41 protein-coding genes and 6 pseudogenes are annotated in these 45,892 nt (G+C 71.7%); 19 read left to right on the top strand and 28 right to left on the bottom strand.

From position 1 onward, the window contains the following. Positions 1–171: 171 nt before the first annotated feature. A complete protein-coding gene (locus tag ACZ4EF_RS35210; RefSeq protein ID WP_391047918.1) occupies positions 172–822 on the bottom strand; it encodes a hypothetical protein in 651 nt (216 codons plus the stop codon). A gap of 277 nt (positions 823–1,099) precedes the next feature. Between ACZ4EF_RS35210 and ACZ4EF_RS35205 the strand changes: the two genes are divergently transcribed. The 5 genes and pseudogenes from ACZ4EF_RS35205 (at position 1,100) to mgtA (ending at position 7,259) form a co-directional block, all read left to right on the top strand. Next, positions 1,100–1,990, top strand: coding sequence for a helix-turn-helix domain-containing protein (locus tag ACZ4EF_RS35205; protein ID WP_467349843.1), 891 nt, complete (start codon positions 1,100–1,102; stop codon positions 1,988–1,990). Positions 1,991–2,193: 203 nt separating this feature from the next. Continuing rightward, positions 2,194–2,394: pseudogene (locus tag ACZ4EF_RS35200) on the top strand (transposase); the annotation flags it as partial. Between the two features lie 244 nt (positions 2,395–2,638). After that, positions 2,639–2,923: pseudogene (locus tag ACZ4EF_RS35195) on the top strand (IS3 family transposase); the annotation flags it as partial. A 680-nt stretch (positions 2,924–3,603) separates the two neighbouring features. Continuing rightward, positions 3,604–4,395: pseudogene (locus tag ACZ4EF_RS35190) on the top strand (IS5 family transposase). 170 nt (positions 4,396–4,565) lie between these two features. Continuing rightward, positions 4,566–7,259 carry a magnesium-translocating P-type ATPase gene (mgtA, locus tag ACZ4EF_RS35185; protein WP_467508250.1) on the top strand — a complete coding sequence of 898 codons (2,694 nt, stop codon included), beginning with the start codon at positions 4,566–4,568 and terminating at the stop codon, positions 7,257–7,259. Between the two features lie 94 nt (positions 7,260–7,353). Here mgtA and ACZ4EF_RS35180 read toward each other — a convergent pair whose 3' ends face one another. Then, complete coding sequence (locus ACZ4EF_RS35180) at positions 7,354–7,980, bottom strand: cation transporting ATPase C-terminal domain-containing protein (protein ID WP_467508248.1); 627 nt, start codon at positions 7,978–7,980, stop codon at positions 7,354–7,356. Between the two features lie 250 nt (positions 7,981–8,230). Between ACZ4EF_RS35180 and ACZ4EF_RS35175 the strand changes: the two genes are divergently transcribed. Then, complete coding sequence (locus ACZ4EF_RS35175) at positions 8,231–8,560, top strand: substrate-binding domain-containing protein (protein WP_467508246.1); 330 nt, start codon at positions 8,231–8,233, stop codon at positions 8,558–8,560. A gap of 154 nt (positions 8,561–8,714) precedes the next feature. Then, the gene (locus tag ACZ4EF_RS35170; protein ID WP_467508244.1) at positions 8,715–10,178 is read left to right on the top strand and encodes a glycoside hydrolase family 6 protein; all 1,464 of its coding nucleotides are present in this window, start codon (positions 8,715–8,717) and stop codon (positions 10,176–10,178) included. A gap of 169 nt (positions 10,179–10,347) precedes the next feature. Here ACZ4EF_RS35170 and ACZ4EF_RS35165 read toward each other — a convergent pair whose 3' ends face one another. Together ACZ4EF_RS35165 and ACZ4EF_RS35160 are read right to left on the bottom strand one after the other, a co-directional pair. Then, on the bottom strand, positions 10,348–10,521 hold the full coding sequence (locus ACZ4EF_RS35165; protein WP_467508242.1) for a cellulose binding domain-containing protein: 174 nt from the start codon (positions 10,519–10,521) through the stop codon (positions 10,348–10,350). A 256-nt stretch (positions 10,522–10,777) separates the two neighbouring features. Further along, the gene (locus ACZ4EF_RS35160) at positions 10,778–10,990 is read right to left on the bottom strand and encodes a hypothetical protein (protein WP_467508240.1); all 213 of its coding nucleotides are present in this window, start codon (positions 10,988–10,990) and stop codon (positions 10,778–10,780) included. On the opposite strand from ACZ4EF_RS35160, the pseudogene ACZ4EF_RS35155 reads away from it, so the two are divergent. Next, a pseudogene (locus ACZ4EF_RS35155) lies at positions 10,977–11,409 on the top strand (transposase); the annotation flags it as partial. The gene ACZ4EF_RS35160 and the pseudogene ACZ4EF_RS35155 overlap by 14 nt on opposite strands. 3 nt (positions 11,410–11,412) lie before the next feature. On the opposite strand, the gene ACZ4EF_RS35150 reads toward ACZ4EF_RS35155, so the two are convergent. The 8 genes and pseudogenes from ACZ4EF_RS35150 to ACZ4EF_RS35115 form a co-directional block, all read right to left on the bottom strand. Then, the gene (locus ACZ4EF_RS35150) at positions 11,413–11,913 is read right to left on the bottom strand and encodes a hypothetical protein (RefSeq protein ID WP_467508238.1); all 501 of its coding nucleotides are present in this window, start codon (positions 11,911–11,913) and stop codon (positions 11,413–11,415) included. Between the two features lie 83 nt (positions 11,914–11,996). Then, on the bottom strand, positions 11,997–12,242 hold the full coding sequence (locus ACZ4EF_RS35145; protein ID WP_467508236.1) for an NUDIX hydrolase: 246 nt from the start codon (positions 12,240–12,242) through the stop codon (positions 11,997–11,999). 1,132 nt (positions 12,243–13,374) lie between these two features. Beyond that, a pseudogene (locus tag ACZ4EF_RS35140) lies at positions 13,375–13,557 on the bottom strand (RHS repeat-associated core domain-containing protein); the annotation flags it as partial. Positions 13,558–14,060: 503 nt separating this feature from the next. Beyond that, the gene (gene adh / locus ACZ4EF_RS35135) at positions 14,061–15,578 is read right to left on the bottom strand and encodes an aldehyde dehydrogenase (RefSeq protein ID WP_467508234.1); all 1,518 of its coding nucleotides are present in this window, start codon (positions 15,576–15,578) and stop codon (positions 14,061–14,063) included. Positions 15,579–15,767: 189 nt separating this feature from the next. Beyond that, on the bottom strand, positions 15,768–17,000 hold the full coding sequence (locus tag ACZ4EF_RS35130; RefSeq protein ID WP_355335078.1) for a GAF domain-containing protein: 1,233 nt from the start codon (positions 16,998–17,000) through the stop codon (positions 15,768–15,770). A 283-nt stretch (positions 17,001–17,283) separates the two neighbouring features. Next, positions 17,284–17,730 (bottom strand): hypothetical protein, encoded by a 447-nt coding sequence (locus ACZ4EF_RS35125; protein ID WP_467508232.1) that lies wholly within the window; start codon positions 17,728–17,730, stop codon positions 17,284–17,286. Positions 17,731–17,949: 219 nt separating this feature from the next. Next, complete coding sequence (locus ACZ4EF_RS35120; protein ID WP_467508230.1) at positions 17,950–19,848, bottom strand: coagulation factor 5/8 type domain-containing protein; 1,899 nt, start codon at positions 19,846–19,848, stop codon at positions 17,950–17,952. Between the two features lie 201 nt (positions 19,849–20,049). Next, a pseudogene (locus ACZ4EF_RS35115) lies at positions 20,050–20,253 on the bottom strand (TOBE domain-containing protein); the annotation flags it as partial. Between the two features lie 210 nt (positions 20,254–20,463). On the opposite strand from ACZ4EF_RS35115, the gene ACZ4EF_RS35110 reads away from it, so the two are divergent. Further along, positions 20,464–20,901: a TOBE domain-containing protein gene (locus ACZ4EF_RS35110; RefSeq protein WP_467508252.1), complete on the top strand. Its 438-nt coding sequence runs from the start codon at positions 20,464–20,466 to the stop codon at positions 20,899–20,901. Between the two features lie 60 nt (positions 20,902–20,961). Here the strand turns inward: ACZ4EF_RS35110 and ACZ4EF_RS35105 are convergent, their stop codons facing one another. From ACZ4EF_RS35105 to ACZ4EF_RS35090, 4 genes are all read right to left on the bottom strand, one after another. After that, positions 20,962–22,269 carry a mannosyltransferase family protein gene (locus tag ACZ4EF_RS35105; RefSeq protein WP_467508228.1) on the bottom strand — a complete coding sequence of 436 codons (1,308 nt, stop codon included), beginning with the start codon at positions 22,267–22,269 and terminating at the stop codon, positions 20,962–20,964. Positions 22,270–22,406: 137 nt separating this feature from the next. Next, the gene (locus ACZ4EF_RS35100) at positions 22,407–22,754 is read right to left on the bottom strand and encodes a hypothetical protein (RefSeq protein ID WP_467508226.1); all 348 of its coding nucleotides are present in this window, start codon (positions 22,752–22,754) and stop codon (positions 22,407–22,409) included. Then, positions 22,747–23,280, bottom strand: a complete 534-nt coding sequence (locus ACZ4EF_RS35095) for a SigE family RNA polymerase sigma factor (protein ID WP_355335065.1) — start codon at positions 23,278–23,280, stop codon at positions 22,747–22,749. Before ACZ4EF_RS35095 ends, ACZ4EF_RS35100 begins: the two co-directional genes overlap by 8 nt. An 87-nt stretch (positions 23,281–23,367) precedes the next feature. Next, positions 23,368–23,829 carry an SRPBCC family protein gene (locus tag ACZ4EF_RS35090; protein ID WP_467349880.1) on the bottom strand — a complete coding sequence of 154 codons (462 nt, stop codon included), beginning with the start codon at positions 23,827–23,829 and terminating at the stop codon, positions 23,368–23,370. A 218-nt stretch (positions 23,830–24,047) separates the two neighbouring features. On the opposite strand from ACZ4EF_RS35090, the gene crcB (ACZ4EF_RS35085) reads away from it, so the two are divergent. Continuing rightward, entirely contained in the window at positions 24,048–24,569 is a 522-nt protein-coding gene (gene crcB / locus ACZ4EF_RS35085; protein ID WP_467508224.1) for a fluoride efflux transporter CrcB, read from the top strand. Further along, complete coding sequence (gene crcB, locus ACZ4EF_RS35080; RefSeq protein ID WP_402712572.1) at positions 24,566–24,940, top strand: fluoride efflux transporter CrcB; 375 nt, start codon at positions 24,566–24,568, stop codon at positions 24,938–24,940. Before crcB (ACZ4EF_RS35085) ends, crcB (ACZ4EF_RS35080) begins: the two co-directional genes overlap by 4 nt. 13 nt (positions 24,941–24,953) lie before the next feature. On the opposite strand, the gene ACZ4EF_RS35075 is transcribed toward crcB (ACZ4EF_RS35080), so the two are convergent. Together ACZ4EF_RS35075 and ACZ4EF_RS35070 are read right to left on the bottom strand one after the other, a co-directional pair. Beyond that, positions 24,954–25,751, bottom strand: a complete 798-nt coding sequence (locus tag ACZ4EF_RS35075) for a hypothetical protein (RefSeq protein WP_467508222.1) — start codon at positions 25,749–25,751, stop codon at positions 24,954–24,956. 75 nt (positions 25,752–25,826) lie between these two features. Continuing rightward, positions 25,827–26,702, bottom strand: a complete 876-nt coding sequence (locus ACZ4EF_RS35070) for a LysR family transcriptional regulator (protein ID WP_355335053.1) — start codon at positions 26,700–26,702, stop codon at positions 25,827–25,829. A gap of 214 nt (positions 26,703–26,916) precedes the next feature. On the opposite strand from ACZ4EF_RS35070, the gene ACZ4EF_RS35065 reads away from it, so the two are divergent. The 5 genes from ACZ4EF_RS35065 to ACZ4EF_RS35045 all read left to right on the top strand — a co-directional run bounded on the left by ACZ4EF_RS35065 (position 26,917) and on the right by ACZ4EF_RS35045 (position 32,459). Further along, complete coding sequence (locus ACZ4EF_RS35065; protein WP_467508220.1) at positions 26,917–28,407, top strand: FAD-linked oxidase C-terminal domain-containing protein; 1,491 nt, start codon at positions 26,917–26,919, stop codon at positions 28,405–28,407. 1 nt (position 28,408) lies between these two features. Further along, positions 28,409–29,608, top strand: a complete 1,200-nt coding sequence (locus ACZ4EF_RS35060) for an FAD-binding oxidoreductase (protein WP_467508218.1) — start codon at positions 28,409–28,411, stop codon at positions 29,606–29,608. Next, positions 29,609–31,279: a (Fe-S)-binding protein gene (locus tag ACZ4EF_RS35055; RefSeq protein ID WP_467508216.1), complete on the top strand. Its 1,671-nt coding sequence runs from the start codon at positions 29,609–29,611 to the stop codon at positions 31,277–31,279. It begins immediately after the preceding gene. A gap of 181 nt (positions 31,280–31,460) precedes the next feature. Next, the gene (locus ACZ4EF_RS35050) at positions 31,461–31,817 is read left to right on the top strand and encodes a hypothetical protein (RefSeq protein WP_355335042.1); all 357 of its coding nucleotides are present in this window, start codon (positions 31,461–31,463) and stop codon (positions 31,815–31,817) included. A 288-nt stretch (positions 31,818–32,105) separates the two neighbouring features. Further along, the gene (locus ACZ4EF_RS35045; RefSeq protein ID WP_355335039.1) at positions 32,106–32,459 is read left to right on the top strand and encodes a PRC-barrel domain-containing protein; all 354 of its coding nucleotides are present in this window, start codon (positions 32,106–32,108) and stop codon (positions 32,457–32,459) included. A gap of 160 nt (positions 32,460–32,619) precedes the next feature. Here the strand turns inward: ACZ4EF_RS35045 and ACZ4EF_RS35040 are convergent, their stop codons facing one another. From ACZ4EF_RS35040 to ACZ4EF_RS35025, 4 genes are all read right to left on the bottom strand, one after another. Further along, a complete protein-coding gene (locus tag ACZ4EF_RS35040; RefSeq protein ID WP_467508214.1) occupies positions 32,620–33,900 on the bottom strand; it encodes an alpha/beta hydrolase in 1,281 nt (426 codons plus the stop codon). A 10-nt stretch (positions 33,901–33,910) separates the two neighbouring features. After that, on the bottom strand, positions 33,911–34,663 hold the full coding sequence (locus tag ACZ4EF_RS35035; RefSeq protein WP_391162682.1) for a response regulator transcription factor: 753 nt from the start codon (positions 34,661–34,663) through the stop codon (positions 33,911–33,913). After that, a complete protein-coding gene (locus ACZ4EF_RS35030) occupies positions 34,660–36,819 on the bottom strand; it encodes a sensor histidine kinase (RefSeq protein WP_467508211.1) in 2,160 nt (719 codons plus the stop codon). Before ACZ4EF_RS35030 ends, ACZ4EF_RS35035 begins: the two co-directional genes overlap by 4 nt. A gap of 736 nt (positions 36,820–37,555) precedes the next feature. Continuing rightward, entirely contained in the window at positions 37,556–38,197 is a 642-nt protein-coding gene (locus ACZ4EF_RS35025; protein WP_391047856.1) for a GntR family transcriptional regulator, read from the bottom strand. 172 nt (positions 38,198–38,369) lie between these two features. On the opposite strand from ACZ4EF_RS35025, the gene ACZ4EF_RS35020 reads away from it, so the two are divergent. Together ACZ4EF_RS35020 and ACZ4EF_RS35015 are read left to right on the top strand one after the other, a co-directional pair. Beyond that, positions 38,370–39,230, top strand: a complete 861-nt coding sequence (locus ACZ4EF_RS35020; RefSeq protein ID WP_467349899.1) for an HTD2 family dehydratase — start codon at positions 38,370–38,372, stop codon at positions 39,228–39,230. 50 nt (positions 39,231–39,280) lie between these two features. Then, entirely contained in the window at positions 39,281–40,156 is an 876-nt protein-coding gene (locus ACZ4EF_RS35015) for an HpcH/HpaI aldolase/citrate lyase family protein (protein ID WP_467349901.1), read from the top strand. A 102-nt stretch (positions 40,157–40,258) separates the two neighbouring features. Here the strand turns inward: ACZ4EF_RS35015 and ACZ4EF_RS35010 are convergent, their stop codons facing one another. Beyond that, the gene (locus ACZ4EF_RS35010; protein WP_467349902.1) at positions 40,259–41,026 is read right to left on the bottom strand and encodes an enoyl-CoA hydratase family protein; all 768 of its coding nucleotides are present in this window, start codon (positions 41,024–41,026) and stop codon (positions 40,259–40,261) included. Between the two features lie 72 nt (positions 41,027–41,098). Continuing rightward, positions 41,099–42,067 carry a LysR family transcriptional regulator gene (locus tag ACZ4EF_RS35005; protein WP_467349904.1) on the bottom strand — a complete coding sequence of 323 codons (969 nt, stop codon included), beginning with the start codon at positions 42,065–42,067 and terminating at the stop codon, positions 41,099–41,101. An 87-nt stretch (positions 42,068–42,154) separates the two neighbouring features. On the opposite strand from ACZ4EF_RS35005, the gene ACZ4EF_RS35000 reads away from it, so the two are divergent. Continuing rightward, positions 42,155–43,621, top strand: coding sequence for an aspartate aminotransferase family protein (locus ACZ4EF_RS35000; RefSeq protein WP_467349906.1), 1,467 nt, complete (start codon positions 42,155–42,157; stop codon positions 43,619–43,621). A gap of 104 nt (positions 43,622–43,725) precedes the next feature. Here ACZ4EF_RS35000 and rpsR read toward each other — a convergent pair whose 3' ends face one another. The 4 genes from rpsR to rpmF all read right to left on the bottom strand — a co-directional run bounded on the left by rpsR (position 43,726) and on the right by rpmF (position 45,693). After that, a complete protein-coding gene (gene rpsR, locus ACZ4EF_RS34995) occupies positions 43,726–43,989 on the bottom strand; it encodes a 30S ribosomal protein S18 (protein WP_391047842.1) in 264 nt (87 codons plus the stop codon). 59 nt (positions 43,990–44,048) lie between these two features. Beyond that, positions 44,049–45,209 (bottom strand): CobW family GTP-binding protein, encoded by a 1,161-nt coding sequence (locus tag ACZ4EF_RS34990; RefSeq protein ID WP_467508208.1) that lies wholly within the window; start codon positions 45,207–45,209, stop codon positions 44,049–44,051. Then, positions 45,206–45,460: a type B 50S ribosomal protein L31 gene (locus tag ACZ4EF_RS34985; protein WP_355335009.1), complete on the bottom strand. Its 255-nt coding sequence runs from the start codon at positions 45,458–45,460 to the stop codon at positions 45,206–45,208. The genes ACZ4EF_RS34990 and ACZ4EF_RS34985 overlap by 4 nt, the downstream gene beginning before the upstream one ends. A gap of 62 nt (positions 45,461–45,522) precedes the next feature. Next, positions 45,523–45,693 (bottom strand): 50S ribosomal protein L32, encoded by a 171-nt coding sequence (rpmF, locus tag ACZ4EF_RS34980; RefSeq protein ID WP_467508206.1) that lies wholly within the window; start codon positions 45,691–45,693, stop codon positions 45,523–45,525. Between the last annotated feature and the right edge of the window lie 199 nt (positions 45,694–45,892).

Genomic DNA, 45,892 nt, shown 5'->3' with positions numbered 1-45,892 from the left:
TGGGATCAGACGGGGGGGAAAAAGTAGAGGTTTTTCCTGCTCCCACCACCAAAAAAACCCCGAACCGGCAACCATGGCCCAGACCCCCGCACCCGTCCCCGCCCCCCGCCCCGCCCCCCCCCGGCACCGGGACACAGGCGCTCAGGACGAGCCCTCGGCCCGCGCTCCAGGTCAGTGGCAGGCCGGCAGGTGGGCGGCCTGGACGAAGCCCCAGCGGCCGGACGCGGGGGCGTAACCCAGGATCCAGGCACGGGTGTCGTGCTTACCGCAGTGCTCGGTGGTGAGGTAGAAGGCATCGCCGGCCCGGACGTTGCCGATGGCGAAGGACTTCCCGGCGTCGCGCAGGGTGCCGACCTGCCCGGTGCCCACGTGGACGAGCCCCCGCTTGGACTTGCCGGCGTGCGGGGCGCTCATCGCCACCGACTTGACCGCCCCGCTGCCGCCCACGGCACGACGGTCGGGGAGCTGGCGGTGGTGCGTGTCGTAGGCGTGCGGATCCGTCAGGCAGGATGTGGCGACGAAGCCCCAACTGGGCTCCCCGGCTGCTCCGTAGTCCTTCACCAGCGCGTAGCCGCGGTAGGTGTACCGGACTCCCACGTGGTAGGAGCCGCCCTTCGGTGAGCGCTGCGGCTTCGTCCATCCCCAGTCAGCGACGCCGGCCTTGGGGTAGTTGGCATGGATGAAGCAACTCGGCTGCGAAAGAGTGGTGGAGTGGGTGTACTTGTCGCCCTGCCCGTTGGCGGCGAAGGCGGGGGCCGCCAGGACGGAGGCGGACGCCGCTACTGTGGCGGCGGCGAGTGCGAAAGGCTTCCACAGACGCATGGGGGATCTCCTGATGTCGTGTCGTCGTGTCGTCGAGGTGTCGTCATGTCGTCGCGCCGGTGCGAGCCGGGGCGTCCGGCCGGGGTTCCGGGCCGGACAGGCTACGAGCCCGGGGGCCGGGGCGGCCGGGCGTCCGCCGGACAGCGGCGCCACTGACAGGTCTAGGTGTCCAGGGGGGTGTCCGCCCAGCTCTCCGTGTCCGCGGACGTCCGCGGACACCGGCGGACACGGGCGGACACCTGACGCGGGCAGAGCTTTCGAGGGGACGAGGAACGGGATGACACAGGCACCGGACCCGGTCGCGGCATGGCACGACCTGATGGCGGCACTCGTGCGACGATCCGGGCTGAGCGTGCGCCAGCTCGCCGCCAGGGCGGGCTACAGCAGCACCTACTGCAACGAGGCGACCAACGGCACGCGCGTCCCGCCGTGGCCGGTGGCCGAGGCGATCATCACCGCCCTCGGGGACGGTGCCGAGGCCCGATTACCCGCCTGGCGTGCCGCTCGCCAGGCCCTGGGGATGTCCGCGGACACCGGCGAGAACGCCGACGCCGGCCCGCTCGTCCCCCCGGCCGCCACCCCGCCGGGAGTGCCGGGAGCAGCCGCGCCCCGCGGGCCGGCCGAAGTCCCGCCGACGCCCCCGGCCGAGGCTCCCCCGGGGGTGCCCGCCACACCTGACCCGCGCCCGGCGTCAGCCAACGGGCCCGCGACCCCTGCCGCCGGGCCGACCGCACAGCCGGCGCCGCCCGGAGCCACCCCTGCGCCGCGGTCACGGCAGCGGCGGGTCCTGCTCACCGCCTCAGTGACCGCGGTCGTGATCGCGGCGCTCGGCTACGCGGCCGTCGCGTTCCACCCCGCCGGACACCGGAACGGCGCCGTCCCGTCCGGTCCCGGCCGCACGCCGGGGCGGTCCCAGCCGGGCGACTTCCCCTGCCGCGCCACCCGGCAGTACGTCGTCACCAGCGACGGCGACGTCCTCGACGCCCACGGCGCCCCGGTGGGCGACGGCATCCACCGCGGCGACTACTTCGACCTGGCCCCGGAACAGCCGCACAGCCACTACGCCCACCGCTACTACGGCTCCGTCGTCGGACGCGAACTCTCGGGCTACGTCGACCAGGCCAGGATCCACCTGAGCGGCACGGTATGCCTCACCCCCCGCCGCTGAGACGCCGGCAGGCCAACGGATCGCGCCGTGGCCGACCGGCCCCGCGGACGCCCAGGTGCCCCCGCGCAGGCAGAGATCGCTGGTCTGCGCCGGGGGTGACGGGGTGACGGGGTGACGGGGCAAGCGCGTACGGGCCGTGACCCCTGATCTTGGACACACGAGACACCGGATCCTGAGGACCTGAGGACGGACATCTCGTGGTCATGAAGAGCTATCCGCCGCAGTTCAAGGCGGACGCGGTCACGCTGTACGAGTCGCGGCCCGAGGCAGCGATCAGGCAGCTTGCCGCTGATTCGGGGATCGACCCGGCGACGTTGCGGAACTGGGTCCGGGCGGCCGGAGTCAGCCGACCACGGGGACGCCGGGCAGCGGCACCCGCGGAACCGCCGACGCCGTTGGAAACGGAGAACACGCCCTGCGCAAGAAGGTCCGCGAACTGGAAGAGGAACGGGAGATCCCGCGGAAGGCGGCCAAGTATTTCGCCGGGGAGACGCGCTGGTGAACCGCTTCCAGTTCGTCGCCGACCACCAGCGCCGCTGCGGCGTCAAGCGGCTGTGCGCCATCCTCGGCATCGCCCGCTCCAGCTTCTACTGCTAGCACGCAACAGCCGGTGCACGGTCAGCCCGGCAAGCGGCAGACGCTCACCTCGCCGCCCGGATACGGGAACTGCACCGCGAATCGGACGGCACCCACGGCGTCCCCAGGATCACCGCCGAGCTCCGGAAGGCGGGCGAGTACGTCAACCACAAGCGCATTGCGCGCGTGATGCGGAAGATCCCTCGGCCAGGCTTTTCAGCAGGAATCGCGAACATCACTCAATTCCTACTAGCGGCTACCAGACCAGCAGTTACAGGTCCGATACTCTTCTTGATTTCTTCCATCGGAAGACCTGATCCAGCAAGGATTTCGATTACTCGAATCTTCACTGCTTGACGAACCTCTGAACTGGGGGAAGTAACGAGCTCTTCAAGGAGGCGAGCACATCTCACCACCACGGGGTCACCTGGTAGCTGCCTCTCTAGCGCAGGGACGAGCACAGGCCAGACAAACGCCTCGGACAGCAGCGAATAAATCCCTATTTCGTGCGGAACTAGACCTAGGTCGCGCGCCGACTCGACCTCAGCGGCCTCCAGCTCCTCAATCAAGGGAAGGCACTCGGGCAGCCAGTGGAGCAGAGCTGCGCGCACGTACTCCGCATCGGAAGATACTTTTTTAGACACGGGCACAGTCACCTCGCTGCATCATCGATTTTTTGGGGCTACGCCACAGGGGGAGGCCCGCAGTCCCCACCGGAAATCTCACAATAGATCATCCCGCCCCTCAGATACTGTACAACAACGTCGACTATGAGGAGGCTATCGGTAATGCCACCTAGCGTACTCAGCATGCCCGCTGTTCTCAGGCGCGGGCCGCTAGTCCGGAGCGCAGGCTTGTATGGCCTCTCCTGGAACTGCGAACCTGTGACCGATTCAAGCGCTGGCGAATTCGCAACCCGGTTAATTTCACCGCGAATAGTCCTATCAGCCTCAGTGGGTTCGTTGAGGTACGTCGTAACCTCGCCAGCCTTGTCGACGGATTCGTCCGTTCGTGATGGCGTGAGCAAGAAGCCGTGGATCGTGGATGACGGGTTGTGGGCTCGGATCGAGCCGCTGCTTCCGGCATGGCCGGACCTGTCGCCGGGCCCGCGGCCCGTGGATGATCGGCGCTGCCTGCAGGGCATCCTGTTCGTGCTGTACACCGGCATCACCTGGCAGCAGTTGCCGCTGGAGCTCGGCTTCGGCTCCGGGCAGACCTGCTGGCGGCGCCTGGGTCGTTGCAGGCGGCCGGAGTGTTCGAGGACCTGCACCGCACACTCCTGGCCGAGTTGAACACGGCCGGCCTGATCGACTGGACACGCGCCTGCGTGGACGCCTCCCACGTACGCGCGGAAATGGGGGCGAGGCGATAGGCCCCTCGCCGGTCGACCGCCGCACGACCGGCAGCAAACACCACCTGATCAGTGACGGCGGCGGCATTCCGTTCCACGTGATCACCACCGCCGCCAACGTCAACGACGTCATCCAGACCCTCGACCTGGTCGACGGGATCCCGCCCGTCGCCGGCCGAGTCGGGCACCCCCGCAAACGCCGCGACGCCCCTGCTCGGGGACAAGGGCTACGACAGCAACCCCAACCGGCGACAACTGCGCCAGCGCCGGATCCTGCCGGTCATCTCCCGCAAGGGCTCACGGGGACATCATCGGCCTCGGCAGGCTCCGCCACGTCGTCGAGCAGACCTTCGCCCAACTCCACCAGTTCAAGCGACCTGCCGTCCGCCGGGAACGACGCCTCGACCTCCACAACGCCTTCGTCTCACTCGCCTGCGCACTCATCTGCTGGCGACGCTTCAACAACGCATCCTCATGATCGTGTTACGAGTTCTCAGGTGTCAACGCCCGCCTCGGTCGCATGCCAACGCCCGCGAACCTGCCCGCACGTTGGCGCGCGTGGCCACTCACCGGTGACGCGCGTACGGTTGGCACGATGCCCCGGTCCCCGGCAGCGGGTTTTTGATCTGTCTGGAAGAGGCGCATCGGGTGCATGTATTTCACGGAAACCCAAGGGCGCGTGGGCGCGCAACAGCAGCGCCCGGGGGCATCGACGCCCGGACGCCGCACACGGTCACTGCGGCGGCCAGTCTTCCGGCCGACCGTGTCGTCAGCGAACTGGCCTCCAGCAGGGACGGTCTTCGCGCGAAGGCGGCGGCGGAGCGGCTGCTGCGATGGGGGCCTAACGCCGTGTCGTCGCACCGTGCGCGGGCGCTTCCCGTGCTGTGGCGGCAGCTGCGGTCTCCGCTGCTGGGACTGCTGCTGGCAGCCGCGGCCGTCTCCTTCGGCGTCGGAGAGCGCAGCGCCGCCGTGATCATCGCGGTGATCGTCGCCCTCTCGGTGGGCCTCGGCTTCGTCAACGAGTTCCGGGCCGAGAAGGCCGCCGAGGCGCTGCACAGCCAGATCCGCCACCAGGCGATCGTCTTCCGCGACGGCAAAGCGGTGAGCGTTCCGGTGACCGACCTGGTACCGGGAGACGTGGTCAGCCTCCGGCTGGGTGACATCGTGCCCGCCGACGTGCGGCTGCTGGAGGCGACCGACCTGGAATGCGACGAGTCCGTCCTCACCGGTGAGTCGCTGCCGGTGTCCAAGGCGACGGACCCGGTTCCGGCCGGGACGGCGCTGGCAGACCTGACCTGCTGCGCCCTGATGGGCACGGTCGTCCACTCCGGCAGCGGCCGCGCACTGGTGGTCTCCACCGGCGCCGATGCCGAGTTCGGGAAGATCGCGGTCGGGCTGAGCGGCCACCAACTGGAGACGGAGTTCCAGCGCGGGCTGCGCCGATTCTCCATGCTGCTCGTCTACGTCGCGGGCTCCCTCACCGCGTCGATCCTCGTGATCAACGTGGCGCTCCACAAGCCGCTCATCGACTCGCTGCTCTTCTCGCTCGCCATCGCGGTCGGCATCACCCCCCAACTGCTCCCGGCTGTCGTCTCCACCAGCCTGGCCGCCGGGTCGCGGCGCATGAGCCGCCGCAAGGTACTGGTCAAACGCCTGGTCTGCATCGAGGACCTCGGTGACGTCAACATGCTGTTCACCGACAAGACCGGCACCCTGACCCTGGGGCGCATCGACTTCATGCGCGCCGTGCCCGCAGGCGACGACTCTCCCGAACAGGTACTGCGCTGGGGCCTGTTGAGTACCGAGAGCAATGCCGCCGACGGCTCGGCGGTGGGCGGCAATCCACTGGACGCCGCCTTGTGGGACTCACCCGCGGCCCAGACCCAGCACACGGCTCTCGCCGCCTGGACGCAGGTGGCGGTACTGCCGTTCGACCACCAGCGCCGCATGGTCTCCACCGTGGTCCGCGACGGCTCCGGCACGGCGATCCTGGTCACCAAGGGCGCCCCGGAGAGCGTGCTGGAGCGCTGCGTCGACGTACCGGACACCGCCAGGAAGGCGCTGGAGGCCGAGTTCGCCGCGGGCAACCGCGTCGTGGCCGTCGCCACCCGGCCGGCTCCCGGCTTGCGGAAGCCCACCGCCCCGGACGAGAACACCCTGCACCTCAGTGGCCTGCTGGTATTCCTCGACCCGCCCAAGCCCGATGCGGCAGCGGCGCTGCTCCGGCTCGCCGGCCTGGGGATCGACGTCAAGATCGTCACCGGCGACAACCCCGCGGTGGCGGTCCGGGTCTGCCACGACCTGGGTCTGCCCGCTGCCACCGCCCTGACCGGGACAGACCTGAACACGCTCGACGACAACCAGCTCATCGAGGCGATCGAGCGCACCACGGTGTTCGCCCGCGTGAGCCCGGAGGACAAGGCACGCATCGTCCGTGTCCAGCGCACCACCGGAAACGACGTGGCGTTCCTCGGTGACGGTGTCAACGACGCCCTCGCCCTGCACGCCGCGGACGTCGGGATATCCGTCGACTCCGCCACGGACGTGGCCAAGGACGCCGCCGACGTGATCCTGCTGGAGAAGGACCTCGACGTCCTCGCCGACGGGGTCACGGAGGGACGCCGGATCTTCGCCAACACCATCAAGTACGTCCTCATGGGCACGTCCAGCAACTTCGGCAACATGTTCAGTGCGGCCGGTGCCTCGCTCTTCCTCAGCTTCCTCCCGATGCTGCCGTCGCAGATCCTGCTCAACAACCTGCTGTACGACTCCAGTCAGCTCGCCATCCCCACCGACAACGTCGATGAGGCGCAACTGCGCCGCCCCTCGCACTGGGACATCGGGTTCATCCGTCGCTTCATGATCTGCTTCGGGCCGATCAGTTCGGTCTTCGACTTCGCGACCTTCGGCGTCATGCTGTGGGTCTTCCACTCCGGTGCGACGCAGTTCAGGACCGGCTGGTTCGTCGAGTCACTCGCCACCCAGACGCTGGTGATCTTCGCCATCCGTACCCGCCGCATTCCGTTCTGGCGCAGCCACCCCAGCCTTCCCCTGGTGCTGGCGGCGTTCGGCGCGGCTGCGGTCGGCGCCGTACTACCGTCGACTCCGCTGGCCCACACCCTCGGATTCCAGCCATTGCCGGCAGGGTTCTTCGCGGCGCTGGCGGCCCTGACCGTCTGCTATCTCGGCCTGATCGAAGCGGGCAAGTGGCTCTTCTACCGCACCTTGCCGTCGCCGGACACTGTTCCCTTGCCACACGCGGGTCACCGGCGCCTGCTGCGACGGCGGGCCGCACGCTTCAGCTCGCTGAAGCGTGCGGCAGGCGGCACGGCCCGGGTGTAGGCGCGTACTGACCCTGAATCGATGACTACGGCGTCCCGGCCCTCTGGCCTGGTGTGTTCCGGCGGCGGAGCCACCGGAGCGGTTCGTCGGCTCCTCAGATGATGAAGGGGAACGGCGCGATCACGGCCAGCTGTGACGGGCCGAGCGACGCGGTGCCGAAGATGTCCTGGAGTGGGGGCGTATAGACGACGGCTGCCGTGAAGACCGGTTCGAAGGCGATGCCCCACAGCAGGAGCGGGTTGGACCGCAGGCCGATGGTGAACAGCGAGGCGTGGTCGGTCCGGGCGGCGAACGCCGTGCCGATCTGGCAGGCGACGATGCCGGCGAAGGTGATGGTCGTGGCCTGCAGATAGGCGTGGTGAAGGGCCGTACCGCCGCCGGTGGGGTCGCCGGGGTGCCAGCCGGCCCGCCAGAGGGTGAAGAAGAAGCCGCCCATGACCAGGACCGCCGAGATGCTTCCCAGGAACGCCCAGGCGCGGATGAGCAGCGCCCGGTCGATGACTCCGGCGGTGCGGGGTCGCGGCGGCCGGTCCATCACTCCGGGTTCGGCGGGCTCGCGTCCCAACGCCGGCGCGGGCAGCGTTTCCGTTCCGAGGTCGATGGCGAGGATCTGCAGGACCGTCAGCGGCAGCGGCAGCGGCACCGCGCCACCGGACAGCGCGACCACTTCGCCGCGGGCCTGCACCGCCTGGGCGACATCTTCGCGGGGCGGGTCGGCCATCGCCACCAGACCGATCAGGGTCAGCCCGGCTTCGGCTTCCTGCCTGTTGTCCAGAGCCCCGGGTACGACGCGCCGGGCGACGGGTTTCGAGTGCGCCCTTGGTGTGCACCACGAGGTCGCCGGAGGTCTGGTCCACCGTCGACTTGCGCTTGAGGTGGGCGTCGAAGTGGAAGACCGCCCGGCGTGCGGCCGTACGCTGCGATGAGGTCACTCCTACCCCGAGCTCCGATGCCAGCCCCCCGCCAGGGACATGGTGCACGACGGCCTCGACTTCGACGGTGTCTTCTGCGCGACCGGCACGCTGGCGATGGGCGTGCCGCGCGGCCTCGCCGACTCAGGGGTGCGGGTGCCCGGTGAGGTCAAGCTGATCGGCCTCGACAACGTCGAGACGAGCGCATACCGCGCCCCGTCGCTGTCCACGATCGACCCGGACGACGACGCGAGGGCACAGTCCGCGGTCGGCCTCCTGGCCCGGCGGTCGCGTCGTCGGTCAAGGACCAGGAAGGGATCGTCAGCCGCTTCACTCCGGTGGCCAGGGAATCGACCTGCCGATGAGGCCAGATGGACCGCGGCAGAGTGAGCCGACCCGAAAGTGCGTCCCGCGCAGGGGATGACGGGCCCTCGTCGTACTCGCTAGGCTCAATCCAGCAGTGGGAGCGCTCCCACATACCCCGTCGCATCTGGCCCTCGCTCCCTGAGGGCCCTCTCCCCCCACGAGAGCACGGAGGAAAACTGTGACACCCCCCATCGGTACCCCACGCCCGGCCGAGGCGGTCAAGGCTCCCGCGCGCGGGTCGCGGCTGCGCAAGGCCATGGCGCTCGGCGTAGCCGCAGGTCTGGCCGCCACCGGCATCGTCCTGAGCACTGAGATCACCGCAGGCGCCGCGGCGCAGGGCAGCCTCCCGACCGGGACCCAGCTCTACGCGGACCCCAACTCCCAGGTCGTCCGCTGGGTTGCCGCCAATCCCGGTGACTCCCGCCAGCCGGTCATCGCCCGGCGGATCGCAAGCCAGCCGCAGGCGATCTGGTTCTCCAACTACCGCCCCTCCACCGTCACCGGTGACGTCCGGGTGGTCACCACGGCCGCGGCCACCGCCGGACAGGTGCCGGTGCTGGCCGTGTACGAGATCCCCAACCGTGACTGCGGCGGCGCGTCCGCAGGCGGCGCACCGGACCTGGCCTCGTACGACGCCTGGGTGCGCAACTTCGCCGCCGGGCTGGGCAGTGGCCGGTCGATCATCATCCTGGAGCCCGACTCCATCGCCCTGACCACCTGTCTGACCGCACAGCAGCAGGCCGACCGGTTCGCCTCGCTCTCCCGGGCGGGAGCCGCCATCCACGCCGCCGCACCCAACGCAAAGGTCTACCTGGACGGCGGCCACTCGGCCTGGAACAGTGCCTCGGAGCAGGCCAATCGGCTGCGCAGCGCCGGCATCCTGACGAATGCCGACGGCCTCTTCACCAACGTCTCCAACTTCAATACCACGGCCAATGAGGTCAACTTCGCCAAGAACGTGCTGGCCGCGCTCGGCAACCCGGCCAATCTGCACGCCGTGGTGGACACCAGCCGCAACGGCAACGGTCCAGCGGGCGGCGGGGCATGGTGCGACCCGTCTGGCCGGGCGATCGGCGCCTATCCCACGACCAACACCGGCGACGCGGCGATCGACGCGTTCCTCTGGGTGAAGCCGCCAGGCGAGGCGGATGGCTGCGCCGGCGCCGCAGGTACCTTCCTGCCGGACGTGGCATACGCGCTGGCATCCGCCGGAACCTCGGACCCCGTTCCGCCGACGACCCCGCCGACCACCGTTCCGCCGACTACCGCCCCGCCGACGACCCCGCCGACCACGGCCCCGCCCACGACCCCGCCGCCGACAGGTGCGGCCTGCTCCGTCAGCTACAAGATCGTCAGCGCCTGGACGGGCGGCTTCACCACGGACGTGACCCTGCGCAACACCGGCGGCAGCGCAGTCAACGGCTGGTCGCTCAAGTGGACTTTCCCTGCCGACCAGAAGATCACCAGCGCATGGAACGCCACGACCACCCAGTCCGGCGCCACCGTGACCGCCACCGACCTGGGCTACAACGGCGCCGTCCCCGCAGGCGGCTCCACCAGCTTTGGTTTCCAGGGAACAGGCTCCGGCACCGCCTCGCCCACCGCGTTTACGCTCAACGGCGCTGCCTGCACCGTCTCCTGACGCACCATCCGCTCTACGGCGGTGGCCGGCCCGGAATCTTCCTAGGCCGGCCGCCGCAGTACGCCCGGCATGGGCGATCGATTGGACGAGCCCCCATGCGGGGAAAAGCGGTAATGATCGCGTCTTTGAGTCTGACTGGGGCCGGCCCTGCCGGCACCGGCTGACAAGGTCAGGCGGCCGCGCACACCGTTCCGTTGACAGGGAAGCCGTGCGGCACGACGTTGCTTGTGCGATAGGCGGCGGTGAATCCGATGTCAACGGCGCCGCCGGGTGCCAGGGTGGCGTTGTATCCGCGTCCCGTGCCGTGGCGGTCTGGCCACTTTGGGGCAGTAAGCCGTTCCACGCGTTGCCGATCCGCTGGTCACCGCCGAAGACCCAGGCCGCGCCCCAGTCACTGGTGACGGTGTAGGCGACCGTGCAGTCCGTGCTGGCCGAGGAATTGGTGGCGACCGTCAGCGGTACGGACGCGGCCGAAACAGTGCCGGCGGTGTCGGCCGCCTTCACGGTGAAGGTGTAGGCGGCGGATCAAGGTCGGGGCCCGGTACGCGGGATGGTTCCCAGAAGGTGTCTGGGGTTGGTCCACCCACGACCCAACCCTGTCAGTCCGTCACGAACATACCTTCGGGGAAGAAGGTGCCCCCGACGGGAACGTCGACCTCGAAGAGCTCGTTGGTGGACAGGACGAACCGCAGACGTTCGTTCTCGCCGCAGTGTCGGGATGAGGGGCCCAGCAGCAGGAAGTGCTCGTGGGGCCTGAACTCGAACTCGCCCTTGGCCGGGATGACGACCTTGTCCAGGATGACCTGCTGCAAGCCCGGTGAGCAGTCCAGGCTGATCTACGCGATCCGCGAGTACCGGGGCCACAAGGACGAACCGAAGGGCTTCGGCTGGAAGGACTACCGCGACCTGGTCATCCGCGCCCACACCCAGCTCGGCGGCCCGATCGTCCTGGTCTGGAACAACTTGCGCATGCACCTGGTCGCACCCCTGCGGGCGTTCTTCGAAGCCGACACCGCCTGGCTCTCCGTGTTCCAGCTACCGACATACGCTTCCGGACCTCAACCCGCAGGAGGGCGTCTGGTCACTGGTCACACGCGACATCGGCAACCTCGACGCCGCCGACCTCAGCCAGATCACCCGCGCGGTGAAACGCAAGCTCAAGATGCTGCAGTACCGACCGGAGGTCATCGATGGCTGCCTGACGGGCACCGGCCTGAACTTGTCGGGGTAATCGTCAGAAGTAGCCGAAGAAGCGATTCCACCAGGTGGGCCGCTGGACGTGCGGGTGCAGTCGGCTCGGCCCGTCGTAGTCGCTCTCCAGTAGTTCCTCGGGAACCACGACGTAGCCGAGCTCTTCCAGCGCCCGGTTGACCCTGGCGAGGTCAGCACCGTCTAGCTCACCCTCAGCCTGCGCGTCGTCCGTCCCGAGGAAGGCACCAGGATTGTCCGCGCACACCAGCGCCAGTGAGCCGAACTGGCTCACACAGACGACGATCCGGGTCCCGCACACAGTCGCGTCCCCGGGCACGTAGATACGTCCGTACTCGCTGCAGTCCTGATTCTCCTGCCCGGCCACGGTCGTGCAGTGAGCTGCGAAGTCACCTTCGAGTCGGTCTACCAGCTGACCGAAGCGCACGGCGATCTCGCGACGGTCGAAGTCCCGCGGCCACTCCAGCCACTCAGGATCATCCAGCTCACGTAGCAACACCAGCAGATCCGCGTTGTTCTCGGTCATGCACTCATCCTGCCGCGTCGCCTACCCGGGAGCCAGCGTGGGCAACGCGATGCACACCGCTCCCCGACAACACCCGTTCAGGTTCAATAGCCCAGGGACCGAATCGCGGTCGCGCATACTCCCGTTTCTTCGCCGGTCTCGCGGACCGCCGCATGCTGCGGGGTTTCGCCGGGCTCGATGCGTCCGGCGGGGAACTGCCACAGCAACGTGCCCTCCGGAACCGTGCGGCGCACCAGGAGCACGCACCCGTCATGAAGGATCACGGCGGGGGCGACCGATGGCTCGTGCCCAGGGCGCAGACCCGCAGCGGTGGTGTGTGTCCCGGTCATGGTGAACCGGCGGCAGTGGTGAGGAGACGGCTGGTGGCGCCGTGGCAGCGTGCAGGCATCGAGGCGATCCTCCCGTATTCGTTTGGGTGGGGATGGCCGCGCCGCGTGGGCGGCGCGGCCATCGGTTACCGGCCGACGTGACACTGCCGGCTAGTGGGGGTGGCTATCCTTGGACCGGTTTGACGCTGCCGGTAGTTGGGGGGCCAATGTCGGAGCGTGCTCCGGGCGGTAACTCGATACGGAACAGACGGAACTGTACGACGTGGTCCTTCGGGTGCGATGGAGCTGACACGGCTGTGGGTGTGCCGGGCTCATTGGGCCAGGACGCTTGCTATGGCGGTGGTGATGCCGAGCTCTGGCAGTTGGGTCTGCCGCACGATTGGGTGACATCTTGACCTGACCTGTCAGCCAAACGTGCAGCAGACCCCGAAGGCCACCTCACGGTCGTCCGTGGCGACTGACAGCTGACCCTTGCGCGCCGCCTACCAGCCGATTCCCGGCCACCTGATGGGCTATTGCGGCAAGGCGCTTGCTGCGCGCCCCTCATCGGCTTCCCGTATGTGCGCCAACTGCCTTCGCTTGGTCGAGTCCCTCGACCGCTTCCGGCAGCGGGTACCTGAGCTGGACCTGCCCGAATCGGAACTCTGCCACGGCGACACCCACCTGTGGACCGTCAAAGGCCAGACGAACCCGGTCACAGGACACCTTCGCACCGGACTCGTCGGGACCTCCTGGCCCCAGCGCCGCCAGCTCGACGTCTTCGGCGGGCCCGCCTGCGCCCTGCGCGCGGGCGACGCCTACCGCCTGTCGGGCTGCGCGCACACGCACGCACTACGTCGAGGCTGCAACCGATCGCAATTTCTATTGTTGCGAATGGTATTCCCACCTGGTTTGGTGAACTCCGATGGTGGGGCGGGTGCAGTCTCTTCTGTGTCCGCCCCGCAAGTGCCGCTACTTGCAGTTGCTCAGAATTGAATCGACATCCGGGATGCTGACCCCGAATGTGATCCCGATTTTAGCGATCGAACGCTTGTTGCTCCGACGATGAGGCGAGCGGCATTTTCTACACCCCCCAGTCCCCGAATCGCGCGCTTGATTTTCAGGATCTTGGCGGCGGGCAGCCACAGTGATGCTACGACAAGGCCATGGCGCTGGCGCACTTGAGGATTTTCCAAGCTTTGCGCATTTTGCCAAGGCAGGACTGACCGTTGAGATCATACATCGTCAGCGGATTGGCAGGATATCTGTAGCGATTCGGCGAGCCGTCGGCGACCGGATCATTTTGCAGGAATCGTCCAGATGCCGGATCGTAGGGGCGTACCCGGAAGAACCCGTGATGACGTCCAGATCGCCGTCAATGCCGTGGATGGAAACTCGCAATATACCCCTGCCGCCGTTCGCTATGGCTGGCTCGGGGGCGAACAACGTAGGTCTTGATACTCGGGAAGCGGCCGTATGACCTTCGGGACGCGGGCATCTCTTTCTGGCTGGCCTCCGGCGGTGATCCTGCCGAGGGCGCCCGAAGGGCCGGGCGTCCAGGTCATGTTCAGCTGCTGCGCCACGTTCCTTGCTGGAGCGCAGGACTACGCCGACGGTCGCATCGAGGAATCGGTGCGGCTCTGGGGGTAGATGGCGGAGACCGTCGACGGCGGGCCTTGGGCGGCCCGGTCCGGAGATAGACCGGGACAGCTGGTCAGAGGTCGGAAACCAGGGGGAGATATCGGGAGAACATCGGGCGCCGTACCCCGACGGCGCTGAGGTCCCCGAGGCGGCGCCCGACCTGGCGAAAGGCCAGGTCAGGCGACATATTTGAGGAGTCTAGAAGAAGCCGAGCTTCTTCGGGGAGTACGAGACCAAGAGGTTCTTGGTCTGCTGGTAGTGCTCGAGCATCATCTTGTGGTTCTCGCGGCCGATGCCGGAATTCTTGTAGCCGCCGAAGGCCGCGTGGGCCGGGTAGGCGTGGTAGCAGTTGGTCCAGACGCGGCCCGCCTTGATCTCGCGGCCGAGCCGGTAGGCGGTATTGCCGTCGCGGGTCCAGACGCCCGCGCCGAGGCCGTACAGGGTGTCGTTGGCGAGTTTGAGGGCCTCGTCGGTGGAGTCGAAGGTGGTGACCGAGACAACCGGGCCGAAGATCTCCTCCTGGAAGATCCGCATGTTGTTGGTGCCGCGGAAGATCGTCGGCTCGATGTAGAAGCCGCCCTCCAGGCCGGGGACGGTACGGCTGGTGCCGCCGGTCAGGACCTCGGCGCCCTCCTGCTTGCCGATGTCGAAGTACGACAGGATCTTCTCGTACTGGTCGTTGCTGGCCTGGGCGCCGAGCATGGTCGCCGGGTCCAGCGGGTTGCCGCCGACGATGGCGCGGGTCCGCTCCAGACACCGGGCCATGAACTCGTCGTAGATCGAGGAGTGGATCAGCGCGCGGGACGGGCAGGTGCAGACCTCGCCCTGGTTGAGGGCGAACATCACGAAGCCCTCGATCGCCTTGTCGAGGTAGTCGTCGTCCGCGGCCATCACGTCCGGCAGGAAGATGTTCGGGCTCTTGCCGCCCAGCTCCAGCGTCACCGGGATGATGTTCTCGCTGGCGTACTGCATGATCAGCCGCCCGGTTGTGGTCTCACCGGTGAAGGCCACCTTCGCCACCCGCGGGCTCGACGCGAGCGGCTTGCCCGCCTCCACGCCGAATCCGTTGACGACGTTGAGCACACCGGCGGGCAGCAGGTCGGCGATCAGCTCGATGACGACCAGCAGGCTGACCGGGGTCTGCTCGGCGGGCTTGATGACCACGCAGTTGCCCGCCGCCAGCGCCGGCGCGAGCTTCCATGTGGCCATCAGGATCGGGAAGTTCCACGGGATGATCTGGCCGACCACGCCCAACGGCTCGTGGTAGTGGTACGCGACGGTGTCGGCGTCGATCTCCGAGATGCTGCCCTCCTGGGCGCGCAGCGCTCCCGCGAAGTAGCGGAAGTGGTCCACCGCCAGCGGCAGGTCGGCGGCCAGCGTCTCGCGGACCGGCTTGCCGTTCTCCCACGTCTCGGCCACCGCCAGCCGTTCGAGGTTCTCCTCGATCCGGTCGGCGATCTTGTTGAGGATGTTCGCCCGCTCCGTGGCCGAGGTGCGGCCCCACGGACCGGCGGCCGCGTGCGCGGCGTCCAGGGCCAGCTCGATGTCCGGCGCGGTGGACCGCGCGACCTGGCAGAAGGTCTCACCGGTCACCGGGGACGGGTTGTCGAAATACTGTCCCTCGGCCGGTGCGACCCAGTCGCCCCCGATGAAGTTGTCGTACCGCTGGGCGAAGCTGACGATGCTGCCCTCGGTGCCTGGCTGCGCGTAGACCATGGCGGCGCTCCTCGGTGTACCGGTGTGCGGGTTACGGTGTCAGCACTCACTGTGGTGGCCCGAGGTTGGCAAAAGGTTGGCGCCGCGGGGCCTGTGCGGACACCGGGGCACGCAAGGTTGGCGGCGCGGGGCCTGTGCGGACACCGGGGCGCGCGGACGCCGCTTCCCGCACGGCCGGAGACCGTCGCGTCAGCTCCGCAGCGCCGCGTTCAGCCGGCTCGCCGCGATCCCGCGCCGCGCGTCGCCGGGACCGAGCAGCCGCAGCGCGTGCTCGTGCACGGCTGCGTCGTACGGCGCCCGCTCCCCGTACCGCAGCGCGTGCTCGGGGCGGGTGTCGGCGAGTACCGCCTCGCGGACCACCACTTCCAGGTGCTCGCGCCAGGCCACGATCCCCGGCGCCTCCGACATCGGCAGCAGCGGCCCGCGGTAGTGGCCGACGGCCGCCGCGATGTCACCGCACTCCAGCGCCCGCAGCACCTCGGCCGCGTCACAGCTCACCGGCACCGTCAGCGCGTACCGCCTGGTCGCCACCCCGCCGTTCAGCGCGCGCCGCAGATGCGACAGTTCGGCCTTGAACGTGGACGCGGTCACGCAGCGGTCGCCGTACAGCGACGCCCGCAGCCGGTCGGGCGCGAAGCCCTCGGGCTCCAGGGCGAGCAGCGTCAGGATCTCCAGTTGGCGCGGCGGCAGATGCAGCGGCTCACCGTCGCTGCTGGCCTGCGCCGTGCCGAGGCAGCGCAGTTCGAGACCGGCGGGGCGCTGCGGCTCCGGAGCGCCGTCCAGCAGCCGGGCCTCGATGGCGGAGGCCAGGGTGCGTACGGTCGGCAGGGCCAGCGGGTGCGAGCGGTCCCAGGTGGTGGAGAGGTCGAGGACGCCCAGCACCCGGCCGTCGGGGGCGTGGATGGGCGCGCAGTAACAGACCCAGCCGTGCAGGGCCGCGACCAGGTGCTCGGCGGAGAAGACCGTGCTCGGGCGGCCGGTGCGCAGCGCCAGGGACAGCGCGTTGGTGCCCATCGCGCGCTCGTCCCACCGCCCGCCCGGCGCGAAATTGACCCGCTCCGCCCTGCGCCGCATCAGCCTGCCGCCGCACGTCCACAGGATCGTGCCGGACTCGTCGGTCACCGCCGCGACGAAACCCGCGTCCTCGGCGATGCTGTGCAGTTCCCCCGACAGGTCGGCGACCGGCGCGCGCAGCGGCGAACCCTTCCACCGCGGATGGACCGCGCCGTCCTCGGAGACCGGCGCGCTGTCCCGCGCGGGATCCACCGTGCCGACGCTGCGCACCCAGGAGTCGGTGACCTCACGGCGCAGCGGAGCCGGGCCCGCCGGATAGCCCCCCGCCGACCTCAACTGCGGTACGCGGCGGGCCCATTCGTTTTCCAGTACGGTCCTGCGGTGCTGGAGCGCACCCTGCTCTGCCATGGCCTTCCCGACTTCTGTGTCGTCTTCGTCGTCGACATGGATGTCCGGGCACTGCCGGGTGCCACCTCGTAGGGGAGGCGGCGTGATCCGCATCATAATCGGACACCTCGCCCGCAGGAAGGCTGTTCGCGGCAGTCCGCACCGCGTTCGAGTCCGGTCGGCAACAGAACGGCACGGGCCGCTCGTACCGCTCGTGCGCCTCGTACGGCTCCCAGGACGCGACGGAGGGCGGCGCCCCGTGTCACGGGGCGCCGCCCTCACGGCATCCGAGGACCGCGGTCGGTCAGTGGCCGAACAGGTGCCGCGCGTGACGGTGCCGCGGTGCGGCCGCCGTCTCGGAACCGTCGGCGCTGTCGGCCGCCGTGGAACCGCCGTATGCGTAGTCGGTCCCGGTGTCCCCGGCCGGTGCGGCCGTGGTGTCCGCCGTGCCCAACCGGGCCGCCAGCGCGTCACGTTCCCTGGCGTTGTCCTTCGCGGCCCTGCGGGCCTCGGTGAGCTTGCGGGACTTGCGCCGGTGGCTCACTCCGCCGCCCATCGCCATCGCGGCGCCGAGGCAGAAGATCAGGGCGAGCGCCAGACCGGCGCAGAAGATCTGAAGGGTGTTCATGGTCGCGATGGAGTGCCCGAGCACCGACACGTTGTACTCGGGACCTCCCGACGTGTTGTCGGCGATGGCGAGGCCGGTGAAAGCACCGGCACCGGCCAGGAGCAGCAATCCCAGGATCAGCATTGCGGTCACCTCCGATGGTGAGCTGCGTACCCCTCGGCTACCCGCCGGACGGCATCACATACGTCCCGCCCGTATCGGCCGCCGATATCGCATACGTCCCGCCCGTACCGGCCGCCGATCGCCCGCCGCACCCGCCGCACGCGCGGCCCCGGTGACGCGGCGCGTCACCGGGACCCGTCACCACGCGTCACCGCCTGCCACCGGGGCGTGCGCGCGGCGTCAGTGCGTCGGCGGGTAGCTCACCACGTCCACCGGGACCGTCGCCGAGCCCTGCGCCGCCGCGCCGTAGTCGTTGATGACGTGGTCGATCACGCCGTCTCCGTTGAGCGAGACGGTCAGCAGGTCGTGGAACCGTACGCCCGGCCGGTCGGGCACCTCGAAGCTGTGGGCGTTGTGGATCGTCGGGTCCACGTTGAAGAAGCAGTAGCTGCCAAGACCCCAGCCCTCGTGGTGCCGGACCGAATCCGCCACCTTGTACGCGGCCCAGCCCACGACGCCGTGATGCCCGTAGGCGGCCTGATTCGGCGGGTCGTACGGCAACTCGTTCTGGAACATGACCGTCCGGCCGTGGTCGCCGTTCCAGATGACGTTGTACTTCTGGTAGTGCTCCACGAACAGGCCGGTGGCCAGGACGTGGTCACCGTTGACGACCACGCCGGTCTCCGCGGTGTTCACCGTCCAGCCGACGCCCGTACCGTGGTCCGCGCGCCAGGCCCAGATGTGGTCGAGCAGCACATTGTCGCTGTTGACGACCAGGCTCGTGGTGGCCTTGCCCGCGCCCGCGCCGCCGATCCGGAAGAACACGTCCTGGAGCGAGGTCGGGTCGCGCGGGTCCGTACGGCCGCCGCGCCTGCTGCCGACCTCCAGCAGGGCGGGGGAGTTGGTCTTCCCCGCGTCGAAGAGCAGCCCCGCGACGCGGACGCCCTTGACGTCCGCGACCGTCATCGGCACCGCTCCGCCGACCGGCGTGAGGGTGGGGAAGCCCAGGCCGAGCACCACCGTGCCCGACCACTTGACCTTGATGGACTCCGCCAGCCGGTAGACGCCCGGCGTCAGGAGCAGGTGCTTGCCCTGCGCCAGCGCGCGGTTGATGGCGCGCACCGAGTCCGTGGGCTTGGCGATGAAGAACCGGTCGATGGGGACCGAGGTGCCCTCGGTCGTACCGCCGGACCAGGACGCGCCGACCGCACCGTGCCGCAGCGACGGCAGGAACACCCGGTAACGGCCCGCCGAGTCGACGTACAGGAAGGGCTTCTCGCGGCTGAGCGGGCTGGTGGCCAGCGTCGTGTACGGCGGGTCGGGGAAGGACTGCTCGGGGGCGCCGACGACACCCGCGAAGACCTGGTTCCACACGCCGTTGGACCAGGAGCCGACCGAGCTGTCCCGCGTCAGCCACTGCTGCTGCGAGGCGTTGATCACCTGCCCGTCCACCACCGAGTCGGCGATGAAGCCGCCGCTGGAGTAACCGCCCTGCCGGGGGAAGAGGAAGAGCTGGCCGCGGATGTGCACCCGGCGCAGCGGCGCGGCCTGCGACACCGCCCACCAGTTGATGCCGTCGGTCGGGTTGACCGCCAGATTCTCCGCCGAGCGCCAGAAGTTGGTGAGCGCGCTGTCGCCGCCGCCCGGCTGCGCCTGCCCCTCGACGCGCACCGCGCCGTTGATGGTCACGTCGTCGGGCGACAGCCCGAGGCCCGCGACCGAGGTGTAGTAGCCGAGTTGCGCGTCGACGTCGTACGTGCCCGGCTTGAAGAGGAAGGCGTAGCGCTGCGTGCCGAATTCGTTGGCGACCTGTACGGCGGTGGCCGCGTCCAGCGCGGCCTGGATGTCGGCGGCGGGCATGCTCGGGTCGAAGACGGTGACGTTCGGGCCGAAGTCGGGTTCCGTGGACGGCGAGTGGCCGCCGGGGGAGTGGGAGCCGGGGGAGTGCGCGCCGGCCGACCGCGCCGCGGCGGGGGTCGCGGCACCCGCCAACGGCACCACACCGGCGAAAGCGGCCGTGGCGATCAGCGAACGGCGGCTCAGACCGCCGCGCTCCCCGGATATGTGCTGCGACTGCGATGGCGCCTGCGGCTGCTGCGAGTTGGGAAGTGCACTGTCTGCGGCCCTGAACGAAGACATGAGCTACGACCACCTTCTGACGGCGAGGGGGGAATTGAGAGCGCTCTCTTGGAGACGTACCCTCGCGGGCCGCGCGACTGGGTGTCAAGCACGAAGAGAGCGCTCTCTCGCAGCGAATCGGCTGGTGACTCCACCGGGTTCACCAGCACACCACTGGCCTCAGGAGTGCCGCCAAGACCACCGGCGGACGGGTCGTCAGACAGTCGCGAGCGAGATCTCCGTCGACTTGATCAGGGCGGTGACGGCGGTGCCCTGGGCGAGTCGGAGGTCGATGGCCGCGTCCTTGGTGATCGCGGCGGTGATGTCCTGGCCGCCGTCCAGCCGTACCTTGACGGTCGCCATCACCTCGCCGGGGGTCACGGACGCGACGGTGCCGGGAAGTTGGTTGCGGATGCTCAGGCTCATGGGGATACGCCTCGATCTCCGTATGGAATGTCGGATTTGCCGGGTGCGGCTCTGGCACTCTAACCGGGCGCCGTACGCGCGCCGGGGCGCGAACCGGCACGGCGCGTCCGCCGAGTCGCCGCCGCCTGCGCCCGCCCCCGTGCCGCCCGCCTCTGGCGTCCGCCGGAGTCGGTCGGAGTCCATTGAGGGGCCGCCGTGTCGTCGCCCGTGGTGTGCGGGGCCGGGCGGCGGGCTGCGCTTATTGTCTTCCCCATGCAGTCCTACACGATCGGCCAGGCCGCGCGGCTCCTGGGCGTCAGCCCCGACACGGTCCGTCGCTGGGCGGACGGCGGCCGGGTCGCCACCCACCGCGACGACAACGGCCGCAGGCTCATCGACGGCCGTGACCTGGCCGCGTTCTCCGTCGAGATCGCGCAGTCCGACAGCGCGGACGAGGACGCCTCGTACACCTCGGTCCGCAACGCCTTCCCCGGCATCGTCACCGCCGTGAAGCTCGGCGACGTCGCTGCCCAGGTGGAGATCCAGGCCGGGCCGCACCGGCTGGTGTCCCTGCTGACCCGCGAGGCCGTCGAGGAACTGGGCCTGGAGGTCGGGATGCAGGCCACCGCCCGCGTGAAGTCCACGAACGTGCACATCGACCGGGTCTGATCCGCCGCGCCTTCGTCCGCGCCACCGTCGCGCCTCAGCGTGTCGTCGCGCCCGCTGGTGTCAGCCCGCCCACCGTCCCGAGGTGAAGGCGACCGTGAGGACGGTGGCCAGCGGCGCGGCGACGCACACGTACGCCGTGGTCAGCCAGGGGCGCCGTACGCTCCAGGCGGCCAGCCCCGTCCACAGCGGCCACCACAGCAGTGAGGCGCGCGGCACGGACATGTACCAGTACGAGGTGCCCAGCGCCCACAGGCTGAGCCCGAGGTAGACGGCCTCCGGCCAGCGGTGCCGCTTGAGCAGCAGGCAGAGCAGCGCCAGACCGACCGCCATGGCGACGAGTTCGAACTGGAACAGCAGCGCGTACGGCGTGGCCTGCGTGTGGTCGAAGGCGCCGTCCCAGGTGTGCCGCCACGCCTGCCACGGCGAGTGGAACGTCCGGTACCAGCCGCGTTCCTCCGCGTGCTTCCAGGCCATCCAGTCGCCGGTGCGCGCGTGCAGATACCAGGCGTAGACGAGCGCGGGCAGCGCGGAGAGCGCCGGCCAGTGCAGCAGCCGCAGCCGTTTGGTCAGCGGCCCGGAGGTCAGGAGCTGGGCGACGAGCGCGGCGCCGAGGAACAGGCCGCTGATCCGGACGGTGGTCGCGCCGGCGGCCAGCGCGGCGGCGAGCGGCCAGTTCCCGCGCTTGGCGGCCAGCCAGCAGGGCAGCGCGAAGGCGAGGAACAGCGCCTCGGTGTACCCGGCGGCGAGGAAGACCGCGCAGGGGGAGAGCAGCAGGAAGAGCACGGCGCGCGATCCGGTGCCGTTCCCGTCGTCCGGGAGCCGGTCCGCGCCGCGCCCGGCTACGGACGTACGCGCGGACCGGCCGTCCAGCGCGGCGATCCGGGCCAGCGACAGCACGGCGACGGCCCCCGCCACGAACGAGATCAGCAGCCCCGCGGCGGTCCAGTCGCGTATCAGCAGGTGCACGGCGCGCAGCAGCAGCGGGAAGCCGGGGAAGAACGCCTCGCGGTTGTCGGGTGTGGCCGCGCCGCTGCCGAGAACGGCTCCCGGCACCGGCGCCGGGAAGTAGCCGTCGCGCGCGATGTGCAGGTAGTAGCCCCAGTCCCACTGCTCCCAGCGGGACATCATCGAGGGTGCCCGCTGTGCCTTGCCGTCGCCGGTGAACAGCCGCCCCGTGCAGTACGCGGTCGTCCAGACGCCGACCCGCGTGAGCGCGTACAGCCAGAGCACGGCGCGGTCGGTGGGGCCGAGGCGGGGGAGCGGCAGACGCCCCGGGAGCCGGTGGCGGAGCGGGACGGTACGGTCCGGCGGCTCGGACGGTACGGGGCGGGGCGCGGTCGCGGGCGGGGAGAAGGCGCTCTTGGGCATGGTCGTGCTCCTGAGGGGGCTGCCACGGACCGCTCGGGCGACGCGTGGGCGACGACGTACAGGTGGCGGTTCCGGGCATGCCGGACTGCCCGGCCGGCCGGTGCGCCGGGGCGGGGTGCGACGGGGGGGGGGAGTGTTTAGCGGGCTGTCGTCATGTGGACCGTGCCGGTCGGCGGGTAAGTCCGGACCGGGTAGTCGGAGGTCGCGGTCGACGACGGGAGGCCGTTCGGGCCGGTGGTGGCGGGCCCCGGGCTCGTGGCGGGCGGGACGGCGCCGCCGTCACCGGACAGCAGCGTGACCAGCGACGCGGTCGTACCGCCGATCAGGACGCAGGCCACCGCGGCGACCGTCGCGAGCCGCTGCCTCCGCTTGCGGTCGCCGCGGGCGCGGACGACGGCCGGGGGCGCGGGCGTCGCCGCGCGGTGACCGTCCGCCGCGGCGTTCTTGAACGCGGACCTCAAGCGCTCCTCGTGGGTATCAGGCACCAGGGGGCTCCTCTGCGTGCGGTTCCGGCAGATGCTGGGCGAGCGTGGCCCGGCCCCTGACCAGGTGCGTCTTGACGGTGCTGCTGGACACACCGGTCTCCGCGGCGATCTGGTCGACGGACAGGTCGCACACGTAGTGCAGGGTGACGCTCCGCCGCTGTCCTGGCGGCAGTTCGCGCAGCGCGGAGACCAGGGCGACCGTGCCGGGGCCCGGTTCCTCGACGGACGGCGGGCCGCCGTACCGCTGCCACGCCTCCTCCGAGCGCCGACGGCCGCGCCAGCGGCTGACCGCGAGCCGCCAGGCGACCGTACGGATCCAGCCCTCCGGATTGCCGTCCCTCGCGAGCTGCCGCCGTCGGCTCCAGCCCCTGACGAACGCTTCCTGCACCACGTCCTGCGCCTCCGGCAGATCGCCGAGCATCACATAGAGCTGACCGGTGAGCCGTCTGACCGCGTGGGCGTAGAACTCTTCGAACTCCTCAGCGGTCAACAACAGCTCCCAGTTCTCTTCGGCCTCATCACGCATACGCCTGGGGCTGGACGTCCGGTCGACATCCACGGGAGAGAATCTGCTGTGACGGCCGCCACATGAGGTGGCGGCGCGCCGTGGCCGCTACTCCGCGGCGGGCGACTCGGCGCGTTCCTTGAGGCCGCGGGCCTCCATCTCCAGGTACCTGCGGGTCAGGCCGCCCGCCACCAGGCCGACCAGGCCGGACAGCGCGCCGCGCTGGGTGAGCACCAGGGTGAGGCGGGTGCCGTCGCCCTCCGGCTCGACCAGGTGGTCGCCGCTCGTGGTCACTCCGGGAACCGCGGACCGCCATGAGAACCGGGAACCCTCGTCCAGCGCCGTGACCGTCCACACCGCCTTGCGCAACTTGGGCTGCTCGACCGCGAACCGGCGCCCGACGGCGACGACGTGGTCCGCGCTCCCGCTCCGGCTCGCGCCGTCCGCGTCGAGCGGGCGGACGGAGGTCATGGACGCTGTGAGAGCGGGCCAGTCCTCGACGGCGACGAGCACCTCCCAGACGCATGCGACGGGAGCGTCGACGATGATCGAGGTCTGGTAGGTCGGCACAGGGACTCTCCCTCGCGGTCGCGTGGCTCCGGCAGGAGACAGACTCCCACGCGCCCCTCGTACCCCGCCGGGTAGCATGGCGGTCTGCGGCGCTCCCCGGAGCACCGCGCGGCGGTGGGGCCCGCCGTACCCGAACCACGGCGACACAGCCGTCAACGGTCCCTACTTGCGACGCGCGCACGCCAAGCTTGGGCGTGCCCGGTGAGTAGGAGACGAAAGTGGCAGAAGTCCGGCCCGTGACGCCCGACGAACCCGTGGACCCCGACATCGATCTGCACGACCCGGCACAGCGCGAAGCGTCGCGCGAGGGCCAGGCCCCGGTCGTCGCCGTGGTCGCGGTCGGCGGCGCGGTCGGCGCGTGCGCCCGCTACGGGGCCGCGCTGCTCTGGCCGACGGCCTCCGGCACCTTCCCGTGGACGACGCTGACCGTCAACGTGGTCGGCTGCGCGGTCATCGGTGTCTTCATGGTGCTGATCACCGACGTCTGGAACACGCACCGTCTGGTGCGGCCCTTCTTCGGCACCGGCGTGCTCGGCGGCTTCACCACCTTCTCCACCTACGCCACCGACATCCGGGCCCTGATCGACGGCGGGCAGGCCCTTACCGCGCTCGCGTATCTGGCGCTCACGCTGCTCGCCGCCCTCGCCGCGGTGTGGCTGGTGGCGGCCGCGACCCGGCACGTGGTGCTCGGGCGGCTCGCGGACCGGGCCGAGCGGGCCGACGAGGCGGAGGCGCGATGAACTGGCTGCTGGTCATCGTCGGGGCCATGGTCGGCGCTCCGATGCGCTACCTCACCGACCGCTCGGTCCAGAGCCGGCACGACAGCCTCTTCCCCTGGGGCACCTTCACCGTCAACGTCGTCGGCTGTCTCGTCCTCGGCGTCGTGACCGGCGCGGTCACCGAGGGCGCCGCCTCGTCCCATGTCCAGGTGCTGCTGGGCACCGGCCTGTGCGGCGCCCTCACGACCTACTCGACCTTCTCCTACGAGACGCTGCGGCTGGCCGAGAGCGGCGCCCGCTTCTTCGCCGCGGCCAACGCGGTGGCGAGCGTGGCGGCCGGGCTCGGCGCGGCCTTCGCCGGTACGGCGCTGGCGCAGGCGTTCTGGGGCTGAGCCGCGGGGTTCGTCAGCGCGCCGACAGCACGCTCATCAAGTGACGTACGGCGCGGGGCAGTTGGGCGCCGAACCGCTTCGTGTCGACATGGGGTGGGGGTTCGGGTGAGCCGTCCGCGTCCGTCGGGCGCTCGCCCGCGCCGATCCACTCTTCGGTGGCGCCGGCCTCGATCGAGAACACGGCGCCGCCGTGCAGGACGTCCACGGTCTGGCTCGTGGAGTCACCGGTGAGAAAGGCGCGGTCGCCGAGGCCGGTGACCGGCCTGCTCGTCCGCGGGTCGTGGACCATGACCACGCCGCTGCCGGCGGCCGGCTCGGCCGGGTCGGCGTCCCGCGCCTTCAGTCCGTCCTCGAATTCCGTCCGGGGGTCGGTCTTCTTGTGCAGGTCGACGCTGACCGAGATGGTGTACGAGGTGATCCAGCCGTCGTTCTCCGACGTGTTGCCGACCAGGCGGCACGCGATGTGGTCGAGCGTCCTGCCGACGTTCATCGGTCCGGGGATCTCGCTCATCGAGGACAGGCCGATCATGTCCACGAGGGGCTGGAGCGCCGCCACGGTGCACGGATCCGCGAGGCGGTATCCGTGCAGGTCGGGCGGGGCCGTACGGCCGTAGTCGGCACCCCGCAGCGCACCGGCCCAGGCCGCCGACGCGACGACGGCCCCGGCGAGCGCCCAGACCCAGGGCCCGCGCCGCCGGCGCACACCGGACAGCCGTCCGCCGCGCGGCTCCCGCGGCCGGTCGTCGTCGCCGATGACATCGACGGGCCGGTCGTCGCCCGACCCGTCCGTCAGCTCGGGCTCGGTGATCACGCCGCCCCCCTCGTCGCGTTGGGGCCACCCTATGGCGGGGGCACGGCGCGCGGACGGGGGACGGGCGTGATCCGGTCAGCGGTCCAGGTACGACAGGAGTTCCCGCGCGGCCGGTCCTGGCCGGTCGTCGTCGGGCAGGGCGACGGAGACCGGCCAGCCCGGGTCCTCGGCGCCGGTGATCGGCACGGCGCACAGCGACGCGGCCGACTCCTTGCGGGCGATGGGGCGCGGGACGACCGCGATGCCGAGCCCGTAGCGGACCAGGTCGATCACCGTGTGCACGTCGTACACCTCGAGGGCGACCTGGCGGGAGGCGCCGCAGGCGGCGAAGGCCCGGTCGGTGAGCTGCCGGGCGCCCCAGTCGGCGTGGAAGTCCACGAAGGTCTCGCCGTCGAGGTCCGCCCACTTCACCTGCGGCTCGCCCGCCAGCCGGTGGCCGGGGTCGCAGAGCAGCACCATCGGCTCGGTGGTCAGCGGCAGCAGGCGTACGCCCTCGGGCGGCGCTCCCGGCAGGGTCACGAAGGCGACGTCGAGATGGCCGTCGGCCACGTCGCCAGCGAGCACGGTCGAGCCCGCCTGGCGCAGCCGGACCTCGACATTGGGGTGCCGGGCGCGGAAGCGGGCCAGCAGGTCGCCGATGTCGATGGTCACGCACTGCTCGATGCCGACCGAGAGGGTGCCGCGCAGGAGCCCCTGCACCGCGGCCACGGCCTCCCGCGCGGCGCGGGCGCCGGCCAGCGTACGGGTCGCCTCCACGAGCAACGCCCGCCCGGCGCCGGTGAGTTCGACGCTGCGTGTGGTGCGGACGAACAGCGGCGAGCCCAGCTCGCGCTCCAGCGCGCGCACCGAGGCGGACAGCCCGGACTGGGAGACCAGCATGCGCTGGGCTGCCCGGGTGAAGTGCCGCTCCTCGGCGACCGCCACGAAGTATTCGAGCTGGCGCAGTTCCATGATTCAGCACTCTAGCTGCTGAATCGAGCCCCATTGTTCCAAGCCCGGACGGACGGCGGCGGTCGCGGCCGGTGGCCGCCTGGGGCGGGAGGGGTGGTCCGTGCGGGGGTGACGAATGCCACCCGCCACCCTTGACGTGCTCGGAAGGCGACGGCATTCTTCCATCATTCGGTATTCAGTTACCGAGGAGTGGAATCAAGCGGAGGAGTGCGCGATGACCGCCGTCCCGGCCGACGCGGACCGGCCCACGCCCAAGGCGCCAGGGCTCGCGGCCCGGCTGCGCGCCTCCATCGGCGCGGAGAAGGTCCTCACCGACCCCGCCCAACTGCGCACCTACGAATGCGACGGCCTGACCAACTTCCGGGTACGGCCCGCCGTCGTCGTCCTCGCCGAGCACCGCGACGACGTCGTGGCGGCCGTGCGGCTGTGCGCCGAGGCCGGAGTCCCGTTCGTCGCCCGCGGCTCCGGTACAGGGCTGTCCGGCGGCGCCGTCCCCGTCGCCGACGGCGTCCTCATCGTGCTGTCCAGGCTCCGCCGGATCGTCTCCGTCGACCCCGACAACGCCCGCGTCGTCGTCGAGCCCGGCGTGATCAACCTGTCGGTCACCCGCGAGGCCGCCCCCTACGGCCAGGCGTACGCGCCCGACCCGTCATCGCAGCAGGTCTGTTCCATCGGCGGGAATGTCGCGGAGAACGCGGGCGGCGCGCACTGCCTCAAGTACGGCTTCACCGTCAACCACGTCATGGGCGCCGAAGTCGTCCTGCCCGACGGCGAGGTGGTGCACCTCGGGGGCACCGCGCCCGAACACCCGGGCCTCGACCTGCTCGGCGCGTTCGTCGGCAGCGAGGGCACGCTCGGCGTCGCCACCGAGGTCACCGTCCGCACCATCCAGGCGCCCGAATCCGTGCAGACCATGCTCGTCGGCTTCCGCACCGTGGAGGACGCGGCCGGAGCCGTCAGCGACATCATCGCGGCGGGCATCCTGCCCGCGGCCATCGAGATGATGGACGCCCTCGCCATCGAGGCGGCCGAGGCCGCGGTCAACTGCGGTTACCCGCAGGGCGCGGTCGCCGTCCTCGTCATCGAACTCGACGGCCCCCACGTCGAGGTGGACGAACAATTCGTCCAGGTCGAGCAACTGGCCGCCGCGCGACACGCGTTCGAGACCCGCATCGCCCGCGACGCCGCCGAGCGCGCCCTGATGTGGAAGGGCCGCAAGTCCGCCTTCGCGGCCGTCGGCCGGATCAGTCCCGCCTACTACGTCCAGGACGGCGTCATCCCGCGCACCCGGCTGCCCGAGATCCTCACCGAGGTCGGCCGCCTCGCCGAGCGCGCCGGGATCCGCGTCGCCAACGTCTTCCACGCGGGCGACGGTAATCTGCACCCCCTCATCCTCTTCGACGACACCGTCCCCGGCGCCGCGCACGCCGCCGAGGAGCTGGGCTTCGCCATCCTCGACCTGTGCGTCGACGCGGGCGGCTCCATCACCGGGGAACACGGCGTCGGCCTGGAGAAGAAGTCGCGGATGACCCGGCAGTTCACGGACGAGGACCTGGACACCATGCAACTCGTCCGCTGCGCCTTCGACCCCGACAACATCGCCAACCCCGGCAAGCAGTTCCCGACCCCGCGGCTGTGCGGGGAGCGCCCCGGCGTCCGCACCGCCGCCGACACGCACGACCCGGCGCTGGGCGAGGTGTTCTGAGATGACCGCACCGCACCGCGCGCGTCCGGACACCGCGCAGGCGGGGGCCGTACGGTCCGAGACCGTCGAACCCGTGGCCGCCGCCGAGGTCGCCGAACCCCCGACCGCAGCGGAGACCGTCGAACCCGCGACCGCCGCCGAGGTCGCCGAGATCCTGCGGAGCACCACCGGCACCGTCGTCCCGGTCGGCGGCGGCACGAAGACCGGCTGGGCCGCCCCTGCCACCTCCTGCGACCTGCTGCTGCGCACCAGGGGACTGGGCCGGGTCGTGGAGTACGCGCCCGGCGACCTCGTGGTCGTCGCCGAGGCCGGGGTGCCACTGGCCGACCTGCAACGACAGCTCGCGGAACACGGCCAGATGCTCGCCCTCGACCCGCCGGAAGCGGGCGCCACGCTCGGCGGGATCGTCAGCGCCAATGCCTCGGGGCCGCGCCGACTGCGCTACGGCACCGCCCGCGACCTGCTCATCGGCGTCACCGTCGCCCTGGCCGACGGCACGCTCGCGCGATCGGGCGGCAAGGTCGTCAAGAACGTGGCCGGATACGACCTCGGTAAGCTCTACACCGGAGCGCACGGCGGCCTCGGCGTCCTGGTCTCCACGACCTGGCGCCTCCACCCGCTGCCGCCGGTCACCGGCGCGGTCACCGTGCCCGTGCAGGACAGCGCAGAAGCGGGCAGGTACGCCGCGCTGCTCGCCCGCTCCACGCTCACCCCCACCGCCGTCGAACTCAACTGGTCTTCGCGGGCGGGGGAGTTGACCGTGCTCTTCGAGAGCAGCGCCGCTTCCGTACGCGCCCAGTCGCGTGCCGCGATCGCGTTGCTGGGGGCGGGGGCGCACGCGGACGAGGTCCCCGACTGGTTCGGAGCGCGGCCGACCGGCGGCCTCGTCCTGAGGCTTGCCCACGAACCCTTCGCGCTGCCCCGCGTGCTCGACGCCCTCCCGGACGGCGCTTCGGGCACCGCGTCGGCCTGCACGGGAGTGGCGTACATGGCGGTGCCCACCGACACCGACCTCGCGGCGCTGCGGGCGTCGATCGCCCCGTACGACGGCTCCGCGGTGGTGATCGCCGCCGACGACGCGCGCGACGCGCTCGACCACTGGGGGCCGGTCGCCGACTCGTTCGACCTGATGACGCGGGTCAAGGACCGCTTCGACCCGGAGCGGCGCCTGTCGCCCGGCCGACTGCTCGGAGGACTCTAGATGGCCGCGGACACCCCCAACGGGCCCCTTCCGCACGGGAATTCGGCGGACACGTCCCAGGACGCCTCCAAGGACGCTTTCAAGGGCTCCTCCAACGGGTCGCTCCCGGACGGGGGTTCAGCGGGCTCCTCCAACGGGTCGCTCCCGCCACGGGGTTCGGGGGAGCCCCCGGTCCCGGTGCCGCCCGTACTCGGTGTGTCCGTCGCGCCCAGCGCGGGCGCCGCCACCGTCGCCCTCGGCATGCCGGGCAGCGCGCCGCCGCCGGGCAGCGCCTTCGACGCCCACCACCCGCCGGACGCGGCGCTCGTCGGGGACTGCGTGCACTGCGGCTTCTGCCTGCCCACCTGCCCGACGTATGTGCTGTGGGGCGAGGAGATGGACAGCCCGCGCGGACGCATCGACATCATGAAGGCCGGACTCGAAGGCGACGCTTTCGACGCCGGCAGCGTGCGTCACCTCGACCAGTGCCTGGGCTGCATGGCGTGCGTGACGGCCTGCCCGTCCGGCGTGCAGTACGACAAGCTCATTGAGAGCACCCGCGCCCAGCTCGAACGCCGGGTCCAACGGCCGCGCGCCGAAAGGCTGTTGCGCGCCCTGATCTACGGCCTGTTCCCCTACCCCCGCCGTCTGCGCGCCCTGCGCGGACCGCTGCGCGTCTACCAGGCGAGCGGTCTCGGGCGGCTGCTCGCCCGCGTCGGAGTGCTGCGACGGCTGCCGCGCCCCCTCCAGGCCATGGAGTCGCTGGCCCCCAGGCTCGGCCACGTCGACAAGCTGCCGGAACACACCCCCGCCGCCGGCGCCCGCCGCCGTACCGTCGGCCTGCTCACCGGCTGCGTCCAGGGGACCTTCTTCCCCGACGTGAACGCCGCGACCGTACGCGTCCTGGCCGCCGAGGGCTGCGACGTGGTCGTACCGCGACGTCAGAGCTGCTGCGGCGCGCTGTCCGCGCACGCGGGCCGGGCCCCCGAGGCGGAGGGCTTCGCCAAGTCCGTCATCGAGACGTTCGAGGCGGCCGGGGTGGAGACCGTCGTGGTGAACGCCGCGGGCTGCGGGTCCAACCTCAAGGAGTACGGCCACCAGTTGCGCGACGAGCCCGACTGGGCGCGGCGCGCGGAGACGCTGGCCGCCAAGGTCATGGACATCACCGAACTCCTCGACGAATTGGGCCCGGTGGCCCCCAGGCACCCGCTCCCCATGACCGTCGCCTACCAGGACGCCTGCCACCTGGCGCACGCGCAGGCCGTACGCGACCAGCCGCGCCGACTGCTGCGGGCCGTTCCCGGCCTGGAGACAAGGGAGTTGGCGGAGGCCGAGATCTGCTGCGGCAGCGCGGGCACGTACAACCTGCTGCACGCGGAGCCCGCACGCGAACTCGGCGAACGCAAGGCCAAGGCGGTCCTGGCGACCGGCGCGGACATCATGGTCACCGCGAACCCCGGCTGCTGGATGCAGGTCGCCACCACGTTGGCCCGCATGGGCGAGCGGCTGCCCGTCGCCCACACCGTGCAGGTGCTCGACGCCTCGATCCGGGGTGTCCCCGTCGACCGGCTCCTGGCCCGGGCACTCGAAGGACCCGGCACCGTCATCTCCTACGCCACCCCCGGGACCCGCGCCACGCGGCGGAGCTCTCGTGAGGCGGAACCGCCCGGGCGCGCCCCGGTCGGCCGATGACGCGTTGACATGCGGTGACGCCCGGAGTTCACTGGCCAGTACGGCGTAGGGCGGTACGCGGCGCGCCTTCGGCACGCCACAGCCTTCAGCTTCCACCGATCTCATGGTGTTCGGGTGGGCGTCGGCACGACACCACGGCCCGGATCACGACCCCGCACGGCAGAGAGAAGTGGCACTTCACATGATGTATGACGCCGAACGCGCACGGCAGCCCGCGACCGGGGCGGAGAATCCGGCGTTCACCGAACGGTGGGCCAAGCGCGAGTCCCGGCCCGAGCCGCTGCTGCCGCAGAAGGAGCGCGACGACTCCGCCGCGCTCCTCCAGCGGGCCGCGGGCTCCTTCGGCGAGAGTCCGCGCCAGGCGCTGGACGAGGCCGACCAAGCCCTCGACGCGGCCAGCGGCCACCTCGCCGAGGTGCTGGCCGAGCGGCTGCGCGTCCTGCGCGCCCGCTGGCAGGACGCAGACGGCGTCCCGGACGGCGCCGTGGGCCTGCTGCGCGACTACCGTGAACTCACCGAGCGCCTGCTGCGCCTCTGACCGAGGGCCCGAGGGCCGCGCGAAGCCCGCTGGCGGAGAGCGATTCTCCGGCCCGGCGGGCTTTTGTCGTGACCCCGATCACACCTCGACGCCAGGCGTCCGGCCGGAGCACCGCGCCGTTTCCGCTGCTCAGACGAATATTTGCCGCACGGCAATAATCTTCGGCATATGAGGTGTGCGTGCGGGACGGGCGGGCACGCGACGGTGTGAGTAAGCGTCACTGACTATCGGATGACACAACGTCACTACCGCGAATCGGGACGGAAATTGCGATAAAGGAGCCGCGACATGAGTGACAATATCTGGGGCTACGAGCAGACCTCCGGCCACACGGCGGGAACCGACTTGATCGGATACAAGGTCGAGGCGACCGACGGCCACATCGGAAAGGTCGACAAGCACTCCGATGACGTCGACTCCGCATATCTGGTGGTCGACACGGGTGTGTGGATTTTCGGCAAGCACGTACTGCTCCCGGCCGGCACCGTGAGGTCGATCGACGCGGCGGACCAGAAGATCTTCGTCGAGCTGACCAAGGAGCAGATCAAGAACTCCCCTGAGTTCGACAAGGACAAGCACGTCGGCGACGCCGGATACCACCAGCAGGTGGGCGAGTACTACGGCAGCCACCGTAACCGCTGACACAGCGAGCGGCAGGGAAATTTGGGGCCGCCCCGGCACTCGCCGGGGCGGCCTTTTCCCGTGGGCGCGTGAATTCCGTGGGAGCGGGAAATGCCCCCCGGGGGGTTTGTCACCGCACGGGCATCTCACGCCGGCATGTCACGGGCATCTCACGGGTGCCTCACGACGGCGGAGCCGTCCCGGTGTACGGCCGCAACGGAAGCGGCCGGTCCAGCAGGAAGGCCACGAGCGCCGACTCGTAGACCGCGGGCCTGTCGATCGCGATGGCGTGCCCGGCGCCGGGCACGTAGACCAGGGTCGCGTCGGGAAGTGTGCGCTTGTAGTCGTAGGTGACCTCCCACTTCTTGTAGTCGCACTCGCCGCGCATGATGAGCGTCGGTATGCGCGCCGTGCGCAGCCGGGGACGCGGGTCCGGCAGGTGCTTGGCGTCGTCGATGGTGAACTGGTTGACGTAGAAGCCCGTGCGGTTGTCCGGGAGCCGCGCCGGGGGCCGGCCGGGGCACTGGGCGGCGGGCAGTGACGTGGTGAGGATCTCCCGGAAGCGCTGGTCGGCCTCCCGGTCGCCGACCAGGTGGTGCGCCGCGTCGGGGTTGACCGACTGGAGCAGGGCCATGGCGATCATCCGGGGAGTGTTGGTCAGCTCGTCGACCCGCTTCCTGGCCTCCGGCGTCAGCCGGTCCCACAGCTCACCGGTCTCGCCGTCGGGGAAGGCCCCGTACCAGAGCACGCCCGGCGAGCTGAGGACGGCCTTGGCCACCCGGTCGGGATGCGCGGCCATGTAGTGGGCGGCGAGCGAGCCGCCCCAGGACTGGCCGACCAGGATGATCTTCTCCGCGCCTATCGTCCGGCGGATGGCGTCCAGATCCGCCACCTGCCGGGCGACGGTGTACTGCGTCACGTCGCGCAGCCTGCTGGAGCGTCCCGAGCCGACCTGGTCGTACGCGTAGACGTCGAAGCCGTCGGCGGACAGCGCGCGGCCCGCCTGCGAGATGTCGTCATTGGCGGTGCCCGGACCGCCGTGCAGGAAGATCACCGGTGCGGGCCTGGCCGTGCCTGTGGCCGCCGCCTCGCGGTACGCGATCCGGGAGCCGGTCGGCAGCGCCCAGAAACGCACGTCCGGCGGCACTTTCCCGTCCGCGGGCCGCGGCATCGGCCGCAGGACGGTCGCCCCCGACAGCGCCGCGGCCACCACGGCGAGCACGGTGGCGGAGATCGCCGCGGCCCGGCGCCGACGGGCGACGCCGAACAGCACGAAGCCGGGCCACGCCACGAGGAAGGTGACGCCGAACAGGACGGCGAGGGCCGCCGCCACCAGGAGCGGGACGGAAGCGGTGGCCGCGCCCGCGCCGATGAAACCGGCCACGGCCGCGGCGAGCCCGAGAACCGCGGCCACCAGAAGGAGCAGGACGCCAGCGGTGCGGCGTAGGAGTGTCTGTGCCATGTCGGAAACGCTATGAGCGCCCCTGGCCGCGTTCCTCCTGCTCAGGGGCCGGATCGACAGGGGGGCGCGACGGCCGGACGGCGGGGACCGACCCCGCCGTCCGGCGGGGTCGGCGTACGCCCGGCCGGATCAGCCCCGACTCGTACGCGGCGATGGTGGCGTGGACGCGGTCGCGTACGCCCAACTTGCCCAGGACGACGGCGACATGGTCCTTGACGGTGGCCGCGCTGATGCCGAGCGCCTCGGCGATCTCCGCGTTCGTCCCGCCGCGCGCCACCTGGACGAGCACCTCGGTCTCCCGGGGCGTGAGCGCGGCCAGCGGCGCCGCGTCGTCGGGACCCGGCGCGGACGTGAAACGGTCGATCAGACGGCGGGTGATGCCGGGGTCCAGCAGGGCGTCCCCCGCGGCGACGACCCGCACCGCGTCGATGACGCGCTCGGGTTCGGCGTCCTTGAGCAGGAACCCCGCGGCCCCGGCCCGCAGCGCGGCGAACACGTACTCGTCCAGGCCGAAGGTCGTCAGCACCAGGACGCGGGTCTGCGGCACGTCGGCGGTGATGCGCGCGGCGGCGGCGATGCCGTCGAGCCTCGGCATGCGGATGTCCACCACCGCCACGTCGGGGCGCAGTTCGGCGGCGAGGGCCACGGCGGCCTCCCCGTCGGCGCACTGGCCCACGACGCTCAGATCGGCCTCGGCGTCGAGCACCGCGGCGATACCGGCCCGCACCACGGCCTGGTCGTCCGCGACCGTCACCCGGATCATGCCGGCACCACCTCGGGAAGCCATACGCGGACCGTGCCGTCGCCGGTCGTCGCGAGCGTACCGCCGACGGCGTCGGCCATCGCGTGCAGCCGCCGCAGCGACGGTCCGGCCGGGGGTCGGCGATGGACGACGACCTCGACCCCGTCGGCCGCGTAGTGCACGGTGACCCGCGCCTCGTCGGACATCAGCGCCTCCGCCGACCGGTAGGCGGCGACCTCCATCGCGGCCGGAAGCGACCGCACGCGCCCGGTCAGCCGGGCCGTCGCGCGGTGCCTGGCGGCCAGGGCGGCGATGCCCGCCACCGTGGGCGGCGGTACGTCGTCGTCGGCGTCGAGCGGTTCGCGGACCTCGGTCAGCAGCTCACGCAGCGCCCGCAGGCCGCCGCGCGCCTCGGCCAGCACCTGCGGCAGGTCGGCGGCGTCGGCCGCGGCGACCATGGCCGCCACCGGGCGGCGCGCCGTGGCGCGCAGTTCGGCGGACAGCCGCAGCCGTTCGGCCCGCGCCGCCTCGGCCGCCGCCCGGTTCAGCGCCGCTCGCCGGGCGCTCTCGCTGTCGGCTCCGGTGCGGCGGCGCCCGCAGGACCGGACCCCGCACGCCCAGACGGCCGCCGCGGGCACCGCTGCCAGCGCGCCGAACACCGCCCAGCCCAGCGCGACCCGCCGCACGTCCTCGCTGACCATGGCCAGCCCCGCCACCGCGGCGACGCCGAGCACCGCGGGCCAGGTCCGCCGCGCGCCCGGGGCGGTCGGCGCGCGGGCCGCGACCGAGTACAGCAGCACCAGATCGCCCCACCAGCACCACAGCAGCAAGTCCGTGGTGTGCGGCGCGGTGACGCCCAGCCGGTCGCAACCGAGCCACAGCAGCACCACGGCCGAGGCCGCCAGCAGGCCGCTTCGCGGAGCCGTACGCCGCCGGGCGAGCGGCAGCGCGTGCAGGACGAGCAGGGCGAGGAGCGCGATGTGGCCGGTGGCCCCGGCGCCGCCGGGGAAGACGTCGGGGCCACCGCCGGGCAGCAGACCGGCGCCCAGCGGAACCGCCAGGGCGAGCAGGGCGAGGGCCGCGTCCAGTGCCGCGGGGCCGCGCCGACCGGACCTGAAACGGGCGCTTTCTCGTACGGCGGTCGGCCCGGCCGCCAGCGGCAGCCGCGCGCTGACCCGCCACCCCGTGCCCACCGGGCCCGCCGTCAGCCGCCCGCCGTCGGCCGCGACCGCCTCGGCCAGCGCGGTCAGGCCGCTGCCGCTGCCGAGGTCGGCGACCGCGAGCGCGCCGCCGCTGTCCCGCACATGGACGACGAGGTCGCCGCGTTCGACGGCCAGCCGCACCTCCACCGTCGCTCCGGCCGCGTACCGGACGGTGTTCGTCAGCGCCTCACGGACGACGCGGAAGGCCAGCGAGGCCGTGGCGGGCTCCACCGCGGGCTCCAGGGCGGCGACCGTGCGGGTGTAGCGGACGCCGGGGAAGGCCGCCACCAGGGCGTCGACCTCCTCCAGGCGGCGGGGCACCGCGAGCGCGTCGGCCAGCGCGTCGAGTTCGAGGAGCGCCAGCCGCCCCTCGTGGCCCGCGTGCCGGGTGGCCTCCGCCATCAGGTCCTCATGTCCGAGCCGCAGGGCGGCGGCGGCCGACACCGTGACACCCGTCAGCCGGTGCGCCACCACGTCGTGCAACTCGGCCGCGAAACCCCGGCGTTCACCGCGCGCGGTGTGCCGGAGCAGGTCGGGCGCCCGCCGGGCGTACTCCTCCCGCGCGGAACCGAGAGCCCGGCGCCATCGGCGGGACCGGCCCCGTACCCATACGGCCGCCGCGCCCGCACAGGCCAGCAGGGCGCCTGCCGCCACGATCCGCGGCTGCGCGCCGTGCCACAGCACGAGGCAGCCGACGGTCAGGGCGGCGAGGAGTGCCCCGAGCGCCGACGCGCCCGCGGTACGGCGCAGGGCCAGTGAGTACAGCGCGACGAGCATTGCCGCCACGGTCACCGGCGCCCAGGCCAGGACCCGCGAGACATCCGCGCCCACCACGGCGGCGACCGCGGCCAGCGCCGTACGGGCCGGACCGGGCGACGCGTCCCGCCCCAGCGCGGCCACAGCCCACCAGAGCGCTTGAAGGACAGCCAGGATCCCCGGCACCAGACGCGCCGAGCGCTCGCGATGCTCTCCCATGGCCCGGAGATTACCGGCCGGGCGACGCCCAGAGCGGAGGGTCAGGTGCTTGGCGCCGCAGCGGTCGCAGATGCCGCCGTCTTCGGGTGCGGCTGGGCGGTCGAAGCGAGGGGCGTGCCCTCCGGCAGGAAGAGTGCCTGTGCGGGTGATCTCCCTGCCACGCGTCAGAAGAGCGGTGGCTCGCCGCGGGCCCTGCGGCAGACGAACCAGGAGCGGATCCCGGCCCTGCTGCTCGCCCGCGGGCCGCCGCACCGCGCCGGGTCGGCCCGCCACGCGGGCGTGTCCCGGACGACGGCCGCCACGATCGTCAGCGGTCTGATGGCCGGTGTCCGGGCGTCGAGTCCGACGCGGCGCGCCCCGATGGACTCGACGGGCGGGCCCTCGAACGGCTGGCGGTCAACCCCTCGCGGCCGTGGTCGTCGGCATGAACCACACCTTCGACGGTGTCCGGGGCACCTCGGCGAATGGTCCACCGGGAAGATCGCGGGCGAGGGCGCGCGGCTGAATTCGGGGTCCGGCCGCGCGGAGCGGATCGCCGCCGGGTCGGCATCCTTCGACGGCTGCTGAACGACCACGGCCCGCGCCGACGCGGCGCCGCCGTCGCCCGGATCGAGATCGCCCGACCTGGCCGCCGCGCTCAACCGGGTCGACGTGCGCGAGGCCACGGCCCGACGTCCCTGCTCTGTCGGCGGGGAGGAGGTCAACACCGGCTCCCCGCACCGGAGTCGGGCTCGCGTCAGCGGCTCTCGTGGTGCCGGGCCAGCAGTTCGCCCGCGTGCCGGACGTGGTCGGCCATCGCCGTACGGGCCGCGTCCGGATCGTGGTCCGCCAGTGCGGTCAGGATCGCCTCGTGGTCGTGCGCGGACGCCTCCGCCCAGCCGTCGACGCCGGAGAAGAACATCCGGGGCGCGTAACGCGACGCGGTCCGCAGGAACCACAGCAGGCGCGGGGAGCCCGCGGCGCGGTTGATCTCGCGGTGGAAGAAGTGGTTGAGCCGTTCCACCCGCGCGGCGTCACCCGCCCGGTGTGCCGCGACGAGCTCTTCCTGGAGCGCCACGAGCCCGTCCAGCGCCTCCGCGGTGAGGCGACGGCTGGCGAGCGCGGCGAGTTCACCCGAGACGAACGCGTGCACCCGGTAGATGTCCTCGATGTCCGAGCGGGACAGCGGCAGCACGACGAAGCCGCGGTTCGGCTCCAGTTCCACGAATCCCTCGCCGCGCAGCAGACCCATCGCCTCGCGTACCGGCGTGACGCTCAGCCCCAGCCGCTGGGCGAGCGGTTCGAGCCGCAGGAACTCACCCGGCGCGACCCCGCCCGAGACGATCAGATCGCGTACGTACGAGGCGACGTCGTCGGACCTCCGGCGCCCGTCCGTCACCGGCCGCACCCACTCTCTCCGCTGATCCTCTGCCGGGTTCTCCGCCGGTTTCCCCTGCTGGGACGGCGTTCACCCTACATCATGTACGATCTGGAGAAATCGTATATGAAAGGTCGGTGGCCATGGCGTCGAGCGTGCGGGTGCGCGGCCCGGTCGTGGGCAGGAGAGGCCGTTGACCGCCGCCGAATTCGAGAAGATCGCCGCCACCTGGCGACCGGAGCCCGCGCAGGTCAGCGGCGCGGTGGAGCGGGGGACCACCGACAAGCTCGCCGCGCTGTTGGACGTACCCGCCCCCGAGGACGGCGCCGAACTGCCGCCGCTCTGGCACGAGGTGCTGCTGCGCGACACCGTCGGGATCGAGCGGATCGGCGCCGACGGACACCCCGAGGGCGGGGCGCTGCTGCCGCCGCTGGCCGACCGGCGGCGGATGTTCGGCGGCGGCACGGTGGAGGTCGTCGCGCCGCTGCGGGTCGGCGACCGCGTCGCCCGCATGAGCCGCGTCGCCGACGTCCGGGTGCGCGAGGGTCGCTCCGGCGTGCTGCTGCTGGTCACCGAGGACCACGTGTGGTCGGTCGCGGGTGAGGACCGGATCAGGGAGCGGCGCGACATCGTCTACCGCCGCGCGGCCGACATCGGACCGCCCACCGCCACCACCGGAGGCGCGGTGTCCCCGGTCACCCCGTCGGCCACCCATGTCCCCGACGAGCGCTACCTGTTCGCGTACAGCGCGCTCACCTACAACCTGCACCGCATCCACTACGACGCCCCGTACGTCCGCGAGGTCGAGCACCACCCCGGCCTCGTCGTCCACGGCCCGCTGCTCGCCCTCTGGTGCGCCGAACACGCCCGGTACCGCCTCGGCGCCGCGCCGGCGCACCTCACCTACCGGCTGACCTCGACCGCCTACGTCGGCCAGGAGGTCACCGTCGGCTCGGCCGGGCGGGAGGACGGCGCCCTGTCCATCGAGGCATGGTCACAAGGGCGTTGCTGCGTACGGATGACCGCGCGGGACGCCGCACCCGCCGCCGACTGAACCGGCCGCGCCGTCGCCGCCGGGCACCATCGAAGGAGAGCGGATCAGCCATGGCACCTTCCGAAGACAACGAGAGCGCGGGCCCGTACGGCGGAGGCGACCGTACGGGTGTCGCGGACGCGCTGGGCCGCGCCCGGTCCTTCCTTTTCGTGCCGGGCGACCGGCCCGAACGGTTCGACCGGGCGCTCGCCAGCGGTGCGGACGCGGTCGTGGTCGACCTGGAGGACGCGGTGCCGCCCGACGCGAAGGAGGCCGCGCTGGCCAACGCGACGGCGCTGCTGGGCCGGGCGCCCGGCGTGGTGATCCGCGTCAACGACCCCCGCACGCACCGTGGTTCGGCGGATCTGGCGGCGCTCGGCGCGGCGGGCGCGCCCGTCGCGGTCGTCGTTCCCAAAGCCGAGGACGCGGCCACGGTCGCGGCGGTCCTGGCCGCCCTGCCGCCCGGCTCCGCCGTGCTGCCGCTGATCGAGACGGCGGTCGGCGTCCTCGACGCCCGGCTGATCGCGGCGGCGCCCGGCGTCGTCCGGCTGGTCTTCGGACACCTGGACCTCTGCGCCCAGTTGGGGCTGCGGCCCGACGACACCGCGCGGCTCGTCCCCGCCAGATTCGCCCTGGTCGCCGCCTCGGCCGCCGCGGGACTGCCCGCTCCCGTGGACGGCGTCTGCACCGAAGTCCGCGACCGGGAAACGGTGTTGGCGCAAGCCCGTGCGTCCCTCGACAGCGGCTTCACCGGCAAGTTGTGCATTCACCCCGCCCAAGTGCCCGCCGTCCACGAGGCCCTCGCCCCCGACCCGGACGAACTGGCCTGGGCCCTGCGGGTCCTCGAACTCACCACGGAGGACGAGGTGAAGCTCGTGGACGGCCACATGGTCGACCGCCCCGTCCACCTGCGCGCCCGCTCGATCGCCGCCCGCGCCGATCGGTGACGTGTCGGCGTGGCGGCGGTCCACGGTGGTCGGCGGCGGAAGCGGAGGTCGGCACCGGGACACCGGCCACGCCCAGGCGGTCCGTGGCCGTACCGCGTGGAGTCACCCGGCGGCGCGCCACCGGGGCGGGCGGCGCTCCATGAACGCGCGGATGCCCTCCTGCGCCTCCTCGCTGGCGAACAGCCGCGCCGACAGGGCGGTGAGGTCGCTCGCGTCCGCGGCGATCCGCCGCCGCCGGTCCGCCGTCAGCAGCTTCTTCGTCTCGGCGGACCCCTGCGGTGAGGTCTCGCGGACGGCGGCGGTGAAGCGGGCGACGGCGGCGTCGATCCCGTCGGCCGGGTCCGCCGATGTGATCAGGCCGATCTGCGCGGCGCGCGCCGCGTCGAAGGTCTCGCCGGTCAGGTAGTAGTGCGCGCCCGCGCGCGGTTCCATGACGTCCAGCGTGCACAGCGAGATGATCGCGGGCGTGACGCCGATCCGCGCCTCGGTGAAGGCGAAGGACGCGCCCTCGTCGGCCACCGCGATGTCGCACGCGCCGACGATGCCCATCCCGCCGGCCCGTACGTGCCCGGTGACCCGCGCGATCACCGGCTTGGGCAGCTCCACGATCAGGCCGAGCAGCGAGACGATCGCCTGCGTCGCCGCCGTCATCGAGCCGCCACCCGCCTCCGACAGGTCGGCGCCCGCGCAGAACGTACGCCCGGTGTGGGTGAGGACGACCGCGCGCACATCGGCGTCGGCGCCCGAGGACTCCAGAGCCTCGGTCAGCTCCGCGACCAGTCGGGAGGAGAGCGCGTTGCGGTTGTGCGGCGAGTCGAGAGTGATCGTCGCGACCTGGTCGCGTACGACGTGACGGACGAGCTGCGTCATGGAGGACACCTCGGGTTGGCGGCGGTCGACGGTCCCTGTGGTGGGGACGATGCTAGGGCGTGTCCGGTGGAACTACCGGTCGCGGTGCCGGGGAGGCTCGGGGCGGGCCCCGCCCGGCGGCCCGGCCGCGGAGCCGGGGAGGGGCAGGGGGAGGTCCGTGATCTGGCGCAGGGCGTCGAGGACGACGTGGACGGCCGCGCGGGGCGGGGAGCCGCGGCGGATCGCGGCGGTGATGGTACGGGAGACGGGGGTGGCGAGCTCGCGGGTGGCGACGCGGTAGCGGCTGTGGGCCACGGTCAGGCCGGGGAGGAGGGTGATGGAGAGCCCGGCCTCGACGTGCTGGAGGGTCATCATGTAGTTGCTGAAGCGGCAGACCACGCGCGGTTCGAACTGGGCCTGGCGGCACAGCCGCAGGGCCAGCCCGGCCATGTACGACTGCGGCATGTCCAAGGACCACGGCTCGTCCGCGTACGCCGCGAGGTCCGCGGCGCCGCGTCCCGCCGCGGGGTGCTCCGGCGGTACGACCAGCAGGATCGGGTCCCTGGCCAGCGGGACGAGGTCGAGGTCGGGGCCCAGGGGCAGCTCGTCGAAGTCGGTGGTCGTGATGATGACGTCCGCGTCGCCGCTGCGCAGCGCCGGCATGCTCTCGTGCGGCTCCAGTTGCAGCAACTCGATGTCGAGGCGCGGGTGTTCACGGGCCAGTCGGGTCACGACCGGCACGGCCATGGTGTGGATCGCGCTCTGGAACGCGCCCAGGCGTACGAGTCCGGCCGGCTCCTCGCCGAAGCCGTGCAGCTCCGCCTCGACGCTGTCCATGTGGTCGAGGACGGCGCGCGCCCGCCGGGCGAGGATCAGCCCGGCCGAGGTCAGCCGCACCCGGCGCCCGGTGCGTTCCAGAAGCTGCGTACGGGTCTCGGTCTCCAGCACGGCGAGCTGCTGCGACACGCTCGACGGGCTCAGGCTGGCGGCCTGGGCCACGGCCCGGATGGTGCCGAGCGTGTCGAGCTGGGTGAGCAGCCGCAGCCGCCAGGGATTCATCATGGGGCCATTCTTGTGCGGATCTACCGAACAGGACAGCCGGAAATGTGCGATGGACGTGTCGCTCGCGGGCCGCCTACCGTCGAGGACATGGCTGCTTCCCGCACTGGCACCCCCACGTCCACTACCGGCACCTCAACCGGCACCTCAACCGGCACCTCCACGGGCGTTTCCACGGGCGCTTCCACCGGTACGACCGCGGGCACGACCCCCGGCGTGATCACCGGCACCGCGACCGTCCCGTCCGCCCCGCCGTCCGCCGAGAGCTTCTGGGCCGACGCCGAACGGCATCTCGTGCGCTACGGACCCGAGTTCACCCCCGAGATCATCGAACGCGCCGCCGGAAGCTTCGTGTACACCGCCGACGGCCGGAAGATCCTGGACTTCACCTCCGGCCAGATGAGCGCGATCCTCGGGCACTCGCACCCGGCGATCGTCGCGACCGTCCGGCGGCAGATCGCGGACCTCGACCACCTCTACAGCGGCATGCTCAGCCGACCGGTCGTCGACCTCGCCCGGCGGCTGTCCGACACCCTGCCCGCGCCCCTGGACAAGGTGCTGCTGCTGACGACCGGCGCCGAGTCCAACGAGGCCGCGATCCGGATGGCGAAACTCGTCACCGGCAAGCACGAGATCGTCTCCTTCGCCCGCTCCTGGCACGGCATGACGCAGGCGGCGGCGTCCGCCACGTACAGCGCGGGCCGCAAGGGGTACGGGCCGGCCGCGCCCGGCAACTTCGCCATCCCCGTACCGAACGCGTACCGGCCCGACTTCACCACGCCCGACGGCGCGCTCGACTGGCGCCGCCAACTCGACTTCGCCTTCGACCTGATCGACGCGCAGTCCACCGGCAGCCTGGCCGCGTGCCTGGTCGAGCCGATCCTCAGCTCGGGCGGTGTCATCGAGCCGCCGCCCGGCTACTTCGCGGCCCTCCGCGACAAGTGCCGTGAGCGCGGGATGCTGTTGATCCTGGACGAGGCCCAGACCGGTCTGTGCCGCACCGGGACCTGGTACGCGTTCGAGCGCGACGGCATCGTCCCCGACATCCTCACCCTGTCCAAGACGCTCGGCGCGGGACTGCCGTTGGCGGCCGTCGTGACCAGCGCCGCGATCGAACAGGAGGCGTACGACCGCGGGTTCCTGTTCTTCACCACGCACGCCGCCGACCCGCTCGTGGCGGCCGTCGGCAACACCGTCCTCGACGTCCTGATCGCCGACAGGCTCGACGAACGCGCCCGCGCGCTCGGCGCGTTCCTCCGCGAGGGCCTGGCGGAGATCGCCGAACACCACGCTGTGGTCGGCGACATCAGGGGCCGTGGCCTGCTGACCGGACTCGAACTCGTCGTCGACCGCGACACGAAGCAGAGCTCCGACGAGCTGGGCGCACGCGTCACCCGCCGCTGCCTCGAACTCGGCCTGCACATGAACATCGTCCAACTCCCCGGCATGGGCGGGGTCTTCCGCATCGCCCCGCCCCTGACCGCCACCGAGGACGAACTCTCCCTGGGCCTGGCCGTCCTCGACCAGGCGATCGGTGACGCGTCCGCCACGCTCTGAGCCGCCCTCACGCTCTGAGCCGCCGTCTCGCTCTGGGCCAGCGCCATGCTCTGAACCACGCCCCCGCTCCGAACGACCGCCGCGCGAGCGGCTCGTGCAGCGGTCTAGCGCGGGGAAGCGCTCCCCTTCGGCGGAGTCGAGGCGTAGGGGAGCAGCGCCATCTCGCGGGCGTTCTTGACGGCCTTGGTGATCTGGCGCTGCTGACGCGCGCTGATCCGGGTGACGCGGCGGCTGCGGATCTTGCCCCGGTCGGAGATGAACCTGCGCAGCAGATCGGTGTCCTTGTAGTCGATGTACTCGATCTTCGCCGCGTCCAGCGGGTTGGGCCGGGGCGTAGGGGCCTTGCGGGGCTCGGGTCGGCGGGGCATGGGCGGCACTTCCTCGGTCGGTTCGGGTCCCGGCCGCTCCGGCCGGGGGAAAGGGCGGATCAGGACAGCGGGGAGAGCAGTTCGTCGAAGGCGGCCGGGAGGGTCCGCCATCCGGCGCGGCCCGCCGCGTACTCGGCATCCGTCAACAGGCAGGAGTCCAGGAGGTCTTCGAGTCCCGACCGGTCGAGGCCGGGGGAGGTGAAGACCAGATGCTGGCAGCGGTCGCCGTGCTCCGGGTCCCAGTCGAGGGACGCGGCGGCCGTACGGACCGGGGACTCCAGCTCCCAGGCCGCGTCCGGCAGCGACGCCAGCCACGGGCCGACGCTCTCCACGCACAGGGCGCCACCGGCCGCGTCCCACGCCAGGAGCGTGTCGGGCCGGTCCGCGAGCCAGAAGCGGCCACGGCTGCGGGCGGCGGCGCAGGCCAGATCCTCCAGTGCCGCGTACAGCCGGCCGGGGTGGAAGGGGCGGCGCCTGCGCCAGACCAGGGTGCCGACCCCGGCCTCCTCCGCGTCCTGCGGCAGCCGTGAGCAGGCGGGGTGCTGCGCGGCGGCGGCGCCTGCGACGTCGAAACCGGCGAAGGCCATCCTGGCCAGCTCGGTGGTGTCCGCCGCCACCTGCCGCGCTGTCGGGTGGAGTTGACGCAGCAGAGCGCGCTCCTCGTCGGTCGGCTCCTCGTCCTGGACGACCACCAGCACCGGCGGGTACTCCAACTGGCGGGCCCAGGTGTCGCCGACGGTGCGCCGGTCCTGCGGCGCCACCGCGAGGCCCACGTCGCCGAGGTCGTCGCCGTTGGCCAGGCAGGGCAGGACGAGAGCGGGGTCGACCGCCGTCATGACACCGGCCAACTCCAGGAAGCCGGAGCCCAGTTCGGCGATGATCTCGGCCATCCCCTGCGGCTCGACGGAGTCCCACAGCTCCACCACCGCGAGCCGCGTCAGACCGCTCGCGGCCAGCCGCTCCAGCTCCGGCACCAGGTCCTCGCGCAGAGCGCAGCACGCGCAGTCGCTGACCAGCGGTGTCTCGCCCTCGGACACGAGGCCGTCCGCGTCGCGCACCGTACGGCGCACGACACCGCGTTCCGCGGCCCGCGACAGGTCGTGGTGCAGGGCGACGCTGTCGGGGACCATCGACAGCAACTGCCCGACGACCGTGCGGCGCGCGTCGCCGTGCATACCGGCCACCACGACGACCGGCAGCCGGTCGTACCCCCGCGTCATCGCGGACCCCGCCGCGCGTACCGGCGCTCGAAGCGCTCGACGCGGCCCGCGGTGTCCAGGACGCGGGCGGTGCCGGTGTAGAAGGGGTGGCTCCGCGAGGAGATCTCCACGTCGATGACGGGGTAGGTCCTGCCGTCCTCCCACACCACCGTCGTGTCGCTGGTGGCGGTGGAGCGGGTGAGGAAGGCGAAGTCGGCGGCCTTGTCGCGGAAGACGACCGGGCCGTACGGGGGATGGATGTCGGGCTTCATGGAGGTGTCCTCGTGGTGAGTCGTCGGCTGCGGGGTCCGGTTTCTCCGGCCGCGGTGTCGGGTCAGCGCGCGGGGTCGAGCAGGCCGCGCTCGTAGGCCCTGGCGAGCCGCCGGGGGACCGCGTACGCGACGCCGTCGATGGTGACGGTGACCAACCGCGGTGCGGCGGCCTTCCATTGGGCGCGCCGGTGCCGGGTATTACTGCGGGACATCTTGCGTTTGGGAACGGCCATGACGGTCCTCCGTGAGGTGGGCGGACGGGCGAGCCACCACACTATATGGAGATGGATATCGTTTTCAATTAGAGGTGCGTGGACGGGCGCGATCCCGGACACGCCGGTGGGGGGGGGGGGGGGGGGGGGGGGGGGGGGGGGGGGGGGGGGGGGGGGGGGGGGGGGGGGGGGGGGGGGGGGGGGGGGGGGGGGGGGGGGG

The organism is Streptomyces sp. NPDC025721, from assembly GCF_055558595.1.
The sequence above is the reverse complement of the archived record's forward strand: the minus strand, read 5'-3'. Positions and strand labels throughout refer to the sequence as shown.

Coding starts and splice junctions, on each gene's coding strand:
- ACZ4EF_RS35210 (WP_391047918.1), bottom strand. CDS start 822: ATGCGTCTGTGGAAGCCTTTCGCACTCGCCGCCGCCACAGTAGCGGCG.
- ACZ4EF_RS35205 (WP_467349843.1), top strand. CDS start 1,100: ATGACACAGGCACCGGACCCGGTCGCGGCATGGCACGACCTGATGGCG.
- ACZ4EF_RS35180 (WP_467508248.1), bottom strand. CDS start 7,980: ATGGCCGACCCGCCCCGCGAAGATGTCGCCCAGGCGGTGCAGGCCCGC.
- ACZ4EF_RS35175 (WP_467508246.1), top strand. CDS start 8,231: ATGGTGCACGACGGCCTCGACTTCGACGGTGTCTTCTGCGCGACCGGC.
- ACZ4EF_RS35150 (WP_467508238.1), bottom strand. CDS start 11,913: ATGACCGAGAACAACGCGGATCTGCTGGTGTTGCTACGTGAGCTGGAT.
- ACZ4EF_RS35145 (WP_467508236.1), bottom strand. CDS start 12,242: ATGACCGGGACACACACCACCGCTGCGGGTCTGCGCCCTGGGCACGAG.
- adh (WP_467508234.1), bottom strand. CDS start 15,578: ATGGTCTACGCGCAGCCAGGCACCGAGGGCAGCATCGTCAGCTTCGCC.
- ACZ4EF_RS35130 (WP_355335078.1), bottom strand. CDS start 17,000: ATGGCAGAGCAGGGTGCGCTCCAGCACCGCAGGACCGTACTGGAAAAC.
- ACZ4EF_RS35125 (WP_467508232.1), bottom strand. CDS start 17,730: ATGCTGATCCTGGGATTGCTGCTCCTGGCCGGTGCCGGTGCTTTCACC.
- ACZ4EF_RS35120 (WP_467508230.1), bottom strand. CDS start 19,848: ATGTCTTCGTTCAGGGCCGCAGACAGTGCACTTCCCAACTCGCAGCAG.
- ACZ4EF_RS35105 (WP_467508228.1), bottom strand. CDS start 22,269: ATGCCCAAGAGCGCCTTCTCCCCGCCCGCGACCGCGCCCCGCCCCGTA.
- ACZ4EF_RS35095 (WP_355335065.1), bottom strand. CDS start 23,280: ATGCGTGATGAGGCCGAAGAGAACTGGGAGCTGTTGTTGACCGCTGAG.
- crcB (WP_402712572.1), top strand. CDS start 24,566: ATGAACTGGCTGCTGGTCATCGTCGGGGCCATGGTCGGCGCTCCGATG.
- ACZ4EF_RS35070 (WP_355335053.1), bottom strand. CDS start 26,702: ATGGAACTGCGCCAGCTCGAATACTTCGTGGCGGTCGCCGAGGAGCGG.
- ACZ4EF_RS35065 (WP_467508220.1), top strand. CDS start 26,917: ATGACCGCCGTCCCGGCCGACGCGGACCGGCCCACGCCCAAGGCGCCA.
- ACZ4EF_RS35060 (WP_467508218.1), top strand. CDS start 28,409: ATGACCGCACCGCACCGCGCGCGTCCGGACACCGCGCAGGCGGGGGCC.
- ACZ4EF_RS35055 (WP_467508216.1), top strand. CDS start 29,609: ATGGCCGCGGACACCCCCAACGGGCCCCTTCCGCACGGGAATTCGGCG.
- ACZ4EF_RS35050 (WP_355335042.1), top strand. CDS start 31,461: ATGATGTATGACGCCGAACGCGCACGGCAGCCCGCGACCGGGGCGGAG.
- ACZ4EF_RS35045 (WP_355335039.1), top strand. CDS start 32,106: ATGAGTGACAATATCTGGGGCTACGAGCAGACCTCCGGCCACACGGCG.
- ACZ4EF_RS35040 (WP_467508214.1), bottom strand. CDS start 33,900: ATGGCACAGACACTCCTACGCCGCACCGCTGGCGTCCTGCTCCTTCTG.
- ACZ4EF_RS35035 (WP_391162682.1), bottom strand. CDS start 34,663: ATGATCCGGGTGACGGTCGCGGACGACCAGGCCGTGGTGCGGGCCGGT.
- ACZ4EF_RS35030 (WP_467508211.1), bottom strand. CDS start 36,819: ATGGGAGAGCATCGCGAGCGCTCGGCGCGTCTGGTGCCGGGGATCCTG.
- ACZ4EF_RS35015 (WP_467349901.1), top strand. CDS start 39,281: ATGGCACCTTCCGAAGACAACGAGAGCGCGGGCCCGTACGGCGGAGGC.
- ACZ4EF_RS35010 (WP_467349902.1), bottom strand. CDS start 41,026: ATGACGCAGCTCGTCCGTCACGTCGTACGCGACCAGGTCGCGACGATC.
- ACZ4EF_RS35005 (WP_467349904.1), bottom strand. CDS start 42,067: ATGATGAATCCCTGGCGGCTGCGGCTGCTCACCCAGCTCGACACGCTC.
- ACZ4EF_RS35000 (WP_467349906.1), top strand. CDS start 42,155: ATGGCTGCTTCCCGCACTGGCACCCCCACGTCCACTACCGGCACCTCA.
- rpsR (WP_391047842.1), bottom strand. CDS start 43,989: ATGCCCCGCCGACCCGAGCCCCGCAAGGCCCCTACGCCCCGGCCCAAC.
- ACZ4EF_RS34990 (WP_467508208.1), bottom strand. CDS start 45,209: ATGACGCGGGGGTACGACCGGCTGCCGGTCGTCGTGGTGGCCGGTATG.
- ACZ4EF_RS34985 (WP_355335009.1), bottom strand. CDS start 45,460: ATGAAGCCCGACATCCATCCCCCGTACGGCCCGGTCGTCTTCCGCGAC.
- rpmF (WP_467508206.1), bottom strand. CDS start 45,693: ATGGCCGTTCCCAAACGCAAGATGTCCCGCAGTAATACCCGGCACCGG.